We start from the raw sequence: 54926 nt of genomic DNA, 5'->3' as shown, positions 1-54926 counted from the left end.
AGAAGTGAAACGCGGTAGCGCCGATGGTAGTGTGGCATTCGCCATGCGAGAGTAGGACACTGCCAGGCACCCAATTTAAGAACCCCGCTCGATGAGCGGGGTTTTTTGTTGCCTGCAATTCAGAAAATCGTCAGATAACTGACCTTTTATTCCCTCTTCCCTGCCGTTTTCTCCATTTTTCCTCCTCGATTTTCTCCGGTTTTGCCATCGCGGCTGGCGGTGGTTGCCGTTATAATGGCCGCCCTCAAGCAAGGTGGTGGTATGAAAGCAGAATATCTACAGCGATTCGGGGGCATTGCCCGTCTTTATGGTCAGAACGCCCTGCGTTCCTTTAGCCAGGCCAAGGTCTGTGTGGTGGGGATCGGCGGCGTTGGCTCCTGGGCGGCGGAGGCGCTGGCCCGTGCCGGTATCAACCAGATCACCCTGATCGACATGGATGATATCTGCATCACCAACACCAATCGCCAGATCCACGCCATGCAGGGTACGGTTGGTCGCCTCAAGACCGAGGTGATGGCCGAGCGTATTCGCGCCATCAATCCGGATTGCGAAGTGATCGAGGTGGATGATTTCGTCACCGCCTATAATCTGGCCGAGCATATCAAGCGGGAGTTTGACTATGTGGTGGATGCCATCGACTCGGTCAAGGCCAAGGTGGCGCTGATTGCCTTCTGCAAGCGCAACAAGATCCCGGTGATTGTGGCGGGTGGTGCTGGCGGGCAGATGGATCCGACCCAGATCACTGTGGCCGATCTGGCCAAGACTATTCAAGACCCGTTGGCAGCCAAGGTGCGCTCCGATTTGCGCCGATTGCACAACTTCAGCAAGAATCCGGCGCGCAAATTCGGAGTGGAGTGTGTCTTCTCAACCGAGCAGTTGAGTTATCCGGATGGCAATGGCGGTACCTGTCAGGCCAAGGCGGCCAGCGATGGCACCATGAAGATGGATTGCGCCTCCGGTTTTGGCGCCGTGACGCCAGTGACGGCAACCTTTGGGCTGGTTGCCGCGTCCCGGGTATTGAAGAAGATTGCCGAGCGGGGGGCCCGCGCCGAGAAAGAGGTCGGGAATGAAGAAGTAGGGGCGATTGGCGAAGCCTAATCGACCACTGAACAAGGCGGGTTAGACCGCTTGTTCCCGGATCGCCAGCACGATCGCTCTGAGCCCGTTACCTCGTGACGGGCTCAAGTGTTTCTCAAGCCCAAGTTCGCTGAAATAGCCTTCCATATCAAAATCCTGGATCGCCGCAGACGATTGGTGGTTGAGCGCGGCCAGCACGATGACGATCAAGCCACGCACGATGCGGGCATCGGAATCACAGGCAAAATGCCAGCAGCCATCCTCGCTTTTCTCTCCCTTCAGCCACGCCTGGCTTTCACAACCCTTGAGGCGGAATGCCTCCTGCTGCCATTCGCCGGGTAGCACCGGTAACTGCTTGCCGAGCTGGATGATGAGCCGGTACTGGTTCTCCCAGCCGTGAGCGGCGGCAAACTGCTGGCGGATGATGTCGGCGTTGGGCTCAAGGCCAATCTGGGTATAGCTTGCGAGGTTACTCATTCGGTTGTCTGCCTTAGAAGAAGTCACTGAGTTTGTGCAGGGCGGCCAGCAGGGCATCGACATCATCCCGATTGTTGTAGCAGCCCAGCGAGGCGCGCATGGTGCCGCCGATCCCGAGCGATTCCATCAGCGGCATAGCGCAGTGATGGCCGACTCGCAAGGCGATCCCCTGCATGTCGAGCAGGGTAGCGGCATCTTGCGGGTGGATATCCTCCAGCAGGAACGAGACCACACCGGCGCGCTGGTCGGGTTCGCCGATCAGGCGCAGCCCCGGCACCTGTTGCAGGCCTGCGACCAGATAGTCGGTTAGCGCCTGCTCATGGCTGGCGAGCCAATGCCGATCTTGCCCCATCACAAAGTCGATGGCTGCGGCGAGGCCGATAGCGCCAGCAATATGGGGGGTGCCCGCCTCGAACTTGAAGGGCAGGGTATTGAAGGTTGTGCCGCTGAAACTGACCCGATCGATCATCTCGCCACCGGCTTGCCAGGGCGGCATCCGCTCCAGTAGTTCGGTGCGGCCCCACAACACACCGATGCCGGTCGGGCCATAGAGCTTGTGACCGGAGAAGGCGTAGAAGTCGCAACCTATGGCCTGCACATCCACCTCGAGATGAGCCACCGCCTGAGCGCCATCGAGCAGGGTCAGAGCGCTGACTGCCTTGGCCGCTGCCACCATCTCTTTGACTGGATTGACGGTGCCAAGGGCATTGGATACGTGGGCCACGCTTACCAGACGGGTCCGTGGCCCCAGCATGGCGTGATAGGCGGCCAGATCGAGATCGCCCCGCTCATCGAGCGGGATGACCCGGATCACCGCGCCGGTGCGTTGGGCGACCAGTTGCCACGGGACGATATTGGCGTGGTGCTCCAGCGTGCTGAGGATGATTTCCTCCCCCGCCTTGAGCTCGTTCATCCCCCAGCTCTGGGCCACCAGATTGATCGCTTCTGTGGTACCACGGGTCCAGATAACTTCGTGGCTGCGGGGTGCATTGATAAAGCGGGCGACCGTCTCGCGGGCAGCCTCAAAGGCTCGGGTAGCGCGGCCACTCAGGGCGTGGGCGGCACGGTGCACGTTGGCGTTGTCGGCCCGATAGTAGTGAGCGATGGCATCCAGTACCGCGTGTGGCTTCTGGGTGGTGGCGGCATTGTCCAGATAGACCAGAGGGTGGCCGTTTACCGCCTGCGCCAAGGCTGGAAACTGGCTGCGCAGTTGGTCATGCTGTTGCTGATTCATGCTCCCCTCATCATCTGGAAAAAGTCATCATCTCGAAAGGTCGGCCATGATCCTGAAAATAGCGCTCGAACACAAGGCGCGATAAGCCCGATTGGCGGTTGCCTGCCGTGCAGCAGGTACGGCTCGTCGGGTGATTTCTGGTACAATGCCGCCCCTCATCATAAGCCAAGAGATCCGGCCCATGAAGCTCAACCCCAATCAGAACGAAGCGGTCAAGTATGTTTCCGGCCCTTGCCTGGTGCTGGCGGGTGCCGGATCGGGCAAGACCCGCGTCATCACCAACAAGATTGCCTATCTGGTGCAGCAGTGCGGCTACAACGCGCGCAACATAGCTGCGGTCACCTTTACCAACAAGGCTGCGCGGGAGATGAAGGAGCGGGTTGGCCAGACTTTGGGGCGCAAGGAGGCGCGGGGGCTGATGGTCTCCACCTTCCATACCCTGGGGCTCGATATCATTCGTCGTGAGCACAAGAGCCTGAATCTCAAGGCGAACTTCTCCCTGTTCGATGACACCGACCAGCTGGCGCTGCTGAAAGAATTGACTGAAGACGAGCTCGACAACGACAAGGACAAGCTCTCGGCCCTTATCAGCCAAATCTCCAACTGGAAGAACGATCTCATCCTGCCAGCCCGCGCCATGCGCATTGCCCGCGGGCCGGAAGAGGTGTTGATGGCCCAGCTCTACGAGCGTTATCACCGCCAGATGGTGGCCTATAACGCGCTGGATTTTGACGACCTCATCGTGATGCCGACCCTGCTGCTCAAGAACAATCAGGAGGTACGTGAGCGCTGGCAGAACAAGATCCGCTATCTGCTGGTCGATGAGTACCAAGACACCAACACCAGCCAGTACGAGCTGGTGAAGCAGATCGTCGGCGAGCGTGCCCGTTTTACCGTGGTAGGGGATGATGACCAGTCCATCTACTCCTGGCGCGGTGCCAAGCCGCAGAATCTGGTGCTGCTGAGCGAGGATTTCCCCAGCCTCAAGCTGATCAAGCTGGAGCAGAACTACCGCTCCAAGCGGCGTATCCTCAAGTGCGCCAACATCCTGATCGCCAACAACCCCCACGTCTATGACAAGGCGCTCTTCTCCGAATTGGATGAGGGGGTGAAGCTCAAGGTGCTGTTTGCCAAGAATGAGGAGCACGAGGCGGAGCGCATCGCCGCCGAGATGATGGGCCACAAGTTTATGAACCGCACCCGGTTCAAGGATTACGCCATCCTCTATCGGGGCAACCATCAGTCGCGCATCTTCGAGAAGGCGCTGATGACCAACCGGATCCCTTACCGTATCTCCGGCGGCACCTCGTTTTTCTCCCGTACCGAGATCAAGGACATCATGGCCTACCTCAAGCTGCTGGTGAATCCGGATGAGGACACAGCCTTCCTGCGGGTGGTCAACCTGCCGCGTCGCGAGATCGGCCCCACTACCCTCGAAAAACTGGGTCAGTATGCCAATCAGCGCGGCAAGAGCCTGTTTGCCGCCAGCTTCGAGCTGGGGTTGGAGCAGCACCTTTCCGGGCGCGGACTCGTGGCCCTGCAGGCATTTACCAACTGGCTGGTACGCCTTGGCGATCAGGCGCTGCGCGGTAATCCGGTGGAGGCGGTGCGGGACATGATCAAGGAGATCCACTACGAAGAGTGGCTCTACGAGACCTCCCCCAGCCCGAAAGCGGCCGAGATGCGGATGCAGAACGTCTCCACCCTCTATCGCTGGATCACCGAGATGCTTGAAGGGGATGAGCTGGAGGAGTCGATGACGCTGGCACAGGTGGTCACTCGCCTCACCCTGCGCGACATGATGGAGCGTAACGAGGGGGAGGATGACGCCGATCAGGTGCAGTTGATGACGCTGCATGCCTCCAAGGGGTTGGAGTTCCCCTATGTCTACATGGTGGGGATGGAGGAGGGCTTGCTGCCCCACCAGACCAGCATTGACGAGGACAATGTGGAGGAGGAGCGGCGTCTCGCCTACGTGGGGATCACCCGGGCTCAGACCGAACTGACTTTCACCCTCTGCAAGGAGCGGCGCCAGTTTGGCGAGTCGGTACGTCCGGAGCCAAGCCGCTTCCTGCTGGAGCTGCCACAGGATGATCTTGAATGGGAAAACCAGAAGAAGGTGACTGCCGAGGAGCGCCAGCAGAAGGGGCAGGTCGGTGTTGCCAACCTGCGGGCGTTGTTCAAGAAGGATTAACCCTAAGGATTGGCCGGGGTCAGTAGCGGTACTATGTCTGCTCCCGGCATGGGCGGTGAGATATAGCGCCCTTGCCCCATCCGGCAGCCGATATCAATCAGCTTCTGCAATTGCTGCTGGTTCTCGATCCCCTCGACTACCAGGGTGTAATCGAGATCCTGACAGATATCCCGCATGGCGCGGATCAGCGCCAAATCTTTGGGCGATTGCAGCATCCGCTGGGTAAAGCTGTCATCCACCTTGATGTAATCCACCGGGAAGTGGAACAGAGCGTTGAGGGAGGAGAAGCCGGTGCCGAAATCATCGAGGCTGATCTGGATACCCTTGGCGCGCAGCTCGTGCAGCGACGCCAGTGCATCGGAATCTTGTCGCGACAGTTCCCGCTCGTTGAATTCAAAAATCAGATAGCCGGGGGCGACCCCTTCCTCTTCGATAATTCCCATCAGCCGCATGATGTGGTCATGGTTGACCAGATGCTTGCCCGACAGATTGATGGCGACCTTGAACTTGCTCTGCCCGGAGATTGGCAGCCAGTTCTTCAGTTGCTGACAGGTGTGGCGCAGGATCTGGTAATCCAGCTCCAGAATCAGGCCGCACTGCTCTGCCAGCGGAATAAAGTCGAACGCATCCTTCAGAATCCCCTCCTCGGTCAGCCAGCGCGCCATCACCTCCAGTCCGGTCAGGCGGCTATCCTGCAGCCGGATCACAGGCTGGAAGTAGGGGACGATACGCCCCTCCCGCAGGGCTCTGGCCAGCATCTCTTCCGGCGAATTCCAGTTCTGGTTGATGCAATCATCCGAGTAGCTGACGATGCGACTGCGACCATTGCGCTTGGCCTGATACATGGCCAAATCGGCCTGATGGAGCAGCTGGCTGATATCTGAGGTTTGCTCGGAGACGCTCGATACCCCAAGGCTGACGGTAATGCTCAACTCGTTGCCGAGTAGCCGGAACGGGTAGGAGAGACGGCTGATAATGCGGTTGAGCACCGGGCTGATGTCATCGTCGCTCTTGCTGCTGTCCAGATAGATGACAAACTCGTCGCCCCCCAGTCTTGCCACCAAATCGTTTTGCCGGATGCAGGTCTGCAGGCGGCGGCTCACCTCCTTGAGCAGCTGATCGCCAGCACTGTGGCCCAGGGTGTCATTGATCTGCTTGAAGTGATCCACATCGATAAAAATTACCGCGAATCCCGGCGATTTGTAGCGGTTGTAGTGGGTCATGGCGTGGTTGAGGTGGTTCATCAACAGCGCGCGGTTGGGCAGTTGGGTCAGCGGGTCGTGAAGCGCATCGAATTGCAATCGCCGTTCCAGCTCCTGATGCTGCTTGAGCTGCTTTTGCAGCCTGAGGTTGGTCTGACGCAGCTGTTGTAGCCGCTGGTTGATGGAGTCTTCGGTATTGATGTCGTTGAGCTGCTGGCGGATCCGTCTCAGCTCCAGCAGCAGGGTGAGCTGGCCACGCAGAAAGTCGAGAAACAGCTTGTCGTCGGTCTCCAGCGGTTGAGCCGTGCTGATGATGAAGTGGGCGAAGTACTGTTGTTGCAGCCGCAGCGGCATGCTGTGCCAGTAGCGTGACTCCCTGCTCACCTCGATATTGCTGGTGCTGTGGCACAAGCCGCTGATGAACTCGTCTCCCTGATGGGGATGAGCAGGGTAGATCTTTTCCAGCTTCTGACTGGTTAGCCTGACCAGCAGCATGTCCTCAATGGTGAGCATCTGGCGCAGTACCGCTTCCAGTTGGGAGAAGAGCGCCTGGGCCGGCAGGGTATTGGCGAGCCGCATGATGCGGCTGATGCTCTCGATTTTCTTTTTCCAGTTCGGGTCTTTGCGGATCAGCGGTGAAGGGAGCTCGGTGAGATGGGATCCCGCCTGGGTTTCGGTCAGCCGTTTGGCCAGACACTCAAGCAGCAGACGCAGGGTCGGCAGGTCGGCTGGTGTGCCACGCGCCAGCAACCACTGTATCTGGCCATGCTCGATGGGGAAGACGCACCACCCTTCGGCCTCATCCAGCTGGGTGAGCTGATCGGTTATGCGGGACTGCTCACGGCCCAGCTGTTGCTTGAAGATGTCGCTGACCTTGTAGGCGTAAAGCCAGTTCAGGCCGGTATCGGAGAGGCCCAGCATGCCGAAATGTTGCAGCGGGCAGAGTTGGTCAATCTGCTGGATCAGGGAATCGTAATCGTCAGACGTGGCGGTTTGTGGCGCCGGGAAGTCCATAATGGCAGAGACCAACGCCAACAGAGGAGTTGAGTAGTGGGGTTCGATGGATTGGGACGACATGTGCAACTCCCGATATGTCTACCTTACAAGAGTAGTCGGAAGCCGATAGATTGAAAGGGCCGCAATTGCGGCCCTTTCAAATACTTACAGCTTGTCGATCATGTAGTGGATGGCGTTTTCAATCTCTTCATCACTACAGTTCGCACAGGTACCGCGCGGAGGCATCATGCCGGACTTGCCGGTGAAGCCTTCAATGGCATGTTTCTTGAGAGTATCAATGCCCTGGGCGATGCGAGGTTCCCAAGCGGCCTTGTCACCCCGTTTGGGGGCACCGGCGGCGCCGGTGTCGTGACAGGCAAAGCAGGCGCCTTTGTATACCGTTTCGCCATCGCGGGGACCGGAAGAGGCGGCCGCCGCCGGTGCAGCACTCGCGCCGGCAATACCTTCCAGGTCCTTGGCGGTATAGACTTGACCGATTGGTTTGATCCGCTCGGCAATGGCTTCCGGTGACATCTCATCGGCAGCAAGCACTGCCCCAGACAAGCTGGCGGCCGTCATCCCGACAGCCAGCAAATAGCTCAGTTTTTTCAACACGCTCATATACTCCCAGCAGTCTTTTATTATCCATGTAAACGACGGGATTATAACCGAATAGTTACAGCCATTTAAACGCTTGTGTGTGAAGTGTTAAACACTCTGCGTACAAAGTTTTGGCCGATATCACGGCAATTTGGGTGGTGGAGATAAAAAGAAACCCGGCATTCGCCAGGTTTCGAGTAACCAAGGGGTGAAATGGGTTATTTATCCCAGCTCAGGATCACCTTGCCGGAGTGGCCGGAGCGCATCGCATCGAACCCCTGCTGGAATTCGTCGATGTGGAATCTGTGGGTGATGATGGGGGAGAGATCCAGCCCAGACTGGATCAGGCTGGCCATCTTGTACCAGGTCTCGAACATCTCGCGGCCATAGATCCCTTTGATAAACAGCCCCTTGAAGATCACCTTGTTCCAGTCGATGGCCATGGTGGAGGGGGGAATGCCGAGCATGGCGATCTTGCCGCCATGGTTCATCTTGTCGAGCATCTCCTGGAAGGCGCTCGGGACGCCGGACATCTCCAGCCCCACGTCGAAGCCTTCGGTCATGCCCAGCTCGCTCATCACGTCGGCCAGCTTCTCCTTGGCCACGTTGACCGCGCGGGTGGCGCCCATCTTGCGGGCCAGCTCCAGCCGGTATTCGTTGACATCGGTGATCACCACGTGGCGCGCACCCACATGGCGGCAGACGGCGGCAGCCATGATGCCGATGGGGCCTGCCCCGGTGATGAGCACATCTTCACCCACCAGATCGAAGGAGAGGGCGGTGTGCACCGCATTGCCGAACGGGTCGAAGATGGCGGCCAGCTCGTCCGGGATGTTGTCCGGCAGCTTGAAGGCGTTGAATGCGGGGATCACCAGATACTCGGCAAAGGCACCCGGGCGGTTGACGCCAACGCCAATGGTGTTGCGACAGAGGTGAGTGCGCCCGGCGCGGCAGTTGCGGCAGTGACCGCAGGTGATATGCCCTTCGCCGGAGACCCGATCGCCGATGGCGAAGCCGCGCACCTCCTGACCGATGGCGACCACTTCCCCAACATATTCGTGGCCGACCACCATGGGTACCGGAATGGTCTTCTGGGACCACTCGTCCCAGTTGTAAATGTGGATATCGGTGCCGCAGATGGCGGTTTTGCGGATCTTGATCAGCAGGTCGTTGTGGCCGAGCTCGGGAGCCGGCACATCTGTCATCCAGATGCCGACCTCTTTGTGCAGTTTGGAGAGTGCTTTCATGGCTGTTCCTTCAATATGAATGCAGAAAAAAGGGGCTGCAGCCCCTTGATTCAAATCAGATAACGCCGAGTTCACGGCCGATGCGGATAAAGGCGTCGATCGCCTTGTCCAGCTGCTCGCGGGTGTGAGCGGCAGACATCTGGGTACGAATGCGGGCCTGACCCTTGGGCACGACCGGGAAGGAGAAGCCCACCACATAGATGCCAGCTGCCAGCATGCGGCTTGCCATTTCGGAGGCCAGTTTGGCATCCCCCAGCATCACCGGAATGATGGCGTGGTCGGCGCCAGCCAGAGTGAAGCCAGCGGCGCTCATCCGCTCGCGGAAATAACGGCTGTTCTCTTTCAGGCGGGCGCGCAGGTCGTGACCCTCGGCCAGCATGTCGATCACCTTGATGGTGGCGGCAACGATGGAGGGGGCCAGCGAGTTGGAGAAGAGGTACGGGCGGGAGCGCTGACGCAGCCAGTCGATCACCTCTTTCTTGCCGGAGGTATAGCCACCGGACGCGCCGCCGAGCGCCTTGCCCAGGGTGCCGGTGATGATGTCGACCCGATCCATCACGCCGCAATATTCGTGGGTGCCGCGACCGTTTTCGCCGATAAAGCCGACCGCGTGGGAGTCATCCACCATCACCAGTGCATCGTATTTGTCTGCCAGATCGCAGATGGATTTGAGGTCAGCGATGACCCCATCCATGGAGAAGACACCGTCGGTGGCGATCAGCTTGAAGCGGGCGCCGTCGGCATCAGCCTGCTTGAGCTGGGCTTCCAGCTCGGCCATGTCGTTGTTGGCGTAGCGATAGCGCTTGGCCTTGCACAGCCGCACGCCGTCGATGATGGAGGCGTGGTTGAGGGCATCGGAGATGATGGCATCTTCGGCGCCGAACAGGGTCTCGAACAGGCCGCCGTTGGCATCGAAACAGGAGGAGTAGAGGATGGTATCTTCGGTGCCGAGGAAGGCAGACATCTTCTGCTCCAGCGCTTTGTGCTGATCCTGGGTGCCGCAGATGAAGCGTACCGAGGCCATGCCGAAGCCGTGGCTGTCGAGCCCCTGATGGGCGGCGGCGATCAGATCCGGGTGGTTGGCCAGCCCCAGATAGTTGTTGGCACAGAAGTTCAGTACCTGCTCACCGCCGACGGCGATGCTGGCCTGCTGGGCGGAGGTGATGATGCGCTCCTGCTTGTACAACCCTTCAGCTTGCACCTGGTTCAGTTGCTCGGTCAGGTGACGATAGAATCCGTTAGACATCCTCGATCCTTAGTGGCTATTTCAGCTGCGTATCAACAGAGGGCGACATTTTACTGCAATCTGTTGCGGTAAATTCAAATGATTGTGCTGATATTCAACAAATGTGAAACAGATCTCACCCAGCTGGTTGGGCCAGCTGACGGTAGTGCTGTTCCAGTTGCTGGATCTGTCCGGCCACCTGGGGTTGCACATAGGGGCGCAGCAGGAACAGCACCTTCAACACGCCCTGATAGAGCAGAGGTTTGGTGATGCGGGTGTTGGGGGCCTGGGCAATCTGGAAGGGGATCCAGCAGGTCACCACCATCTTGATGGTCTGTCCCAGATCCGGCAGGTCTTCATCGCTGACATCGATAATGCCGCCTTCGCGCAGGCTTCTGAGCAGCGCGACCACGGAAGAGCGCATCTGTTCCTGGGCCTTGAGGTACTTCTGTTGCAGCGGTTCGTCACGGCTCAGGATGTCCGGCAGGTTGGCGTAGAAGAAGCGGAACTGCCACATCAGATAGAAGATGGCATCGAGATAGCCCATCAGATCCTGCAGGGTGATCTCACGGTTGCGGGTCGGGACGAAGCTCTCGCTCAGGTGGCGGGCATACTGGTCGAAGATGGAGTGGATGATGTCTTCTTTATTGCGGAAGTGGTAGTAGAGGTTGCCCGGGCTGATGCCCATGTGCGCCGCAATATGGTTGGTGGTGATGTTGCGTTCACCCTGATCGTTGAACAGCTCGGTCGCGCTGTGAATGATCCTGTCTCTGGTTTTCATCACTCATTCCTCCAACAGGTTCCGCTCGGGGCAGTTTTGAACAAGGTCGAATCCCCGGACGGCCCGTGATAAACTTTTCGGCAATTTCAAATTGGCTCACTATACACAGCTTTAACAAGCAGTCACATGTAGCCATCAACGTACGAGAGGCAAACTCCATGATCGTAGTAACTGGCGGTGCTGGCTTTATCGGCAGCAATCTGGTCAAGCAGCTGAACGCTCAAGGACGGACCGATATCGTGGTCATTGATGACCTGACCGACGGCACCAAGTTCGTCAACCTGGTCGATCTGACCATCGCTGACTACATGGACAAAGACGAGTTTCAGGCTCGGATCGTCTCCGGTGACGAGTTTGAAGAGTGGGACAACGGCATCGAGGTGATCTTCCACGAAGGTGCCTGCTCTGCGACGACCGAGTGGAACGGCAAGTTCATCATGGAGGTCAACTACGAGTACTCCAAGGATCTGTTCCACTACTGCATCGAGCGTGAAATCCCGTTCATTTACGCCTCTTCTGCCGCGACCTACGGTGGCCGCAACGACAACTTCATCGAAGATCCCAAGTTCGAACAGCCGCTCAACGTCTACGGCTACTCCAAGCAGCTGTTTGACCAGTACGTGCGCCGCTGGATGCCGGAGATCAACTCTCAGGTCGTTGGCCTCAAGTACTTCAACGTCTACGGCCCACGCGAGCAGCACAAAGGCTCCATGGCTTCCGTTGCCTTCCACCTCAATACCCAGGTGAAGAAGGGCGAGAATCCCAAGCTGTTTGAAGGCTGTGACGGCTTCCCGAACGGTGGCCAGATGCGTGACTTCATCTATATTGACGATGTCTGCAAGGTAAACCTCTGGTTCTGGCAGAACCCGCAGCACTCCGGCATCTTCAACTGCGGTACCGGCCGTGCCGAGCCGTTCCAGAACGTGGCCGAAGCGGTGATCAAGCATCATCAGAAGGGTTCTATCGAATACATCCCCTTCCCGGATCACCTCAAGGGTCGCTACCAGAGCTTTACCCAGGCCGACATGACCAAGCTGCGCAGCGTGGGTTATGACGCCGAGTTCAAAACCGTTGCCGAAGGGGTAGCGGATTACATGGCCTGGCTCAACCGCTAACGGGTGAGCACAACGCGGCAGTTTGAGCGCAAAACCGGAAGTGGGCACTCGCCTGCTTCCGGTTTCTGGTCTCTGTGGCTGCTTGCCGTTCCTCTCTTCTCTACCGGGTAACCACGCGATGAATATATTGATGGCTCTCTCCCAACTCGAGGTAACGGGAGCTGAGGTCTATGCCACCACGGTCGGTAACGAACTGACCCGGCGTGGTCACAACGTCTTTTATGTGTCAGATACCCTGACCAAGCCGACGCTTGGCCCCGTCTTCAAACTGAGATTCAACAAGCGCAGTATTCTGCGCCGCTTCTGGCACGTCTTCTACCTTATCTATCTCATCAAGAAGCACCATATCCAGTTGGTGCATGCTCACTCCCGCGCCTCCGGCTGGAGCAGCTATGTGGCTTGCAAGCTGACTGGCACCCCGATGATCACCACGGTGCATGGTCGCCAGCCAGTGCACGCTTCGCGCAAGGCCTTCCATGCACTCGGCTATCGGGCGGTTGCTGTTTGTGAGGATATTGCCCATCAGATTGTCGACAATCTGGGGGTAGATCCCGCGATCGTGCAGGTGCTGCGCAACGGTATCGAAACCGACAAATTCCAGCCTGTGCCTGTGCCGGACAACCCAAAGCCGGTAATTGCCATCATCGGGCGCCTGAGTGGCCCCAAGGGGGAGCTCTGTTACCGTCTGCTCGATGAAGTGCTCGACCTGGATGCCTGCAAGGTGCGGATTGTCAGCGGCACCAAGGTGCCGGAGCGTTTTGCCCGTTTCGAAGATCGTGCCGAGTTTGTTGGCTATGTTGACGATGTCCCCGTTCTGCTGGCGAGTTGCGATCTGGTGATCGGCGCCGGTCGGGTAGCGATGGAAGCACTGCTCTGTGGTCGGCCCGCCTTTGCCATTGGTGAAGCCAAGGCCATTGGTCTGGTGACCGAACAGAATCTGGACGAGGCGCTGGCCAGCAATTTTGGCGATATCGGCCCCAAGGATCTGGCTATCGATTTTGCTGCCCTTAAGGGAGAAATCGAGACCGCTTTGACCAGCAAGACGGTGCCGGAAGCCATTCGGCAACGCATTCAAGATGAGTATGGCTTGCAGGGGGTAGTATCCGGCCTCGAAACCATCTATCAGGATGCCGTAGTCGAAACACTGCGCCGCGAGATGCCGGTCATCATGTACCACCGTTTTATCGAGCAGGATAGCGAGAAAGGGGTGCATGGCACCTGGATACCGATCACCATGTTCGAGAAGCATCTGCGACTGATGAAGTGGCTAGGCTACGAAACCCTGACTTTCCGCGATTTGGCGGACAAAGGCTTTATCTACCGTCTGCAATACGGCAAGAAGTACCTGATGATCACCGCCGATGACGGCTATCAGGACAACCTGACCCGCATGCTGCCACTGCTGGAAAAATATGGTTACAAAGCTGTGGTGTACGTGGTCACCGGCGAAGGTTATAACCGTTGGGATGTGGAGCATCCGACCAATCCGGATACCAAGGTTTCATTGATGAGTGGTGAGCAGGTCAAGGCGTTGGCCGCCAGTGGTCATGTAGAAATTGGTGGTCATACCCTGACCCATCCCCGCTTGAGCAAGCTCACACCCGAACAACAAGCCCATGAAATTCAGGAGAATAAACGCCAACTGGAGGCCCTGCTTGGCCATCCGCTGCTCTCGTTTGCCTACCCTTACGGAGATATGAACGAGAGTGCCAAGGAGCAGGCTATCGCCGCCGGGTATCGTTTTGCCGTCGCTACCAATAGCGGCCCCAAAGCAATGCACCAGGACCCTTTCCAGATCCGCCGGATTGCCATCTTCCCCCGTACCGATGTATTCGGGCTGTGGCGAAAAATTCGTGGGAATTATGTGTTCAGGAAATAACTTGTGAATTTAGATAAAAATTGCCTACGACTAAATATTATTGTGCAATTTGCAGCTTTTTTATTTGGCGCAATAGTTTTAACGGTCCCCAGTGGCTATGGATATGGGCCCAGCATTTTAGTTTTGGCAAGTGTTTTTGTCTTTTGGCGTAAAAAATATTATTTGGCAATGAGTTCAGAGGTGAAAATATTATCATATATATTCATCTCTTTTTTTGTCATCCAAGCAGTGTCAATCTGGATTGATGGTGGCGCACTCAAAGAGTTAGATCGACCAAGTCGTTTGTTAATGGCTGCAATGACCTTACCTTTATTAAGTGTGTTCCCCATTAACATAAACGTTCTTATTGCTGGCCTCTCTATAGGAGCAGTGAGTTCAGGTCTAATCGCAATATATGAAAAGTTTTATCTTGGAATGCCTCGAGCTTTTGATGAAAGCATGCCAATTCAGTCAGGAAACATCAGCATGACATTGGCATTGTTATGTCTGTGTGCTTTTTTCTGGTTCCGCCATTTAGGGAAGAAAAACATTGCTGCCTTTATGCTTCTTTCATTTTTAATGGGGGGTATAGGCAGTTTTCTCTCCGGGACCAGAGGTGGCTGGGTTTTACTTCCAATCGTCTTGTTTACAATAGTTTTTTATTTTAGAAAACAGCTATCCCTGAAAGATGGTCTCTATGCAAGCACTGTATGTGCCTTGTTGCTTTTCTTGGCTATGCTTCCGCAAAGTGGCGTAATGGATAGGATATATAATGCAAAAGCGGATGTTGTTCATTATTTTGATGGTGTGAATCCGGATACATCTCTAGGCATTCGATTGCAGTTGTGGGAAAGTGCATATAACTCTTTTTTGGAAAAACCAATTTTTGGTTGGGGAAATAACGGAATTCGCTTATCACAATTAAACCAATATAATAATGGTTCTATATCCGAGTTCATTTATAATTTTAACTCACATGCACATAATCAATTTTTAGATGAATTGGCTAAACGCGGCATTATAGGCTTCTTGATGTTAGCTCTGCTGTACTTTTATCCACTTTGGGTTGCGAGTAAAAATAGAGATAACTTATTGGTCAGTAGTATGTTGGCGGTTTCATCATTAACTCTTGTTGATTATAGCTTGAGTCAAGCATTTATAAGTCATAACTCCGGGATGATATTCTTCATGTTTTTATTTTCGGCTTTAATTACCACAATAAAGGTATCGCCTTTGGAGGGAAGAAAATGATTAAGAAATTGCAATCATGGCGCGATATCATTCGTCGTAAAATAGGGATTGTGCTTTTTGACCGATCTTTGAAATCAGCTTCAAGTAAAGATGGTGCTATAGTCTTTGTTCGTTGGGATGCCAAATTGGGGGATGCCATAGTATCATCTTGGGTCGCTCGTGAAATAAAAAAGAAGTTTCCAGGCAAAAAAGTAGTTGCAATTACAACCCCTGAGATGAGGTCTTTATTTAAAAACCAGTTTCTTTTTGATGAAGTTTATTCTATTCCGAAAAGACCAAGTTATGCAGCACTCGCCTCATTGGCTAGAGATATAGGAGATATTGAATATCTTGTTCATCTTACTAATGAAATGAAGATGAAAGATATTTTCTTTATCTCAAAATTATCTGTAAAAAATGTTATTGGTATAGATGACAAAATAAAATGTGTGAATATTAAAATTGGTCATTTAACCAAGAATATTCACTTCTCACAGAAGTTTGCCTTGGCCGTTAATAAAATGGGGGTTGATAACCCCGATACAGATTATATTGTTCCAGAATATCTTGAAGATGAGTCAAGCGTTAAATCTAGCTGGCCTGATAATCCCACAATCTGTTTTAATCCTTACGGTAGTGGCAGCTCACGAACATTTAATGATGAAAAAATTATCGAGATCCTGAAGGTTATGTTGAGCAAGCCTGGATATAATGTATGTTTGCTCTATCCACCGATAAAGAAAATTGACACAGAACACAATATCAGGAGAATGCCTGATATCTTAAGGGAAAGAGTTATCACACATGACTCATCCCATTCTTTAGGTGTTCTATTCGCTCAAATAAGAAATAGTATCGGTATCGTGTCTGTAGATACGGCGACAGTACACATTGCCGCAGGGCTGAAAAAACCTATATTTGGAATATATAATGATAATTTTGGTAAAGGTGAAAACCGGGAGTGGTTACCAAATTTTGAGAAAGCCATGGTAATGTATGTTGATGCCAAAAAAGAACAAAATGTAAACTACATTAATATGGAGGAGTTTGAGAATCAATTTAATGATTGGTATGTTCAGTACATAGCACAATAATTTAGATTTCTGCACCATAGCCTGGTGCAGAATAAAAATTAAAGCATCGCCTTTATGTATTTATTTACCCATATATCTAGTCTGTATTGATTTTTTATCTCGTCAGATATGTGATGATAAGGGATCGTTAAAAAGTCAGGTGAGACTTTTAGATCTGTATCTGTTATGCAAAATATATTGTTGGGATGAAAGAACGGAAATGTCTCTGCGGTATTGTTATTTGATATTATTTTTTGTTCATAGGCAAGAGACTCAAAGAATCTAAAAGACAAGCCTTTTTGTGACTGGTATCCTATATCAAGAATACAGTGATAAGCCGATGAGATTGCCAATAGTTCATCACCAGTAATTGGCTTGGTAATTATTTCGATTCTCTTGTCTCTTATTTTTTTGATCTTTCGGTGGTGATCAACATAAATCATGATTTTAATTTTTAAGTCTGGGTTGGCATCCAGAAATGCAGTCATAAAGGCGTAGCGTTCACGATCAAAGCTAAAAATACCAAACACATCACCATCATAGTTTCTGTTTGGTTGGAGTGGGGTTAAATTCTTTTTATAGTAGTTAGTTACTGGTGTAAAGCCATATTTTTTAACATCTTGCGGATCAAAGCTCAAAACTTTATCAAAAAGTGAAATGTTTTTGATATTATTTGGCATTCTGAGAGTACTGTCCCACAGGTGGCAAATCATCCTGTTGGTGCATTTTTTGAGCTGTGTCAGATGTTCTGCCGTGTAAATATCAGGATTAGTGAGGATAGTGATATCAAAGTGGCGGTTTTTTGTAAAACCATTCAAAAACTGGGTGGTCGACAGCCAGCTTCTTTCTTGTTTTAAATTTCTTTTAAACAGAGCCTTTGAAATTAAGTTTGATATTCTCTCTACTGGGTGCAGGTAATCATATCTAGATATTTCTCCATTCTCAATAAATGTAACCACGTGTCCTTGTTGTCGCATCTCTTCAACTATCGGGGTAATGAGCCCTGCGTTATCGATACCTATTAATAGGATATTCATTGGATTAGCTCTCAAAATGACATTTCAATGTTATTTCATTAAATTTAATAAACTAAAGTGACATAAATGATTTTATGGTCTCTGTACTAGAGAATGGGCTGTAAAAATGATCTGGTATATGCATTTTATCAATATCCATACGAGATATTTTTTGCGCTATTTTGGGAATGTCAAAAAGGGAGCAAAGGTTATCTTGCAGTGGCCCAGTAAGAATTTCTGCCGGCCCAGACGGGCAATCCACGCTGATCACCGGGGTATGGCAGATGAGTGCTTCAATAAGCACTGTTGGCAGCCCTTCAGCATCGGATGTCAGGATGAGCGCCTGAGCGGCTTTGATATAGGGGTAGGGGTTCTTCTGAAAGTCGATGATCTTCACCTTGTTGGCAAGGTTCATCTCCTCGATCATGGCTTCAATGTGAGGGCGTCGCTCCCCTTTGCCCATCAGAACGAGTGGCGTAGCAACGCCGCTTAGCTGATATGCCTGCAAGAGACGATCGTGGCGTTTTCGTTCTTCGAAAGTGCCGACATGGATGAAATACTTTTCAAATGGCTTGTTGAAAGGCTCATCGGCCAACGCCTGAATTTTCTCGATATCAAACGGATTGTAGATAACCTGACACGATTTTGGTGTGGCTCTTACATTGTGCAAAATGTCGTCCGCGATGCCTCGAGATACGCAGATCAGTTTCTTGCCATTATAGAAACGCTTGAATTTTTCATATCCTTTGGCATTGTCTTTGGCAAAGCCGGTGACATTTCCGTGGATCCAGTAATAAATATTCAGTGTATCAGGCAGGTGTCTGGTAATTTTGTCACATGAGCATGAGATAATTACGTCAGGCGAGATCTCTTGGACTTTTTTCAAGATCAGAGATGCTTGTATTTTTTCAACCGCAACATTGGATATGGCTTTAGTCAGCTTTGTGACAATGCCAAGATTAATCGGGTGAATGTTGTCAGGTAGCGTATGGTCTATTTTTTCCCGCAAGGTAAACAAGGTAACATCGACACCTGCATCTTTTAGCAAGGATGCGGTATTGAGCAGAACCTTTTCCGCACCACCACCATACAAGTCTTCAACAATGAATAAAAACTTTTTAACTGGTGGGGTCATAACTGCTCCGCGGGTCTCATAACTGACTGGTAAATCTACTAAAAATGTGAATCGTAAACGAGCAAAATCAGGTGGCAACTGTTAAAGTCGTTAGCAATTTTTTCAATAGGTGTGGATCAATGATTGGTCTTAGTGGGCGCTACCATAACGCATTATTCGCGGCCTGTATATTTGCCGGGCTGCTGCTCTCCTGGTTGTTTTCTGTTAATCAGCTCCTCACCGGCGACCAGACCCAGATGCTCTACAAGGGTTACCTTGGAGCCTATGAGGGGGTCTGGCTCAGCTATGGCAATGCGGCGAGTGCGGTGGGCAATGTGCCGGGGAGCTTGTCGGCCTGGCTGATTGGTGGGCCGCTGCTACTGTGGGATTCTCCCTATGCCCCCATGGTGTTGCTGCTGGTGATGCGGTTGGTCGGTTTTCTGCTATTTGATGCGGTTATCCGCCAGGTGTTTGTTGACCCCGTATCGAAGGGCAATGCGCGGTTGCTGTTTCTGGTGCTCTGCTGGCTCAACCCCTGGTTCCAGTATGAGAGTTTGCTCTACAACCCCTCCTATCTCTTCCTCTTCTCGGCCATGCACTGCTGGTCGGCCTGGCATATGCGCGATCGGGCCTCATTCTGGCACATGATTGTTCACCTGCTGGCTATCGGTATGGCAATGCAGTTGCACTACTCCTGGCCGCTGCTGGCTGTGATCTCCACCTACCTCTTCTGGCGCCGCATCCTCAAGGTGAGCTGGAGCGGGGTGGTGGTCGCTGCCCTGCTGATCGGTGCATCTCTGATCCCCTACGCCATGGAAGTGATGAGCAACAGCCATATCACCCAGAACGTCGATCCCGAAGCGCGTCAGCGCTATATCGGATGGGGGCTGGTGCATGTCTATCCGGTGCTGAAATCGGTGATCTACTGGCTGCGTTACGGCTCCTGGCTGTTTGCCAGCAAGCTGGTCAACGACACTCAGTTCATCTGGCTGGCGGGTCATGAATATTTGCAGATGACAGCAGTCTGGCTGTGGCGGGTGGTGATCTACGGGGTGGGCTCTGCCACCGTGTTGCTGGCGGCCAAGGCCAACTGGCAACTGTGGCGGGATCTCAAGCCGCGTCTGCTGCGCAGCGACCGTGCATCAGTGGACGGCACGAGCTGGCTCGGCCTCTATGCGCTGGCGGCCGTATTGGCTGTGCTGGTGAGTGCGGCGCTCTCGCCCATCATCTTTAACTATTGGCACCTGATGCTGATATTCCCCTATGCCCTGTTCCCGATCCTGCTGTTGCTGGTTAGCTGGAGCCGCAACCATCCTCAGTGGGTTGGCAAGGGGCTGCTGGCAGCCACCCTGTTCTGCACCGCTGTGAACCTGATTGCGGCGAGCGACAGCACCAAGTTCTCCTATCAGGCGGACTACAAGCAGCAGGTGCAGGAGTATTTGCAGGAGATGAAGCTGCAACCCAAGTAACTGGGTTGTGTGATCAGTCGAAGGGAGGCGTAATGCCTCCCTTTGCTTTTTCCGTAGCTCAATAAGCGGGTTGTGGTTGCCGGTTATCGCTGGTGGCGTAGCCGACCTGCTTTGGTGGCCATTGCACCAGCTGCAAAGGCATAGCCGGAATGCAATAATCTACAAGCTTTCAGCTTGTTTGCGGTGTATCTATAACCCATGAATACCACCGATTCCCTCATCCGCTACTGGCAATCCCCGCACCTGCCGGGGGTCGAGCTGTCACACTCCCACCACAGGGCGTTCAGCTACGGTCGCCATGTCCATCTCGACTACCATATCGGGCTGGTGCAGCGGGGTGGCCAGAAGTTTATCCATAAGGGGAACAGCCACCATCTGGTGCGCGGGGTGCTCTCTACCGTCAACCCGGATGAGGTGCACGACGGCCTCAGCCTGCTGCCGGAAGGGTATGAGGTACGGGTCTTCGCCATCGATCCGCAGCAGCTGGCGCTCTGGCTGCCGGAGCAGCCGGAACCCTTCTTCGACAAGGGATTGCAGAGCCGCCCCGACCTCTATCAGGGCTTTGCCCAGCTGCACGGCTATCTCGACAACCCCAAGGCCGATGGCCTGCTGATCGAGAGCCAGCTGCTCGCCCTGCTGGGGGAGCTGCTGCATCTGGCCCCCGAGGTACACCAGCTGGCGGATCCCCAGTTGCGATTTCTGCGCGACTACCTGATGGCGGCCCTCGACGAGCCCCACTCGCTGGAAGAGCTGGCGGGGCTGGTTGGGCTCGACCGCTTCGCCTTCCTGCGCCAGTTCAAGAAGCGCAGCGGCATGACCCCCTACGCCTGGCTGAAACGGCTGCGGCTGGAGCAGGGCAAGCGGCTGCTGGCGAGCGGGATGGCGGTGAGCGAGGTGGCGCTGGCGGTCGGCTTCTTCGATCAGAGTCACTTCCACCACGGCTTTCGCCAGGCATTCGGTCTGACACCCGCCGAATTTCGTGCCCAGATGCAATCTTTTACAAGCCGCGCCCCCCGCTGATCCGCCATGCTGGCTCTCCGTCGTTAAAGCGAGAGTTGTTATGCTGACCAGTCTGTTCGTTACCCTCGGCCTGATGCACCTGATTGCACTGGCCAGCCCCGGCCCCGATTTCGCCCTGATCCTGCGCACCAGCCTGCACCGGCCGACCGCCCTTGGCGCGGCGCTGGGCATCTCGCTGGCGATCATGGTGCACGCCACCCTGAGCCTGACCGGGATCAGTATGCTGATCGCCAGTCACCCGCTGCTGTTTATGGTGATCAAGTGCTGCGGCGCCCTCTATCTGGGCTGGTTGGGGTGGGGCGCCCTGATGGCGGCTCGGCAGCAGAGCAGTACCGTGATGGCCAGCGCCGCCAACGAGCTGCGCGGCTGGGGCAGGGGCGTGCGCACTGGCCTTGCCACCAACCTGCTTAACCCCAAGGCGCTGGTGTTCTTTATCGGTCTGTTGGCCGCCATGGTGACGCCAGAGGTGGACGGAATGACCCGCAGCCTGCTGGTGGGCGAGCTCTTCATCATCTCCCTCTGCTGGTTCGGGCTGCTGGCGTGGAGCCTCTCCACCGATCGTGCCCAGCGCCTGCTGCTGCGGGTGCAGCGACCGCTCAATCTGGTGACCGGCGTGCTGTTTGCGGTGGTCAGCCTCTCCATTCTGGCGAGCATGGGCGCCGAGCTGGTGGCCTGACGAGTCGGCGCATGGGCCTATACTCCAACAAGGTTTGCCTGTCAGGAGTGCCCGGCCATGCGTCTACTGCCTCTTTGCTGGTTGCTGGGGATGACCCCGGCGCTGGCGGCCCCGGTTCAGCTCAAATTGCTGGAGTGGGGCTATCTGCCAGCGGGTTATGAACAACAGTTTGCCGACTACGCCAAAGCCCATGGGGTGGAAGCGACGGTCAGCCGGATCGAGCCGCTGCTGACCGATTTCGACAGCGTCTACCGCGCCCTGCGCACCCGCAGCGCCGATGTGGTGCTGCCGACCAGCTACTTCTACAAGGCCCATCACCAGCCGCTGTTCAAGCTGCTGCTCCCCATCGATTTCAATCGCCTGCAGCACTACCCCGAGGTGAAGCCCGCCCTCAAGAACACCGAGTATGACAAGCAGGGGGAGCGCAACTACTCGGTGCCCTTCTCCTACGCCATGTTCAGCCTCGCCTATGACAGCAAGCAGGTGCCGCAAGCGCCCACCAGTTGGCAGGTGCTCGCCAACAGCTCGCCGCCGGGCCAGTTTGCCGAGTTCTGCGACCAGTTCGAGCCACTGCTCTTTTCGGTGCTGCTCTCGCTGGGCAAGTCGCCCGCCCTGTTTGCCAGCGGCGAGATGCTGGCCGACAAGACCTTGCAGCAAGAGGTGGAGCAGCAGCTCTCGCAGCGGCTGCAAGCCAGTCGTGGCTTCTGGTTCAATCAGGCCAACCGCTGCGAGGATCTGCGCCAGCAGACCTTTGCCACCACCTGGGGGCTGGAGCTGGTGGAGTGCAACAAGCAGAACGATCAGCAGTGGCGGATCGCCATGGTGCAGGAGGGGGCCATCTATGCCCTCGATGCCCTCTCCATCGCTCGCCATGTCGGGGATGATCCTGCACGGCTCAAGGCCGCCTACCTGCTGGTGGATTTTCTGCTGAGCGCGCCGCTGCAACGCCAGATGCTGGTGGGCACGCCCACCATTTCGGCCAGCAATATTGCCTCCCGGCCACCCCTCAGCCCGCAGGAGCAGGCGGTGCTGCCGGATCGCCCGCTGCCGGAGTTTGACGAGCGACTGCTGGTGCCCGCGCTGCCCGCCCATATCAAGAATCGCTACAAACGGATGGTGCAGCAGGCGATCGTCGCCAGCGGCAAAGAGGGGCTGGTCAAGCAGTGCCCCTGGGATCTCGATAACTGATGAATGAGCCTGCCGCTTCTCCGGCGGCAGGCAAGTTTGCGCAAGATGGCTGATGATCGGTCATCGCGCGTTTCAGGGCATTCCCCCGTTCAATTCACGCCGCTCGCTGGCCTGCATCGTTTGAAAAAACTGCGCGCTTACCGCAGCCCCATTGAGCCGGATTAAACAACCTAACCCTCGCCAGATTGCCGTTCATACCCTGGCTGACCCTGTACAAAAGTGCCTCAATTGTGACAACTTGGATGTGAGCTGAACAATCCTGATCTGTCCCTTGTGGGAAGGTGATGAATAGGTTATTTCTCTGTGACATTGGCGGCATCCGGCACGGGTTCTCCAGCCATGTGGTGCGAAATCCACAGCAAAAACAAACAGTAAAATGCAGGAGCAAATATGAAAAAGGTCGTGATGGTTGCCGTGGCTGCAGCCCTTCTGGGTGGCTGCGCCGTCAAGAATCAGGTATCCCACAGCTTGCAGGCGATCCCGCTGACAGCCTTCCAGCAGAGCGAGAGCAACCCCAATCAGCGCGTTTACAAGGAGCCGGGCGTTGACCTGCGCCAATACAATGAAGTGCTGCTCGATCCGCTGCAGTTTATCCGGCAGGAGAATGGTCAGTGGTATCTGCTGACCGCCAACGAACAGAACCAGATTGGCCGCTACTACCACGACAAGTTCCAGAGCGAGCTGATCAAGCAGGGCGTCAAGATCGCCACCGCCCCCGGCCCGAAAGTGATGCGGATCCAGGCCGCCGTCACCAACTTCGACCTGACCCGCCCCGACCCCAAGCTGCGTGACCTGCTGCCAGCCAAGATCGCCATCAACGTCACCCGCGAAGTGATCGGCAAGGAGCCTTACCTGCTCAAGGTGGGCAGCATGGCCCAGCTGCTCGACTCCCGGAGCGGCAAGCTGCTGGTGCGGGTGATGGATGCCCGCGAGAGTACGGACAGCACCCACAAGGATGAGCCCATCACCGCCGGGGAGATGGAGAAGATGATCGACCAGTGGGCGGCCAGCCGCGCCAAACAGCTGGCGGACAATCTGGGGCGCTGATCGATTGGTGCGTCCAGGCGGGGCGCAGCGGGAGCCTTTTGGGCTGCAATAACGGCAAGATGTTGATAAGGTGGTCATTTTGCAGGCAGGAGAAAATGATATGAAACGCGTGTTGTTACCCATCCTTGTTGCTGGCCTGTTGAGTGCCTGCAGCACCTCGTCACCCACGCCTGAGTGTGCGCCGATGGCGGGTGGCTGGCAGAGTCAGGCGTTGCCCAATGCGGAAGGGGAGGCTGCGCTGGCCAGCGTGCTGGCTCGCATGAACACGGCCGCCAAACTGCAGAGCATCCGCGAGGTGCGCAGCCAGGTGGTCTCCGGGGTCAACTACGACATCGAGTTCCAGCTCGACAACGGAGAGGTGTGGAACACCCGTGTCTATCGGGATCTTGCCGGCAACTACCAGATGACCCGCACGGCTGCACAGGGCGAGCTTCCTCCCTTGCCTTGCGTCAAGGCCAAGTAATTCCTGCTTGTTGAGCCCCTCGTCAGAGGGGCTCATCTGACCAGAAAATTTCTGCTTTTCTCCCCGCATTCTGACAGTCAGGATGACCCTTCCCGTGACTGCATCCTCATGGAAAAGGAACCGCTATGAATCGCCACCCCTGCATCAAACACTGGCGCGAGCTGCAAGAGCAGACGCCGCGCTACTACTCCGGCAGTCAGGAGCCCCTTTCCCGCGGCTGTGCCCTCGGCAAACACTTCGGCTTTAGCCGCATCGGCATTCACCACGAGATTGTCGAACCCGGCCATCGCACCAGCTGGCCCCATGCCGAGAAGACCGAAGACGAGTTTGTTCACGTGCTGGAAGGGACGCCGGATGTCTGGCTCGATGGCGTCCTCTATCGGCTGCAACCGGGCGATTCGGTGGGCTTCAAGGCCGGTGACGGACTGGCCCACGCCTTTATCAACAACACCGAAGAGACTGTCCGGCTGCTCTGCATCGGCGATACCGATCGGGAGGACAACCGCATCCACTACGCCGTGCATCCCGAGCGCAATATCACCCTCGGCAAGCTGCACTGGGATGACGTACCCGAGCGTGAGTTGGGTGATCACGACGGCCTGCCCGACAAGCTGCGCGAGAGCAACGGCCCCTTCTAGGGCGCAGCCCTTCTGCGCACCAGATCTGCACCACCCGATATAAAAAAGCCTGCCGCGTGGCAGGCTTTTGCTATCTGTTTTCCGCCTGTGGCGTGCAGCGTTTATTGCAGGTTGAGCCCGCCCAGATAGTCGCGCTTGCCGAGATCGACCCCGGCGCGGCGCAGCAGGGCGTAGGCCATGGTGAGGTGGAAGTAGAAGTTGGGAATGCCGTACTCATGGACGCAGGTATGGCCATCCATCCCCTTGCCGCCCGCCCAGTGGGGCACGTAACGGCCGCTGGCGTACTGGCTGTAGTCCGCGTCCAGCTTGCCTTGCAGATAGGTGATGGTCTTGCCGATATGGGCGCGCAGATCGGCGATGGTTTTGGGCTCATCGCCCATGGCCGGCAGCTCGCTGTGGCTGGCGGTGGCGACCACGGTGCGGGCCGAATCGCAGCAGATCAGCACCTGCTTGCTGAAGGGCAGCATATCGACGATCAGCCGATCGCCGAAGAAGTTCTCCACGTTGAACTGCTTCGCCGCGGCGTGGGCCTCGGCCTTGGCCAGACAGTGATCCAGATTGGTCAGCATCTTGATGAACTGGGCGGTGATATCGCGATTCATGAGCACTCTCCATCTTGTTGAAACAGCGGCCCGCGTGCGCGGCCACGGTGAATGAGACTGGCTAATCGGCCACCAATATACCCCAACCGCTGCCGGGTTCGAGCCCGCCACGACGAAAAGGGCAGGGCTGCGCTACTTCGCGCGACAACCGCTGGCCAAGGAGCCATGCTCGCTTTTTGAACCTGTGAGTCCCTTATCGCCCCTTTTTTGATCTGTGACATAAATCACTTTTTTTCAGGGGCGTAGGCTGAATGCGGTTGTCCTGGACAGACGCCTGCGCATCCGCCAGGACACAAGAAAAGGAGAATGAAATGAAGATCTATGACCGTAACCGCAATGTGCTGAACCTGGGTCAGCGCGTCATGATTGCCGCCACTGGCGCAGTCGATTTTCTGAAAGAGGCCCACACCGACAATATGACCCCCTATCAGGCGGAGCATGAGAAGTGCGTGCTGCTGGCAAACTCCGGGGAGCGCTACGCCCCCATCGAGTTGATTAGACTAGGCTGATCCCTTTCCCTGTCACCCTACTCTTTACAATTCACCCGGCCGCCGCGCCCCATCTGGCGGTCGGGTTTCTGAGTTCCCCTCTTCATCCCACCAAATGCCGAAAAATTGAACCGGGTCACATCCCGCTCGATTTGAGCGATTGTCAGCCAGCGCAGGCTCATGCGAACCTTTAAACCCCGTTAACTCACTAAAAAATAACGACTATGTTCAGGCAAATAATGATGGGCGCCGCCCTGCTGTCGGCGGCGCTGCTTTCCGGTTGTGCTTCCGTGCCCATGGCCGATGCCACCGCAGACGCGCAGGCCAAGCAGTTTGTGGCGCCCAAAGATGCGGCCAACCTCTATATCTATCGCAACGAGACCTTCGGTGCGGCGGTGAAAATGCCGCTGCTGGTGGATGGTATGGCGGTCGGCGATACCGTGGCCCACACCTACATCCTCAAGCAGGTGACGCCGGGCAGCCACACCATCACCTCCAAGTCGGAGAACGATGCCACCCTGACCCTCAGCACCGAGGCGGGTAAAAACTACTACGTCTGGCAGGAGGTCAAGATGGGCCTGCTGATGGCCCGCTCCAAGCTGAGTCAGGTCAGTGAAGAGGAGGGCAAGCAAGGGGTGATGGAGAGCAAATTGGTTAAGTGAATAATGCAAGGCATAGCTATATCATCAGCTATGCCTTGATTTCGCTTTTGGCCACTCAATTTAGGTGAGCAAACTTGTATCACGCTATTGTTCGACAGGCGCCTCTGATTTTATTTCCACAGCATCCTCAACACGAGTCATTAAATATGACACTAAGCTAAGAATATTCAAACAATCTAACTCACTAAAAATCGTTGGGTATATAGAATCCATAGGCGCATGATTTACTGGATTCCGGAATCCTTGCATTAGCCCTCGCGTTAAAGAAAATTGCCCCTCTTGGATATTTTTACCAGAAATTTTTTTGTCATCGGCAACTTTGATATATGGTGCTTTGCTATTGGAGAATACATTCGCAAGTTCAACACCATCCTTATCTATGCTTAATCTGTTACGGATTTCTTCAGCATATATTTTTGTTCCTTGATCTGCTGCATGTATGTAGTCACCAGATTCATAATACTTTTTGACTCTGTCACGCAATCCTTCTGGCAGATGACGCCAGTGTAGCATTGGGTATTCAGGGATTATTTTATGCAATGCTTCAACAACAGGGCTATAACTAGCCAAAATGCCTTCATCATCACTTAGTGTTTTTATGATATTCTCAGCGGACTCTCGAATATCACTAGGGAGTGTCGAAAACCATTTATCTTTATCGATACCTGTTTTCACATGAAAGTCATCATCTTTTTTCTTTTTCCTTAGAAGACGCCAATCCTGATTTACTTTGGATATGACTTCAGAAAGAAACTTTCTAAATTCAAGCATATCCTCATTATCCCAGTTAATTGACTGTCTATTTGTTGAGATCACATCTTCATTTAATAAATCAATAAAATTAGCTTCTATATGACCAGTTAAATATTGAAAGAAGTGACTCGATGTACTATTCGAAAAGAATTCCGGCGCATTAACTAACTTGCCACGAGAGAATAATGATATGCCACGCAAGCCCGAGCTTGGTGATAAAGGCGTTTCTGCTGTAATCAGGCTAACTTTTAAGCCCTCGAGATATTTGTTTTCTGGAAACCAATCGTGTATTTTCTGGGCATTCCAGCGAAATTGGATATTTATGTTTGAGTATCGACGGTCATTAGTTACTTTAACGACTTTACCTTTGGCTGAATCATAGAGCTCTATATCAAAGGTATCATCAACAATAAACATTCTAGATAATGAATCAGCTAGTGCCTCAATATCAAAAGGAGTCTTTCTTTTCAGGTTAGATAGTTTTATTGATGTTCCAGATCCCTTCCCTGTCTCGACATCGATTAAATCTGCATTTGGGTTGTATGTTCCTTTAGATGTAAGCAGCTTATCCCAGTCGAGAGAGAATAAATTTTCCTTACCATTTTGAATCGTTCTTACAGTAATTAATTTTGAAAGTCCAAAAAGAGCTAACTTGCCTAATCCTTTTTTTCCTGTTGCTAACCTATTGTATCTTGGGGATGGTTTATCTCCTTCATCATCTCTTCTATTTCTACCTATAACAAGAAACTTATTTTGTATGGCGTTGGCGTCCATACCATGACCATTATCTTCAACAACTATTGATATAGGTGTTCCATTTTGCTCGTGAAAAGTTATTTTAACTTTACTGGCATCGGCATCATAAGCATTAGATATTAACTCTGCTAGTGCAGGAGGTAATGTCGAATACATTTTAACACCTAAATGCTCAATCGTTTTTGGATCAAACTTTAATTCAAAATCATTCATGTATGCCCCCTGCATTTTCCAAATGTTTAATAAACTCTAATGCGTGCTTCATGATGAATTTTGGCGGTAATGCATTTCCAATCATCAGTGCAGCAGATTCCTTACCTCTTCTCATGCTGAAGTAGTAATCAGAAGGAAATGATTGAATTAAAGCCGCCTCTCGCAATGTAATAGTTCTATCTTCACTGGGGTGGATGAATCGGCCTTTCGAAGGGTTTACACATCCACCAGTTATTGTTGGCGCTACATTATCCCATGACATTCTTCCATAAACGTCACGGTAGCTATTTGGATTGTTTTTATGACAATCAAGCCACAATGAATATGGGATCTGGCTTCTAGAACCACCATCCTTTGGAACAGACTTAATTATCATCATTACTTTTTCAGAATGTTTAGATAATGAGTTATGTAATGGGTCGATGCTATCAAAATTATTCTCCATTCCACCAATAGCATCGCGAACAGTGATTTTTTTCTCTGATTTTTTAGGATGTTCAATAATACCAAGTCTTGATGCAATCAATATCATTCTCTTACGACGTTGAGGCACGTCATAATCAGAACAGTCTTTTATAGATACTGTGTCATCATTTACAATATAACCAAGCTTAGTTAATCGCTCGATGATAATATTTATCCGATGATCTTTGGCCAATGCAGGAACATTTTCCATCATGACCGTTTTGGGTAAAAATGTTTCAACGAATCGTAAAAATTCAAATGCTAGTTCATTACGAGAGTCATCAACCGAGCTGGCTTTGTTCCTTGTTCTATGAGATGAAAAACCTTGGCATGGAGGACAGCCAGCAAGAAGATCCAATTCCCCCTTTTTTAAGCCAAGTTCAGTCATGACGGATTCGGGGGACAAAGTAGTAATATCTGCTTCGTATAGTTTATGGTCTGGATAGTTAGTGCGATATGTCTCTGCTGCAACCGCATTCAGTTCGACTCCAGCTAAAACATCAAAGCCAGCCATTTTTAGACCGCAAGTTAGACCTCCGGCACCACAAAACAAATCAAGAGCAGTAAACATTAATGAATTTTCCGATAAGCGCATTAGACCAGCAGATGCATGATATACAAGTCATGTACAGTGGGTAAAGGATTGAGAGCCCTAGTTTAATAAGAGGAGTTATGTTTAGGGCCATCGAGAGTTCTAGCGTTGTACACAACCAACCCGGCCTAAGCCGGGTTGGTTGTATCAAAAGGCGGGAAAAATCAGAGTGCTTCCAATCTGGCATAGGCCGTCACCAACCACTTGGCGCCGACGTCGTCGAACTGGATCTGCACCCGGCTCTGCTGGCCGACCCCTTCGAAGTTGAGTACCACCCCTTCGCCGAATTTCGGATGAAGCACCCGCTGGCCGAGCTTGATGCCGCTGGCGTCGAAGCTCTGCTGCACCTCGTTCTGGCTAAAGCGGCCGTACTGGGTGGGGCGGCTGACCTGAGTGCGCAGCCGGATCTCTTCCAGACACTCGGCGGGCATCTCGCGGATAAAGCGGCTCGGCTTGTGGAACATCTCGCGGCCGTAGATGCGGCGACTCTCGGCATAACAGATGTAGAGCTTCTCCATGGCGCGGGTCATGCCGACGTAACAGAGGCGGCGCTCCTCTTCCAGCCGGCCCGACTCTTCGGTGGATTGCTGGCTGGGGAACATGCCTTCTTCGACGCCGACCAGCAGCACCAGCGGGAACTCCAAGCCCTTGGCGCTGTGCAGGGTCATCAGCTGCACCGCGTCGGCATATTCGTCCGCCTGATTCTCGCCGGATTCCAGCGCCGCGTGTGCGAGGAAGGCGGAGAGATCGCTCATATCCTCCAGCTCGTCCGGGCGCTGGTACTGGCGGCAGGCGGTGACCAGTTCGTCGAGGTTCTCTACCCGCGCCTGGGATTTCTCGCCCTTTTCTGCCAGATACATTGCCTTGAGGCCGGAGTTCTGGATGGCGATATCCGCTTGCTGGTGCAGCGGCAGCATGGACACCTGCTCCTCCAGCGCGTCGATCAGCTCGACAAAGCCGCGCACCGCGTTACCGGCGCGACCGGTCAGCACCCTGTCGTTGAGCAGGGCCTTGGCCGATTGCCAGAGGTTGAGCCCCTGATCGCGGGCGTTGCCGCGCAGGATCTCGAGGGTGCGATCGCCGATGCCGCGGGTCGGGGTGTTGACCACCCGCTCGAAGCTGGCGTCGTCGCCACGGTTGTTGATAAGCCGCAGGTAGGCCATGGCGTCCTTGATCTCTTGCCGCTCGAAGAAGCGCAGGCCGCCGTAGATGCGGTAGGGCATGGCGTCCTGCATCAGTGCCTCTTCCAGCACCCGCGACTGGGCGTTGGAGCGATAGAGGATGGCGCAGTCGGCCAGGAGGCCGCCTTTTTCCTTCCAATCCTTGAGGCGGCCGACCACGAAGCGGGCTTCGTCCACCTCGTTGAAGGCGGCGTAGAGCGAAATCGGCTCGCCCTCGGCCCCTTCGGTCCACAGCTCCTTGCCAAGGCGCTCGGCGTTGTTGGCGATGACGCTGTTGGCCGCTTTGAGGATATTGGCGGTGGAGCGGTAGTTCTGTTCGAGGCGGATGGTCTCGGCGCCCTGATAGTCGGTCAGGAAGCGCTGGATGTTCTCGATTTTGGCGCCGCGCCAGCCGTAGATGGACTGGTCATCATCGCCAACGATCATCACCTTGCCGCTGTTGCCCGCCAGCATTCGCAGCCAGGCGTACTGGATGCCGTTGGTATCCTGAAACTCGTCCACCAGGATGTTCTGGAAGCGGTCGCGGTAGTGCTCGAGGATGTGCGGCTTGTTGAGCCACAGCTCGTGGGCGCGCAGCAACAGCTCGGCAAAGTCCACCAGACCGGAGCGATCGCAGGTCTCCTGATAGGTCTTGTAGATCTGCTGATAGGTGCGGGTGACGGGGTCGCCATAGAGGTCGATGTCGCCGGGGCGCAGGCCCTCGTCCTTCTTGCCGTTGATGTAGCCCATCACGGCGCGCGGGGCCCAGTGCTTCTCGTCGAGGTTGAGCGCCTTGAGCACCCGGCGAATGAGACGGTACTGGTCGTCGGAGTCGAGGATCTGGAAATCCTGCGGCAAGCCCGCATCCAGATGGTGGGCCCGCAGCAAACGGTGGGCGATGCCGTGGAAGGTGCCAATCCACATACCGCGCACGCCGTCGCCGATCACTTTTTCGACCCGACCGCGCATCTCGGCCGCCGCCTTGTTGGTAAAGGTGACCGCGATGATGGAGAAGGGTGAACAGCGTTCCACCTGCATCAGCCAGGCGATACGGTGCACCAGTACCCGGGTCTTGCCCGAACCGGCACCGGCCAGCACCAGCAGGTTGCTGCGGGGCGCCGCAACGGCATCTCTTTGCTTGTCGTTGAGCCCGTCGAGCAGGGTTGAAACGTCCATCACCACTCCTGTTTATTTATACAGGCGGGGATTATACGGCCATCCCCCCTGCCAGACCAAATCCAAACTCGGGGGGAGGGGCGAGATGGGGTCTTGCAGGGGCGCCGGTGCGGCCATTTTTGGCTGGCGCAGAGAGAACGGGACGGGGAGGTTTCCAGCTGTAGCCAACTCTTGCTCACGCGGTTTGTGGGGATTTTGCGAGCCGGATCACGGGCTTGCCGGGGGGCTGGATGAATAAGAGGGGAAAACGGTTTACAGTAACTTGCTGAACAATAAGAGAAATGTCGTTTGGGTCTTTTGGTTGTTAGCATAAAAAACTGAAAAGTAGCTAAAAAACAACTGCTTATAAGGTTATTTGCTTAGAATTCAAACCGTTAACGCAAACGTTTTTCCCTTATCATTTGCTTGACCCGCATCGGGGCTGACTTAGAGTAAGCCTGCGTGCTAGATAGCCTGCTCTGACAGGCAAGCAAGTTCCCTCACTTAATAACAATCAAGGATACGATCGTGACTAAAGTGCTCAAGCTGGCCACTGTGGCCTCCCTCACTCTCGCTGCTCTCTCTGCTCAGGCTGCTTCCGAGCCAGCCGTCATTTATGACACCGCGGGCAAGTATGACAAATCATTCAACGAAGCCGTGTTCCGTAACGGCGTCGAGCTCTACAACAAGGACAAGGGCGTCAAGGTCAAAGAGTTTGAACCCCAGAACGAAGCCCAGCGCGAGCAGGGTCTGCGTCGTCTGGCCAGCCGTGGCAACGGCCCGATCGTGGCGGTCGGTTTCAACATGGGCTCTGCGGTAGAGAAGGTTGCGACCGAATTCCCGAAAACCCAGTTCACCATCATCGACATGGTGGTCGACAAGCCGAACGTCCAGTCCGTCATCTTCAAAGAGCATGAAGGTTCCTTCCTGGTGGGCGCACTGGCTGCCATCGCTTCCAAGAGCGGCAAGGTCGGCTTCGTGGGTGGCATGGATATCCCGCTGATCCGCAAATTCCAGTGCGGTTACGAGCAGGGTGCCAAGTTCGTCAACCCGAAGATCGAAGTGTTCCAGAACATGGCGGGCTCTACCCCGGCCGCGTTTGCTGACCCGGCCAAAGGTGCCGAGCTGGCCAAGTCCCAGTTTGCCAAGGGCGCTGACGTGGTTTACGCCGCAGCTGGCGGTACCGGTATCGGTGTCTATCAGGCAGCCAAGGACAGCGGCAAGTTCGCCATTGGTGTGGACTCCAACCAGAACCACCTGCAACCGGGCACCATGCTGACCTCCATGGTCAAGTCTGTGGGGCTGGCCGCTTACCAGACCTGGGATGACGCTGCCAAAGGCGAGTGGAAGCCGGGTATCAAGAACCTGGGTCTGGCCGAAGGCGGTGTGGATTGGGCGCTCGACAAGGACAACGAGAAGCTGATCACCCCGGAAATGAAAGCCAAGGTGGATGCCATCAAGGCTGAAATCATCGCTGGCAAGGTCAAGGTTCATGACTACATGAGCGATAACACCTGCAAATACTAATTAGATAGTTGCTACGACTCTCAACGCACCACCGGCCCGCACGGGCCGGTTTTTAGTCTTATTTCATGAAACGCAGGGCTGCATCATGGACCAGACAGATCGCTATGCCATCGAATTAAGAGGTATCGATAAGCGGTTCGGCGAAGTGTACGCCAACAAGCTGATCGACCTTAAGGTTCGCAAAGGCAGTATCCACGGCATTGTCGGCGAAAATGGCGCCGGTAAGTCCACCCTGATGAGCATCATTTATGGTTTCTACCATGCCGACAAAGGCGAGATGCTGATCGACGGGAATCCTTTCAAACCCCATGGCTCACAAGATGCGATTGCCGCAGGCGTGGGCATGGTTCACCAGCACTTCATGCTGGTCAATAACTTCACCGTATTGGAAAACGTCATCCTCGGCGCTGAGAACGGCTGGCACCTTCAGCAGAGCGTGGCGTCAGCCGAAAAGCTGCTTGGCGAACTGGCGCGGGATTATGGCCTCGACGTGCCGCTGCACGAGAAGGTTGAAGATCTGCCGGTTGGCTTGCAACAGCGGGTCGAAATTCTCAAGGCGCTCTATCGCGGCGCCCGCATCCTGATCCTCGACGAGCCGACCGGGGTACTGACCCCGCAAGAGGCGGATCACCTGTTCGAGGTGCTGAAAAAGCTGCGGGATCAGGGAGCGACCATCATCCTCATCACCCACAAGCTGCGGGAGATCCTGGCCATTACCGATCAGGTCTCCATCATGCGCCGTGGCGAGATGGTGGCGCACGTCGCCACCAAGGATACCGACAAGGAGCAACTGGCCGAGCTGATGGTGGGCCGCAAGGTGCGCCTCAAGGTCGACAAGGGGCCAACCCAGCCCGGTGAAGCCAAGCTGAAGATCGAAGGGCTCAGCTACGTCGACGCCAGCAAGGTGGAGCGGGTCAAATCGGTCAGTTTCGAAGTGCGGGCCGGTGAAGTGGTCGGCATCGCCGGGGTCTCCGGCAACGGTCAGTCCGAACTGCTCAGCCTGCTTGGCGGTATTCTCAAGCCGAGCAAGGGCGGCTTCACCATTAGCAGCCGCAGCGGCGTGCACAAGGTGAGCGCGGAGCACCCGGCCGATCCCGAACTGGTGCGCAATTACGGTCTCGGCCATGTGCCGGAAGATCGCCACAAGATGGGGCTGATCAACCGCTTCGAGGCGAAAGAGGCCTTTATTCTCGGTTATCACCGTCGCCCGCAATACAACAAGGGGTGGCTGCAGAACAAGGAGGCGATCCAGCAGGATTGTCAGGCCAAGATGGAGAAGTGGGACGTGCGCCCGCCCCATCCCGATCACAAGACCGCCAACTTCTCCGGTGGCAACCAGCAGAAGCTGGTGATCGCCCGTGAAGTTGAGCAGGACCCGGATGTGCTGTTGATCGGCCAGCCGACCCGCGGGGTCGACATCGGCGCCATCGAGTATATCCACCAGCAGATCATCGCCATGCGCGACAAGGGCAAGGCTGTCTTGCTGGTCTCGGTGGAGCTGGACGAGATCATGAGCCTCGCTGACCGGATTCTGGTCATTGCCGACGGTCGCATCGTCGGCGAGCTGGATGGTGCCAAGGCGGATGAGCGCACCATTGGTCTGATGATGGCGAATATCGTTCCCGATGACGTTGCCAAGGAGGCCCACTGATGAGCCAAGTACGTATTCCTGCCTGGGTCTCCGTAGGCGTCTTGTCTGCGGTCAACATCCTGCTGGCCTTCCTGGTGTCGGCCATTCTGTTCTACTACCTCGACATCAACCCGGTCGATGCCGCCAAGATCATGTGGTACGGCGCGTTCGGCACTGGTGAAGGGGTCGGCTTCACCCTCTACTACGCAACCGGCTTTATCTTTACCGGTTTGTCGGTGGCGGTCGCCTTCCACGCCGGTTTGTTCAACATCGGTGGTGAAGGTCAGGCCTATATCGGCGGTCTCGGTGTCGGTCTGGTCTGTCTGATGCTCGGTGATGTGCTGCCGTTTGCCCTGCTGTTGCCGCTCTCCATCATTGCCGGTGGTCTGTTCGGTGCGGCCTGGGCCTTTATTCCGGCCTGGCTGCAAGCCAAGCGCGGCAGCCATATCGTGATCACCACCATCATGTTCAACTTCATCGCCGCCTCGCTGATGGCCTATCTGCTGGTGGAGGTGTTCAAGCCGCCCGGTTCGATGGCGACCGAGAGCAAGGTGTTTGCCGAGGCAAGCTGGCTGCCCAAGATGAGCGGGCTGGCGAACCTGTTCGGGATGGAGATCCCCAACAGCCCGCTCAATATCAGCTTCTTCTGGGCGCTGATCTGTGCGGCGCTGGTGTGGGTCTTTATCTGGCACACCCGCTGGGGTTACGAGATCCGCTCGGTCGGCGCCAGCCAAAGCGCCTCCGCTTACGCCGGTATCTCCTATCCCAAGGTGGTGATCCTGGCGATGGTCATCTCCGGCATGCTGTCGGGCTTCTTTGCCCTCAACGTGCTGCAGGGTGAGCTGCACCAGATCAAGCTCAACTTCGTGGAAGGGTTCGGTTTCACCGGTATCGCGGTGGCGCTGATGGGGCGCAACCATCCGGTGGGCGTCATCATCGCTAGTCTGCTGTTTGGTTTCCTCTATCAGGGGGGCGCCGAGCTCAGCTTCGAGTTCGGTGTCGACCGCAACATCGTGGTGGTGTTGCAGGGTCTGGTGATCCTGTTCTGTGGCGCCCTTGAGCACATGATGCGTCCGCGCATCGAGCAGCTCTATCTGGCGTTTGCCAACCGCTCAGCCGCACAAGCTAAAGGAGTCTGATCATGTTTGAAATTCTGATCCTGATGCTGGATGCGACCATTCGTACTGCGCCGCCCCTCATTCTCGCCGCCATGGCGGGCATGTTTTGCGAGCGCTCCGGGGTGGTCAACATCGCGCTGGAAGGCAAACTGCTGGCGGCGGCGTTCGCCAGTGGTGCGGCGGCTGCGGTCTCCGGTTCTGCCTGGGTAGGTCTGGGGGCCGGGGTGGGTGTCTCCATCCTGTTTGCCCTGATGCACGGCTTTGCCACCATCACCCACCGCGGTGATCAGGTGGTGAGCGGCATGGCCATCAACATTCTGGCGGCCGGTCTGACCGTGACCCTGGGCCGTTACTGGTTCGATCAGGGTGGCCAGACCCCGGCGCTCTCCGGTGATGCCCGTTTCGCCCCCATCGATCTGCCCTATGCCAAGGAGCTGTGGGATGTGCCGGTGATCGGCCAGCTCTACAGCGAGCTGCTGAGCGGCCACTCCCTGCTGGAGTACGTGGCGTTCGCCTGCGTGCCGCTGGCATGGTGGGTGATGTTCCGTACCCGCTTCGGTCTGCGTCTGCGGGCGGTGGGTGAGGCGCCGGCAGCGGTCGATACCGCCGGTATCTCTGTGGTGCGGATGCGCTACACCGCGCTCCTTATCGGCGGCCTGCTGGCCGGTATCGGTGGCACCTATCTGGCGGTCGCCCAGACGGCCCAGTTCATCCCCAACATGAGTGCGGGCAAGGGCTTTATGGCGCTGGCGGCGCTGGTGTTCGGCAAGTGGCGTCCCTGGAATGCCATGGCAGCCTGCCTGCTGTTCGGCTTCCTCGATGCGGTCGCCATCCGGCTGCAAGGGGTCAGCATCGGCGGCTTCGCCATTCCGGTGCAGGCCATCGAGGCACTGCCCTACATCCTGACCGTGTTCCTGTTGGCCGGCTTTATCGGCCGTGCGGTGGCGCCGAAGGCGCTCGGCACCCCCTATGTGAAGGAACGGGAGTAGCGCCCTCTATCGCGATAGTCCCGACTACACAGATAACAGCAGGCCCACTTCGGTGGGCCTGTTTTTTATGGGCGGTATGGGGCAGGCCAGCCGGGATCTGGATGGTGTGATAGAGGGAGGCGATGGCGTGAAGGGATAAAGGGGCTGCGTGAGTTGTTGCGGGTAGCGGGTAGCGGCTGGCTTACAGGTGCATATCCCGCTGCCAGTACCATTAAAAACCCCCTCGTATCAGGAGGGGGTTGCAGAGGTTATTGCCGGATTAACCCTGAGGCTCAGGGAGCCAGCACCAGCTTGTAGACACCAAAGCCGGGGTGTTTGGCATCGGTGGGCGGCAGGGTCTCCACATAGTTCAGCTTGCCACCGGTCAGGGCTTGCGCCTCGCTGCGTGGCGAGCTGTAGATGCGCAGATCCAGATTGGCGGGCAGGGGGGCCAGCTGCCAGTTGTTGTCTGCTGGAGGCTCGAAACCGGCCGGATTCTTCTCTGCCAGATCCTTGAGGTATTCGGAGAGCACTTCGCGGGTTTCGAACTGATCTTCATGGACGATCACCTTGGCGTTGATGCCCGGGAAGTTGCCACCACCGCTGGCGCGGTAGTTGTTGGTCACCACGTAGAACATCTGGGCCGGGTCGATTGCCTTGCCCTGATAGGTGAGGTTGGTGATGCGATAGCTGTCGCTCACCTTGTTGCCATCCACATCGTAACGGGCGGGTTTGGTCACATCGACCTGATAGTTCACCCCGTCGATCACGTCGAAGTTGTAGGTGCGGTACTTCTCGTTCACCAGCCACTGGGTGGCGGTGCTGGTGGCATCGATCTTGTTGAACTGGACGGCGCTCTTCTCCAGCCACTCCTGTACGGTCGCGCCATTGATGGCGACCACCTGCAGGGTGTTGGGGTAGACATAGAGGTCGGCCACGTTGCGCAGGGAGATATCGCCAGCCGGTACATAGGTGAAGTCGGTCGGGCCGTTGCGACCGCCACGGAATGGCGCGGCGGCGGAGAGGATGGGCCATTTCTCCTTGAGCTGACCATCCTGTTGCAGCTTCTTGGCGTGCCACAACTGGGCGTCGCTGACGATCTGGATGGAGGGGTCATCCTGCACCAGCGCGAAGAAGCTGTGGATTGGCTTGGTGATCTTGCTGAGGGGCTCGTCCAGCCACTGGTTGGCCTGCTCGTGCTCGGCAATGACCTGATCGACTACCGTCTGGTCTTCGGTGCTGGTGACGCTGCTGTCGATCTTGCGCAGCTGGGACTGGCTGGAGGCCACTTCCCAGCGACCCTCTTTCCAGGTCATGTGCAGGTCGATGATGCCGAGGTGGTTACCCCAGACGCCCGGCATCACGGTCGGTACGCCCGCCAGAGTGCCTTTCTCGTTGTCCACGTCGGTCATGTTGGGGTAGTCGCCCGGGAAGGTGCGATGGGCATGGCCCAGCAGCAGGGCATCGACCCCTTTCACTTTGGCCAGCGGCAGGGCTGCGTTCTCCATCATGGGTTCGCGCGGGTCACCTATGATGCCGGTATGGGCCACGACCACGACGATGTCAGCGCCCTTGGCGCGGATTTCGGGTACATAGTGCTCGGCGGTCTCGACCATATCGGCCACCACCACCTTGCCTTCCAGATTGCGCTTGTCCCACTGGGTGATCTGGGGCGGAGTCAGCCCCAGCACACCGACCTTGATGGTCTGGGTATTGCCGTTGGCATCCTTCACCTGACGATCCAGCACCACATAGGGTTTGAACTTCTGCTTGCTCCAGTCGATGGTGCCCTTGCCATCACGGCTGAAGGCATCGGCCTGGAAGACGTTGGCGTTGATGTAGGGGTAGTTGGCCCCTTTCAGGGTCTCTGAGAGGAAGTCGAGACCGAAGTTGAATTCGTGGTTGCCCAGGTTGCCGACATCATAGCTCATGGTGTTGAGCGCCTTGATGGCGGGGTGAGTCTGCTTGCTCAGCCACTGCTGTTTGACCTGCTGGTCGTGGATATAGTCGGCCAGCGGGGTACCCTGGATCAGGTCGCCGTTGTCGATCAGCAAGTTGTTGGCGTTCTCGTCGCGGGCCTTGCGGATCAGCACTGCGGTGCGGGCGAAGCCCAGCGAGGCATCCGGCTTGTTCTGGTAGTAGTCGTAACTCAGCAGGTTGGAGTGGATATCAGAGGTTTCGATCAGCCGCAGGGTGAGATCACCGGGGGCCTGAGAGTTGTTGTCGTCACAGCCGGACAGCAAAAAGATAACTGCCACCGCGCTCAGTTTGAGGGTGGTTTTCATTGTTGGATTCTCTTGTTATGGGTATGCCAGCGTGGTGCATTCTATCGACAGCAAAAGAATCCGATTGTGAGCAGGCTGGCAATTCGGGCTAATTACCCTCCTGTTAATAGAGTTATGACTCTGATTTTCATCTGTTTTTTCGGGTCGCGCCCCTCGCTGCTTTTCCGCCGTTAGTCACCCTGTAGTCACCGCTGTGCGGTCGGGGCAAGCTGCGCGGCCTGCCGTTCCTGCGAGGCTGTAATGGTTGGTTACAGATCTCCATTCGACTGATAGATGACCTTTCCCTTAAATTCAGCGGCGATTGATTGCATCTAAAAATTACAAAGCGACAGCAAGGAATAAAACCTCATGAAAATGCACAACAAAGCGCTGCTGGCCATCGCCTGCGCCGCTACCCTGTCTGCCTGTGACAGCGAAAAAGCTGCCAACAGCATCGCCAAGCGGGTGCCGCTGGCTCTGCCGGAGGCGGGTCTTTACCAAGCGAATCTGATGAGCCACGACGGCGACAAGGCGACGCCGCGCATGATCAAGGATCTGGATGGTCTGGCGCTGGTCTACCCGAAGGGTGAAACCGTGCAGCACTGGGGTGTCTGGGTGGATCATCAGGTGGGCAAGGTCGAGACCAACAGCCAGTGGCTGGGTCAGGCTGACCAGAAAGCCGACAAAGACGGGATCTACCCGGTGCAGTTGATCCGCAACAGCGAACGGCTCGGCACCAGCACGGCGCTCAGCTCGGTGACCAACGACCACAACCTCATCACCTTCCAGGATCAGCCGGTCATCGATCTGCAGGGCAAGGAGATCAAGCGCTGGGTTTTTGATTTCACTCGGACCGGCACCAAGTTCTCCGACAATTCCCCCATCTATTCCGGTTTCAGCGGTCATGTGGCGGTGACGGCCCTGACCACCAAAGCGGTGACCACGGCCAGCTGGAGTGCCACGGACAGCGATGGCTTCAGCAGCGACATGGTGGGCAAGGTGGATACCACCAACAACGGCGGCAAGCTGACGGTAGCGATCGAGTTTCCGGCGGCAGGTTGTACGCTGGTGGGCGAGGGGAGTGCCACTGCCGGGTTGAGCAAGCTGACCATGACCGGATTTGGCAAGTGCAACTTCAAGCAATCCGCTGCCGCCACGCCGATCGAAAACCTCTGGAATGCCGCTCTGGCCCGGGCGATGGATAACCGCGTCGCCTATGTCGCCACCTATACCACGGATGCCAAAAAAGAGGCGCTGGTCATCGGCTTCCCCGGCACCAATGGCTTGCTGATCACCGCTGACAAGCGATAAGCAGCCCAACGGCAGGGGCGGGCAAACGCGCCTGAAACAACAAGGGAGCCAGTGGCTCCCTTGTTGTTTTCAACGCACGGTTTACAGCAGGAACAGGGTCGCCAGCCCGAGGAAGATAAAGAAGCCGCCGGTGTCGGTGATGGCGGTGATCATCACGCTGGCTCCCACCGCTGGGTCGCGGCCGAGGCGGGTCATGGTCATGGGGATAATCACCCCCATCAACGCCGCCACCAGCAGGTTGAGCATCATGGCCAGGGTCATCACGGCGCCGAGCGCCGCATCCTGATAGAGCAGATAGGTGGCAATGCCCATGGTGCCGCCCCACACCAGCCCGTTGATAAAGGCGACGCCGAGCTCCCGTAGCAGCAGGAAGGAGAGGTTGCCCGCCTGAATGTGCTGCAGCGCCAGCGCCCGCACTATCATGGTGATGGTCTGGTTGCCGGTGTTGCCGCCGATCCCGGCGACGATGGGCATCAGGGCCGCCAGCGCCACCAGCTGGGAGATGGTGTGCTCGAACATGCCGATCACCCGCGAGGCGACAAAGGCGGTGCAGAGGTTGATGGCAAGCCAGGCCCAGCGGGTCTTGACCGCCTTGCTGACAGGGGCAAACACATCTTCATCCTCGCTGATACCCCCCATCCGGCGCAGGTCGGTGTCACTCTCCTCATAGACCAGATCCACCACCTCTTCGACGGTGAGGCGGCCCATCAGCTTGCCCTTGCCATCCACCACGGCGGCGGAGAGCAGGTCATCCCGCTCGAAGGTGCGGGCGGCCGCTTCGTCGTTATCCTCCGGATCGAAGGTGACCGGATCCCGCTCCATCACGTCGCTCACCAGAGTGGCGGGCTTGTGCAGCAGCACAGTGGTGAGGGCCAGCTCCCCCAGCAAATGGTTGCGCCGATCGATGACGAACAGCTTGTCGGTGTTGGCGGGGATCTTGCCGCGCAGGCGCAGATAGCGCTGCACCGTAGCCAGACTCACCTCGGGGCGGATGGTGATGATCTCGAAGTCCATCATGGCGCCGACGGTGTGCTTGCCGTAGCGGATCACCTCCCGCACCCGATCCCGCTCGGCGGGGGCCATATAGGTGAGCAGCCGCCCCATCAGGTTGCGCGGCAGGTACTGGCCCAGATAGATCTGATCGTCGATATCCAGGGTACGCAGGGCGTGCAGCAGCTCCTTGTCGCTCATCCCGCTGATGAGGCTGTCCCACACCGTCTCCGAGGCCTCGACCAGAATCTGGCCGCGCTTCTCCTCCTCCACCAGTGCCCATAGGGCATGACGTTCATCGGGCGGCAGCGACTCCAGCGCATCGGCGACGTCGGCGGCAGGCAGCCCGTTGACCAGTGTGGTGAGTTCGCTGGTCTGATCGCGTTGCTCGGCATCCTGCACCACCTGCGGATCGAGCAGGCTGTCGGTGAGGGCATCATCGCGCAGCAGCAGGGTGAGAATGCGGGATCTGTCATCCGCGCGCTGCCGGGCGCTGTTCTTGATGGGAAGAGACATGGGATGAATTCCTGAGATGGTAGCCAAGGGCTCAATGCCCATAGGATACCAGACTTAAAACAACAGGTTATGACCGTGATGGGAGAAGAGGGGGGTAAAAGTGAGGCCACCTGCTGGTGGCCTCATGGTGAGTTGCCGATGATCCCTCAGGCGAGGGCTCGCTGGCGCTGCGGGGCCTCGCCAAACCAGGCGAGCCGGTCGGCCAAGGTCACCACCGAGCCCACCATGATCAGCGCCGGACTCTCAACCCCCACCGCCAGCGCGGGCAGCTCATCGAGAGTGCCACGAATGACCCGCTGGTAGGGCTGGGTGCCGCGCTCGATCAGCGCCACCGGGGTGTTGCCCGCCTTGCCGTGGGCCAGCAGCTGCTCGCGGATGGTGGCGCAGGATGATAGCCCCATGTAGAACACTAGCGTTTGCTTGTCCTTGGCCAGCAGCGGCCAGTCGAGATCCCGGGCGCCCCCCTTGCCGTGGGCGGTGACGAAGCGCACGCTCTGGGCGTGGTCGCGATGGGTCAGCGGAATGCCGGCGTAGGCGGCGCAGCCGCTGGCCGCGGTGATCCCCGGTACCACCTGAAAACCGATGCCGCTACCGACCAGCGTCTCCAGCTCCTCGCCGCCACGGCCGAAGATAAAGGGGTCGCCCCCCTTCAGCCGCACCACCCGTTGCCCCTTCTGCGCCTCCTCCAGCAAGAGCTGGTTGATCCCCTCCTGCGGCACGCAGTGGTTGCCCGCCTGCTTGCCGACGAAGATGCGCTTGGCGTCGCGGCGCACCAGCGCCATCACCTCGTCGGAGACCAATCGGTCATAGACCACCACGTCGGCTTGCTGCATCTGGCGCAGGGCGTGCAGGGTGAGCAGACCCGGATCGCCGGGGCCGGCCCCCACCAGCACCACTTCGCCAGCACTCTGGCTTTCGTCGGCAAACAGGTTGTCGGCCAGCTGGTTGGCAGAGGCGTGATCGCCCCGCGCCAGCGCCTGACCGAGTCGGTCTGCCCCGAGTAGCCGCTCCCAGAAGCGGCGCCGCTCGCCCATGCTGGCGAAGCGGGCCTTGACCCGCTCCCGCAGGCTGCCGGCAAAGGTCGCCACGGCACCCAGATGTTGCGGCAGCAGGGCTTCCAGTTTTTCCCGCAGCAGCCGGGCCAGCACAGGCGCCTTGCCGCCGGAGGAGATGGCCACCATCAGCGGCGAGCGGTCGATGATCGACGGCATGATGAAGCTGGAGCGCTTCGGGTCATCCACCACGTTGGCAAAGATCCGCGCCCGGTTGGCGCTTTGGTAAACCAGCGCATTCACCTCGCGCCGATCGGTAGCGGCCACCACCAGCCACTTGCCCGCCAGTTGTTCCGGCACAAATTCACCGGCCAGCCACTCGATGCTCCCGTTGGCAGCCAGTTCCGCCAGCTCGGGGTCGAGCTCGGGCGCGACCACGGTGAGCTGGGCACCGGCATCCAGCAGCAGGCGCGCCTTGCGCTCCGCTACCTCGCCGCCGCCGACCAGCAGCACGGGTTTGTTGTCGAGTCGGCAAAAGATGGGCAAGTAGTCCATGGGGCCTCCGGATCAGGCGGTTCGGGTCTGGTTGGCGGTGCTGGTGGTCTCGTGTACCGCGACCGGGCGCTCTGCTTTCGGGGTGGCATACCAGTAGCCGAGGCCCATAAAGAGAACGCCGGAGACGGTGTTGCCCAGGGTTACCCACAGCAGGTTGTGGCCGATGCCGCCCAGGGTGTAGGCCTCGGAGTGGGCGCCAAACCAGGAGAGGGCGAACAGGGTCATGTTGGCGATGGAGTGCTCGTAGCCGGAGGCGATAAAGGCCAGCAGGCACCACCAGATGGCGATGAAGCGGGCGGCCCCTTCGGTGCGCAGCGCCATCCAGATGGCGAGGCAGACCAGCCAGTTGCAGAGGATCCCCTTCATAAACAGGGTCAGGGCCGGGGCCTGAGTCTTGGCCAGCGCCACCTTGTGGGCCAGACTGCCCGCGTCCGGCAGCAGACTGCCGCCGTAGGAGTAGATGAGCGCCACCACGACGGAGCCAATCAGGTTGCCCGCCCAGGTCTGCGGCAGGATACGCAGCAGGTCGGCCATGGTGATTTTGCCCGTCTTCACCCCGAAGGTGAGGAACATGGTGTGGCCGGTAAACAGCTCGGAGCCGGCGATGATCACCAGCGTCAGGGCGATACCGAAGGTGGCCCCCATCACCAGCGGCCGGATGGCGGGATCCACCAGATTGCCGAGGGTGAAGATAAGGATGATGCCGAGGCCCACATAGGCCCCCGCCATGGCGGAGCTGAGCCAGAAGCCGAGCTTGTCGCTGCGCTCGAAGCGGTTGATGCGGGCCGCGTTGGCGGCGCACTTGTTGATGGTTTCCGTGTACATCTAGTGAGTCCTTGAAAGGGCTGCCCTCTGGCAGCCCGAAAGAGAGTGAATTTGGCTTTAGACGGCGACCCAGACCTGCTGGTCGCGTACTTCAACGGGGTAGCTTTGAACCGACATCGCAGGGTTGTCGAAACAGTGGCCATCGCTCAGGCGAAAGCGCTGCTTCTTGAGCGGGCTGGCGACCCAGAGCTCGCCGTCGTGTTCGCAGATCAGGCCCCGCGACAGCACGTTGGCGGCGAAGAAGGGATCCCGGTTGTCGATGGCGAACACCTCGGCGGCCGCGCTCGGGCGGAACAGGGCGATCTGGCGACCTTCAATGAGTGCGCAGACACCGGTTCCCGGCAGGATGTCGTTGAGTTGGCAGGCAAGTTTCATCATTTGGTCTCCACCTCGATCTGGTAGACGGGGATGCGCTCGGCCGGGGTCGCCGGTCGGTGCTGGTCGCGCTCGGCGACGAACTGAACGTCCGGATCGCGCTTGTCGCTGTTGATGAAGTGGCTGAAGCGCTTGAGCGCCTCCTCTTCATTGAGGGTGCGCGACCATTCGCACTCGTAGCTGTTGATGAGAGTCTGGATATCGCGCTCCAGCGTCTCGGCCAGCCCCAGCTTGTCATCGACGATCACTTCGCGCAGGTAGTCGACACCCCCTTCCAGATTGCCGAGCCAGACCGAGGTGCGCTGCAGTTTGTCGGCGCTGGTGACGTAGAACATCATAAAGCGGTCGATCAGCTTGATGAGGGTCTCGCGGTCGAGGTCAGACGCCAGCAGATCGGCGTGGCGCGGCTTCATGCCGCCGTTGCCCCCCACATAGAGGTTCCAGCCCGCGTCGGTGGCGATGATGCCGACATCCTTACCTTGGGCTTCCGCACATTCGCGGGTACAGCCGGAGACGCCGAACTTCATCTTGTGCGGGGTGCGAATGCCCTTGTAGCGGTTCTCGAGGAAGACCCCGAGGCCAACGCTGTCCTGAACGCCGAAGCGGCACCAGGTGCTGCCGACGCAGGTTTTGGCCATGCGCAGTGCCTTGGCGTAGGCCTGACCGGTCTCGAATCCGGCTGCCAGCAGTTTGCGCCAGATGGCGGGCAGGTCATCCTTCTGGGCCCCGAACAGGCCGATGCGCTGGGCGCCGGTGATCTTGGTGTAGAGCTTGTAGTCGCGGGCCACTTCGGCCACCGCCAGCAGCCCTTCCGGAGTCACTTCGCCACCGGCCATGCGCGGGATGACGGAGTAGCTGCCGTCTTTTTGCATGTTGCCGAGGAAGATGTCGTTGGTGTCCTGCAACGGGATGTTGCGCGGGCTCAGCACATGCTCGTTCCAGCAGGAGGCGAGGATGGAGCCGACGGTCGGTTTGCACACCTCACAGCCATAGCCCTGACCGTGCTTGGCCAGCAGCTCGTCGAAGCTCTTGATCCCCTCCACCTTGACCAGATGGAACAGCTCCTGACGGGAGTGGGGGAAGTGGGCGCAGAGGTGGTTGTTGACCTCGATGCCCTGCTTCACCAGCTCGGCGTTGAGTACCTGACTGATGAGCGGCACACAGCCGCCGCAGCCGGTTCCGGCCTTGGTGTGCTGCTTGATGGCGGCCAGGGTGGTGTGACCCTCGGCCACCGCCTGAGCGATGTCGCCTTTGGAGACGTCAAAGCAGGAGCAGATCTGGGCGCTTTCCGGCAGGGCATCCACCCCCAGCGTCGGTTTGGCTCCGGCGTAGGCGGGCAGGATCAGGGTGTCCGGGTGGCTCGGCAGCGGCAGGGCGTTGAGCATCATCTGCAGCAGGTTGCCGTAATCTTCCACGTCACCCACCAGCACGGCGCCGAGCAATCGGCTGTTGTCTTCGCTCACCACGATCTTCTTGTAGACGCCAGCCTGATCGTCCTGAAACACATAGCTGTGGCTGCCCGGGGTGCGGCCGTGAGCATCGCCGATGGAGCCGACGGAGACGCCGAGCAGTTTCAGCTTGGCGCTCATGTCTGCCCCTTCGAAGCGGCTGTCACCGCCGAGCAGATGGTCGACGGTGATCTGGGCCATCTTGTAGCCCGGCGCTACCAGCCCGAAGAAGCGGCCCTGCCAGGCGGCGCACTCGCCGATGGCATAGATGTCGGGGTCTGAGGTGAGGCAGTGATCGTCGATGACGATGCCGCCGCGCTCGGCGATGGCGAGATCACCGTAACGGCCGAGGGTATCTTGCGGGCGAATGCCGGTGGAGAAGACCACCACATCCACTTCCAGCTGGCTGCCATCGGCGAAGGAGAGGCGGTGTTTCGCCTGCTCACCGCCATGCATCAGGATCTCGCTGGTGCTCTTGCTGGTGTGCACCTGCACGCCCATGGATTCAATCTTGCGGCGCAGCAGCTGGCCGCCCTGACCGTCGAGCTGCTCGGCCATCAGTACCGGAGCAAACTCCACAACGTGGGTCTCGAGACCCAGCGCCTTGAGGGCACCGGCCGCTTCGAGGCCAAGCAGGCCGCCCCCGATCACCACCCCGCTCTTGCCACTCCTGGCGGCGCTGCGAATGGCTTTCAGATCCTCGATGGTGCGGTAGACGAAGCACTCGTGGTGCTGACTGCCCGCAATGGGCGGCACCCAGGGGTAGGAGCCGGTGGCCAGCACCAGCTTGTCGTACCCGACCACAGTGCCCTTGTTGGAGTGCACTTCGCGGTTGGCCCTGTCGATTTTTTTCACCGCTTCGCCGAGCAGCAGGCGGATGCCGTGCTTGTCGTAGAAGCCGGGTTTGACGAGGGAGAGATCTTCGCTGGTGTGATGGGAGAAGTAGGAGGAGAGATGGACGCGATCGTAGGCGGGACGGGGTTCTGCACCGAAGACGGTGATCTCGTAGCGGCCCGGCTCGGCCCGCTCGATCAACTCTTCGATGAAGCGGTGCCCCACCATGCCGTTGCCCACAACGACCAGTCTGACTTTGCTCATGATTGCCTCTAGTTTGGAGTAATAAAACATCATTCTGGGGCTAGGCTACCCAGTCAGTCGGGGCGGGCAATTGATGCAAATCAAGTGTCTATTTATATATCTCGTCAGGGGTAATTCGATAAAATTCAAAGATATACAAAAATAGGTATACCAGTTGATGATTTCTGCGCTGGCTTGGAGTGAGGGGTGGTGGAGGGAAAGCCCGGTTTACCCACGGCCGGGGAGTGAAAACTTCTGGCGGAAAATGGCCGGCCTCGCACTGGGCGAGACCGGCATCAGCTGAACAAGGTGGCGCGTCAGGCGATATGGCGGCGGAACATGGCGAGCGCTAGCGACAGGGTGACGCCGGCGATGGCGAGCAGCGGCCAGAGCAGGGGCCAGGCGGCCGACCAGTCAAACCCCTTGAGGAAGACCCCCTTGAGCAGCACGATGAAGTGGGTGAGGGGGTCGATGGCCGCCAGCCACTGGAACACCTGCGGCATATTCTCCACCGGCGAGATGTAGCCCGAGAGGATCACCGCCGGGACGGTGAAGGAGAAGACCCCGAGAAAGGCCTGCTGCTGGGTCGAGCAGAACGACGAGATGAAGAGCCCGATCCCGGCCAGTGCCAGCCCGTAGCAGACCATGCCCGCCATCAGCAGGCTGAGGCTGCCGGCAAAGGGGAGGTGAAAGACAAAACGGGCGGCCAGCGCGACTATGCACCCTTGCCCCACCGCCACCATGATGCCGGGCACCGCCTTGCCCGCCATGATCCAGCCCGCGGTGAGGGGGGAGACCAGCAGCTGATCGAAGGTGCCCTCTTCCCGCTCCCGCGCGACCGAGAGGGCGGTGACAATCAGGCAGCCAGTGGTGGTGATGATGGCCACCAGCGCTGGCAGGATATGCCAGTGGAACTCGACGTTGGGGTTGTAGAGGTTGCGTACCGCCAGCTCGGGTTGCCCCTTGCCCTCACTTTGCCAGCGGGCGATCACCTGACTGATGTAGCCAGCCGCCACCTGACCACCGTTGGAGCGGCGTCCGTCGATGATCAGCTGTACCTTGGCCTGTTCGCCCCGTGCCAGCCGGCGCGAAAAATCGCCCGGAATAATCAGCCCGAGCAGTGCCTGTTGCCCGGTGATGGCCTCGGTCATGCCCGCCTCGCCTTGTACCGGGATGATGGTGGTAAAGGCGGGCATATGGGTGAGGCGCTCCAGCAGCTCGCGGCTCTGGGCACCGCCATCCTGGTTGTAGATGGCCAGCGTGTTGCCGGTCACCTCCAGAGTGGCGGCGAACGGGAAGAGGGCGGTCTGCAGCAGCACCGGCATGATGAGCAGAAAGCGCCCCTGAGTATTGCCCATCAGGGCCTGCAGCTCTTTTCGGATCAGCCACCAGAGTCGGATCAGCATGGGTTACTCCAGAGTGCGCCGCGTCTTGCGGGCGGTCAGGGCCAGCCAGAAACCGGCCAGCAGCAGCAGACAGAAACCGTTGACCAGCAGGATCGAAAAAACGCTGCCCGCCTGATAGAGGGTCTGCAAGGAGCTCGCGAAGTAGCGGGCCGGAATGAGGTGGGTGATGGCCCGAAGCCAAGGCGGCATGCTGGCGATCTCGAAGACGAAGCCCGACAGCATCACGGCGGGCAGAAAGGCGGCGATCAGCGCTGCCTGTGCGGCGTTGAACTGGCTGCGCATCACGGTGGAGAGAAACAGCCCGAGCCCGAGGGCGCTGCCGAGAAAGACGCTGGTGACCAGAAAGAGCAGCAGCAGGGAGCCGCGCCACGGCACGCCCATCACCGCCACCGAGAAGAGCAGGCAGAGCAGCATGGCGATGATGCCAAGGCCGTAGTAGGGCAACAGCTTGGAGAGCAGCAGCTCCCCCTTGGTGACCGGGGTGGCGAGCAGCGCCTCCATGGTGCCGCGCTCCCACTCCCGCGCCACCACCAGCGAGGTGAGCAGGGCCCCTATGATGGTCATCACCACCGCAATGGAGCCCGGCACCAGAAAGTTGCGGCTCACCAGCGCCGGATTGAACCAGGCGCGGCTCTCTATCGACACCGGCATGGCGACCCCCTCGCCAGCGAGCCACCCCTGCCAGATCCCCTGCACATAGTTGGTGACGAAGTTGGCGGTGTTGGGCTCGGAGCCGTCGGTCAGCAGCAGTGCCTGCGGCGTGCCATTGCCCTGACCGGCCATGGCGCGGGAGAAGCCGTCATCGATCACCAGCAGGCCGCGGATCTCGCCACGGGCCAGACTGGCGAGCAGGGACTCTTTGCTCGGCCCGCTGTGGATCTCCAGCGCGGTAGAGCCGCGCAGGGCCTGCTCCAGCCGCACCGCCGGAGCGCCGCTATCGGTACGCCAGATGCCGAGGCGCAGATGGTCCACATCGAGATTGATGGCGTAACCCATTACCACCAGCAGCACCACCGGCATGATGAAGGCGATGAGGATGCTGCTCGGGTCACGGACGATTTGCAGCGTCTCCTTGCGGCAGAGGGCCAGCAGTCGCCGACGGTTGATGCTCATGCGTCCTCCTCGCTGGCCCGCTCGACCAGGGTGATAAAAGCCTCTTCCATTGTTGGCAAAGAACAGGTCGGCAAGGAGCCGGTTGGCAAAGAGGTCGCCGCCTCTTTGGCGGCCAGCCCCTTGAGATCGTCCGGGGTGCCGAGGGCCAGCAGCTTGCCGCGATAGATGAGGGCGATGCGGTCGCAATACTCCGCCTCATCCATAAAGTGGGTGGTGACCAGCACGGTGACGCCGTGGTCGGCCAGCGCGTTGATGTGCGACCAGAACTCGCGCCGGGTTACCGGATCGACCCCGGAGGTGGGCTCGTCGAGGAACAGCAGCGGCGGCTCGTGCAGCAGGGCGCAGGCCAGCGATAAGCGCTGACGCAGGCCGAGGGGCAGGGATTCCGCCTTCTGATCGAGCCAGGGGGCGAGGGCAAAGGCAGTCACCATGGCGTCGATCCGCGTCTGCTGGTGGCGGCCGAACAGGCCGTAGATACCGGCGAAGAAGGAGAGGTTCTGCGCCACGGTGAGCTGCTTGTAGAGGGAGAACTTCTGCGCCATGTAACCGAGGCGCTGACGTGCCGCCGAGGGGCTGTGGGCCAGATCGATGCCGGTCACCAGCGCCTGTCCCTCGCTCGGGCGCAGCAGGCCGCACTCCATCTTGAAGGTGGTGGACTTGCCCGCCCCGTTGGGGCCGAGCAGGCCGAAGATTTCGCCGCGGCGCACCGCAAAGCTGACATCATCGGTGGCGGCAAAATCGCCGAACCGCTTGGTGAGGTGGCGCGCTTCGATCACCGCCTCGGGGGAGACCCCCTGCGGCAGTTCTGCTTCGCGCATCCCGGCCGCCAGACTCGACTCTCCGCCGGGACCGCCGCCGAGCAGGTCGATAAAGGCATCCTCCAGCCGGGGCTGGGCCGGTTGAAAAGCGCCGTTGGCGAGATGCAGCTCCGCCAGCGGTGGGGGTGTCATGCCCGGGTGCAGCAGCAGGCGAACCCGCTCCCCTGCCACCGCGCCATCCATCACCGCCGGGTGGGCCAGTGCCCGGCGCAGCAGGGCGCGCCGCTCGCGGCCATCCAGTTGCCCCGCCTCCAGCAGCCAGCAGCGGCTGGCCATGGCCCCCATCAGATCGGCTGGCGTGCCGCTGGTACGCACCTCGCCATCTGCCATCAGCAGCACGTGGTCGCACAGCTCCGCCTCATCGAGATAGGCGGTACTCCAGAGTACCGTCATCCCTCCCTTGGCCAGCTCGCGCACCATCTGCCAGAGGGCGCGGCGGGAGATGGGATCGACCCCGACCCCCGGTTCGTCGAGCAGCAGCACATCCGGGGTGCCGAGCAGGGCGCAGGCTAGCCCGAGTTTTTGTTTCATCCCGCCAGAGAGCTTGCCCGCAGGCCGCGCGGTGAAGCGGGCAAGATCGGTGAAGGCGAGCAGCCGCGCGAAGGTGGGTGTGCGTTCGGGCTCCAGTACGCCGCGCAAGTCAGCGTAGAGGGTGAGGTTCTCCAGCACGCTGAGATCCTCGTAGAGGCCGAACTGCTGGGGCATATAGCCGAGGCGCTGACGCAGCAGGTCTCCCTCGCTCACCGGATCCAGCCCCAGCACCCGGATGGTGCCCGCTTCGGGGATCAGCAGACCGGCCAGCAGGCGCAGCAAAGTGCTCTTGCCCGCGCCGTCGGGGCCCACCAGCCCGGTGATGCCGCCAGCCGGAATGGTGCCCGAGATGGCGTTGAGGGCGACCCGCTCGCCAAAGCGTTTGGTGAGCCCCTCAAGGGAGATGGCGCTGTTCATGGCGCCAGCCTGACGGTGACCGGCATCCCTTGGCGCAGGGCTTGGTCGGGATCCTGCACTACGATGCGCAGCCGGTAGACGAGGTGAGTGCGCAGATCCGGCGTCTCCACCGATTTCGGGGTGAACTCGGCGGTCGGCGAGACAAAGCCCACCACCCCGTGATAGGGCTGATCAGGCCGCGAGTCGGTGGTGAGGGTCACTTTGGCGCCGCTCGGGAAGTGGCCGAGCCAGGGTTCCTCCACATAGGCGCGCACCCAGACTGGCGCGGTCAGGGAGAGGTTGAAGGCGGTCGCTCCGCTCTGCACCATGCTGCCGTTCTCGATGGCGCGACTGATGATGATGCCATCGCTGGGGGCGGTCAGGTTGGCATCAGCCAGCGCCAGTTCGGCACTGGCGAGCGCCGCTTTGGCCCCTTCCAGCTGGGCATCGGACTGGGCGATTTCCTCCGGGCGGTAGCCGGTTTCGAGCTGGGCGAGCTGTTCGCGTGCCGAGCGTACCTGCGCCTGAGTCTGATCCCGCTGGGAGCGGGCGGTATCGAGCTGACCGCGGGAGATGGCGCCGGTGGCGGCCAATGCGCTCTGGCGGCGCCACTGCTGGTCGGCTTCCAGTGCAGCGGCTTCGGCGGCGGCCAGTGCGGCCCGGGCGCGGTCGGTCTCTTCGCTGCGATAGCCTTTGTGGATCAAGGTGTTGGCGGCAGTGAGCGCGGCCAGACTGGCGCGGGCGCTGTCGCGGCTGTGGGTGAGGGGAACCGGATCGAGGCGGGCCAGCAGTTGACCGGCTTTTACCCTATCCCCCTCATCGACCAGTATCTGATCGACGCGGCCGCCGACCCGAAAGGCCAGATTGACGTCGCGAATATCGACGTTGCCGTAGAGGATGGAGCCGTCAGCCGGGCGCCCCTGCCACCAGAGGTAGCCACCGATAACGGTTAGCAGCAGGGCTGCGATGGCAATGCGTTGCTTCATAACGCTTCTCCTTGAGGATGGCGCTGTAACCAGAGGTAACCACTGGGAACCGCCAGCAGCAGAGCTACCATCGCGATGCGTTGTTTCATGCCGCTTCTCCTTCCTTCATGTCGGTGGGGCGCAGGCCGCGTAGGGCCCATACCAGCCGCTGTCTGGCGGCCTCGGGGCTGTCTATCTGGCTGAGAAAGGGGCCGGCCTGTTCGGGCAGCCAGCCGAGCTGACGACCGCTGCCGGCGATCACCAGCGGCAGGCCGACCGACCCCATGATGAAGATCATCAGCTGGAGCGGGTGACCCGCGACCAGCGAACCTTCCGCCTGTGCCATCCGTACCTGTTCGATCAGCAGCAGGGGATGGCGGCGCGGCAGGCTGAGCAGAAAACGCTGGGCTGCCCCTTCGCCCGCCAGCGCATCACCAAACAGGTGGTTGATAAAGCCGCGCTGGCGCGCCACCAGCCCGATCAGCGCCTCCATGGTGGCCTCGAACATGGCGATGGCGGAGGGGTAGGAGCCCTTGGCTGCCACCGCCTTGAGTTCGTCATAGAGGGGGGCGTACCAGAGTTCGACCAGCTCGTCGATAAAGGCGTCGCGGTTGCCGAAGTGGTAGACAAAGGAGCCGAGGTTCACTTCGGCCGCCGCCGCCAGCTCGCGCACCGTCAGGCCGCGCAGCCCCTTCTCGGTGGCGATGGCGAGGCCGGTATCGAGCAGTTTCTGCCGGGTTGGATTCATCTTTCTGGTTCCTGCTGCACAGATTTATACATATGTATAAATCAATCACACAGAAGTTGATAGATCTTTTTTTGAGCAGATTTCAGCAGGGATGAAAAACGGCGGGCATTCGAAAGAGATGGTTTGAAAACGTCTTTTGATTTAATGGGTTGCCGCAGATAAGGGCCAGAATCCGTGTAGATGACGGAGGCGGTGGAGAAATAAAAACGCCTCCAAAAGGGAGGCGTTTTCAGATCCATCGATCGCGCTTACAGAATAAAGCGGCTCAGATCCTCATCCTCGACAAGCGCACCGAGATGGGCGTTGACGTAGTCGGTGTCGATGACAAAGGTCTCGCCGGACTTCTCGGAGGCGTCGTAGGAGATATCTTCCATCAGGCGCTCCATCACGGTGTGCAGACGACGGGCACCGATGTTCTCGGTACGCTCGTTGACCTGCCAGGCCGCTTCGGCCAGACGGCGGATGCCATCCTTGGTGAACTCGATATTGACCCCTTCGGTGGCCATCAGCGCCTTGTACTGATCGGTCAGGGAGGCGTTCGGTTCGGTCAGGATGCGCTCGAAGTCATCTGTGGTCAGGGCTGTCAGCTCGACCCGGATCGGCAGACGGCCCTGCAGCTCGGGGATGAGGTCGGACGGCTTGGCGATCTGGAAGGCGCCGGAGGCGACAAACAGGATGTGGTCGGTCTTGACCATGCCGTGCTTGGTGTTGACGGTGCAGCCCTCGACCAGCGGCAGCAGGTCGCGCTGTACCCCTTCACGGGAGACATCGGGGCCCGAGCTCTCGCCGCGCTTGCAGATCTTGTCGATCTCGTCGAGGAAGACGATGCCGTTGTTCTCGACAGCGGCGATGGCTTTCTGCTTCAGCTCTTCAGGATTGACCAGACGGGCCGCTTCCTCTTCGATCAGCGCCTTCATGGCCTCTTTGACCTTGATCTTGCGCTTCTTCTTCTGGTTCTGGCCCAGGTTCTGGAACAGCCCCTGCAGCTGGTTGGCCATCTCTTCCATGCCCGGCGGGGTCATGATTTCGACGCCCATCGGGGAGGCGGAGAGCTCCAGCTCGATCTCCTTGTCATCCAGCTGACCTTCCCGCAGTTTCTTGCGGAAGATCTGGCGGGTGTTGGAGTTGTCGGCTTTCTCTTCCTCACCCCAGGTGTTGCGCGGGTTGGGCAGCAGGGCGTCGAGGATGCGCTCTTCGGCGGCTTCTTCGGCGCGGTATTTCATCTTCTCCATCTCGGTTTCGCGCACCAGCTTGATGGCGGCATCGGTCAGATCGCGGATGATGCTGTCCACTTCCTTGCCGACATAGCCCACTTCGGTGAACTTGGTCGCTTCCACCTTGATGAAGGGGGCGTTGGCCAGCTTGGCCAGACGACGGGCGATCTCGGTCTTGCCGACACCGGTCGGGCCGATCATCAGGATGTTTTTCGGGGTCACTTCATGGCGCATCTCTTCGTTGAGCTGCATCCGGCGCCAGCGGTTGCGCAGGGCAACGGCAACGGCGCGCTTGGCATCGGCCTGACCAATGATGTGACGATCCAGCTCGTGGACGATTTCTCTCGGGGTCA

45 protein-coding genes (1 of these 45 only partly in view) are annotated in these 54926 nt (G+C 57.7%); 20 read left to right on the top strand and 25 right to left on the bottom strand.

What is annotated here, in order from left to right; translation table 11 throughout:
• Positions 1-261: 261 nt before the first annotated feature.
• Positions 262-1098, top strand: a complete 837-nt coding sequence (gene tcdA, locus G5306_RS12855; protein WP_421312955.1) for a tRNA cyclic N6-threonylcarbamoyladenosine(37) synthase TcdA — start codon at positions 262-264, stop codon at positions 1096-1098.
• 21 nt (positions 1099-1119) lie between these two features.
• Here the strand turns inward: tcdA and G5306_RS12850 are convergent, their stop codons facing one another.
• Both G5306_RS12850 and G5306_RS12845 read right to left on the bottom strand, forming a co-directional pair.
• A complete protein-coding gene (locus tag G5306_RS12850) occupies positions 1120-1554 on the bottom strand; it encodes a SufE family protein (protein ID WP_421206282.1) in 435 nt (144 codons plus the stop codon).
• Positions 1555-1567: 13 nt separating this feature from the next.
• Positions 1568-2788, bottom strand: coding sequence for an aminotransferase class V-fold PLP-dependent enzyme (locus tag G5306_RS12845; protein WP_421312954.1), 1221 nt, complete (start codon positions 2786-2788; stop codon positions 1568-1570).
• Between the two features lie 181 nt (positions 2789-2969).
• Between G5306_RS12845 and rep the strand changes: the two genes are divergently transcribed.
• Positions 2970-4982 (top strand): DNA helicase Rep, encoded by a 2013-nt coding sequence (rep, locus tag G5306_RS12840; RefSeq protein ID WP_421312953.1) that lies wholly within the window; start codon positions 2970-2972, stop codon positions 4980-4982.
• Between the two features lie 2 nt (positions 4983-4984).
• On the opposite strand, the gene G5306_RS12835 is transcribed toward rep, so the two are convergent.
• The 5 genes from G5306_RS12835 to G5306_RS12815 all read right to left on the bottom strand — a co-directional run bounded on the left by G5306_RS12835 (position 4985) and on the right by G5306_RS12815 (position 11033).
• Positions 4985-7261 (bottom strand): putative bifunctional diguanylate cyclase/phosphodiesterase, encoded by a 2277-nt coding sequence (locus G5306_RS12835; protein ID WP_181223098.1) that lies wholly within the window; start codon positions 7259-7261, stop codon positions 4985-4987.
• Between the two features lie 84 nt (positions 7262-7345).
• Positions 7346-7801 carry a c-type cytochrome gene (locus G5306_RS12830; RefSeq protein WP_421312952.1) on the bottom strand — a complete coding sequence of 152 codons (456 nt, stop codon included), beginning with the start codon at positions 7799-7801 and terminating at the stop codon, positions 7346-7348.
• A gap of 197 nt (positions 7802-7998) precedes the next feature.
• Positions 7999-9027, bottom strand: coding sequence for an L-threonine 3-dehydrogenase (tdh, locus tag G5306_RS12825; protein ID WP_005340852.1), 1029 nt, complete (start codon positions 9025-9027; stop codon positions 7999-8001).
• A gap of 55 nt (positions 9028-9082) precedes the next feature.
• Positions 9083-10273, bottom strand: a complete 1191-nt coding sequence (locus G5306_RS12820; protein WP_005342487.1) for a glycine C-acetyltransferase — start codon at positions 10271-10273, stop codon at positions 9083-9085.
• Between the two features lie 115 nt (positions 10274-10388).
• A complete protein-coding gene (locus tag G5306_RS12815) occupies positions 10389-11033 on the bottom strand; it encodes a TetR/AcrR family transcriptional regulator (protein ID WP_005340848.1) in 645 nt (214 codons plus the stop codon).
• Positions 11034-11191: 158 nt separating this feature from the next.
• Here G5306_RS12815 and rfaD point away from each other — a divergent pair, with 158 nt between their 5' ends.
• The 4 genes from rfaD to G5306_RS12795 all read left to right on the top strand — a co-directional run bounded on the left by rfaD (position 11192) and on the right by G5306_RS12795 (position 16330).
• Positions 11192-12148: an ADP-glyceromanno-heptose 6-epimerase gene (rfaD, locus tag G5306_RS12810; protein ID WP_040069912.1), complete on the top strand. Its 957-nt coding sequence runs from the start codon at positions 11192-11194 to the stop codon at positions 12146-12148.
• Between the two features lie 118 nt (positions 12149-12266).
• Positions 12267-14027 (top strand): polysaccharide deacetylase family protein, encoded by a 1761-nt coding sequence (locus tag G5306_RS12805; protein ID WP_421312951.1) that lies wholly within the window; start codon positions 12267-12269, stop codon positions 14025-14027.
• A gap of 3 nt (positions 14028-14030) precedes the next feature.
• Entirely contained in the window at positions 14031-15257 is a 1227-nt protein-coding gene (locus G5306_RS12800) for an O-antigen ligase family protein (protein ID WP_216952608.1), read from the top strand.
• Positions 15254-16330 (top strand): glycosyltransferase family 9 protein, encoded by a 1077-nt coding sequence (locus G5306_RS12795; RefSeq protein WP_421312950.1) that lies wholly within the window; start codon positions 15254-15256, stop codon positions 16328-16330. Before G5306_RS12800 ends, G5306_RS12795 begins: the two co-directional genes overlap by 4 nt.
• A 38-nt stretch (positions 16331-16368) precedes the next feature.
• Here G5306_RS12795 and G5306_RS12790 read toward each other — a convergent pair whose 3' ends face one another.
• Together G5306_RS12790 and G5306_RS12785 are read right to left on the bottom strand one after the other, a co-directional pair.
• On the bottom strand, positions 16369-17346 hold the full coding sequence (locus G5306_RS12790) for a hypothetical protein (protein ID WP_216952610.1): 978 nt from the start codon (positions 17344-17346) through the stop codon (positions 16369-16371).
• 52 nt (positions 17347-17398) lie between these two features.
• Positions 17399-18460 (bottom strand): glycosyltransferase, encoded by a 1062-nt coding sequence (locus G5306_RS12785; RefSeq protein ID WP_421255335.1) that lies wholly within the window; start codon positions 18458-18460, stop codon positions 17399-17401.
• A 236-nt stretch (positions 18461-18696) separates the two neighbouring features.
• Here G5306_RS12785 and G5306_RS12780 point away from each other — a divergent pair, with 236 nt between their 5' ends.
• From G5306_RS12780 to G5306_RS12750, 7 genes are all read left to right on the top strand, one after another.
• The gene (locus tag G5306_RS12780) at positions 18697-19908 is read left to right on the top strand and encodes a 3-deoxy-D-manno-octulosonic acid transferase (protein ID WP_216980247.1); all 1212 of its coding nucleotides are present in this window, start codon (positions 18697-18699) and stop codon (positions 19906-19908) included.
• A gap of 198 nt (positions 19909-20106) precedes the next feature.
• Positions 20107-20928, top strand: a complete 822-nt coding sequence (locus G5306_RS12775) for an AraC family transcriptional regulator (RefSeq protein WP_216979748.1) — start codon at positions 20107-20109, stop codon at positions 20926-20928.
• 40 nt (positions 20929-20968) lie between these two features.
• Positions 20969-21604 (top strand): LysE family translocator, encoded by a 636-nt coding sequence (locus G5306_RS12770; protein ID WP_058059345.1) that lies wholly within the window; start codon positions 20969-20971, stop codon positions 21602-21604.
• 57 nt (positions 21605-21661) lie between these two features.
• The gene (locus tag G5306_RS12765) at positions 21662-22792 is read left to right on the top strand and encodes an ABC transporter substrate-binding protein (RefSeq protein WP_219296747.1); all 1131 of its coding nucleotides are present in this window, start codon (positions 21662-21664) and stop codon (positions 22790-22792) included.
• Positions 22793-23182: 390 nt separating this feature from the next.
• A complete protein-coding gene (locus G5306_RS12760) occupies positions 23183-23839 on the top strand; it encodes a DUF3313 domain-containing protein (protein ID WP_421209190.1) in 657 nt (218 codons plus the stop codon).
• A gap of 100 nt (positions 23840-23939) precedes the next feature.
• Positions 23940-24302 (top strand): cystatin domain-containing protein, encoded by a 363-nt coding sequence (locus G5306_RS12755; protein WP_279490017.1) that lies wholly within the window; start codon positions 23940-23942, stop codon positions 24300-24302.
• A gap of 125 nt (positions 24303-24427) precedes the next feature.
• Positions 24428-24940: a cupin domain-containing protein gene (locus tag G5306_RS12750; protein ID WP_139433489.1), complete on the top strand. Its 513-nt coding sequence runs from the start codon at positions 24428-24430 to the stop codon at positions 24938-24940.
• A gap of 101 nt (positions 24941-25041) precedes the next feature.
• Here G5306_RS12750 and G5306_RS12745 read toward each other — a convergent pair whose 3' ends face one another.
• Complete coding sequence (locus G5306_RS12745; protein WP_075116177.1) at positions 25042-25542, bottom strand: DUF1993 domain-containing protein; 501 nt, start codon at positions 25540-25542, stop codon at positions 25042-25044.
• Between the two features lie 311 nt (positions 25543-25853).
• On the opposite strand from G5306_RS12745, the gene ydfZ reads away from it, so the two are divergent.
• Both ydfZ and G5306_RS12735 read left to right on the top strand, forming a co-directional pair.
• A complete protein-coding gene (ydfZ, locus tag G5306_RS12740; protein WP_005342516.1) occupies positions 25854-26051 on the top strand; it encodes a putative selenium delivery protein YdfZ in 198 nt (65 codons plus the stop codon).
• Positions 26052-26254: 203 nt separating this feature from the next.
• Positions 26255-26692 carry a DUF2846 domain-containing protein gene (locus G5306_RS12735; protein WP_047438473.1) on the top strand — a complete coding sequence of 146 codons (438 nt, stop codon included), beginning with the start codon at positions 26255-26257 and terminating at the stop codon, positions 26690-26692.
• Between the two features lie 84 nt (positions 26693-26776).
• On the opposite strand, the gene G5306_RS12730 is transcribed toward G5306_RS12735, so the two are convergent.
• The 3 genes from G5306_RS12730 to uvrD form a co-directional block, all read right to left on the bottom strand.
• Positions 26777-28414: a TIGR02391 family protein gene (locus G5306_RS12730; RefSeq protein WP_421312949.1), complete on the bottom strand. Its 1638-nt coding sequence runs from the start codon at positions 28412-28414 to the stop codon at positions 26777-26779.
• Positions 28407-29450 carry a DNA cytosine methyltransferase gene (locus tag G5306_RS12725; protein WP_201990864.1) on the bottom strand — a complete coding sequence of 348 codons (1044 nt, stop codon included), beginning with the start codon at positions 29448-29450 and terminating at the stop codon, positions 28407-28409. The genes G5306_RS12730 and G5306_RS12725 overlap by 8 nt, the downstream gene beginning before the upstream one ends.
• A gap of 185 nt (positions 29451-29635) precedes the next feature.
• Positions 29636-31807 (bottom strand): DNA helicase II, encoded by a 2172-nt coding sequence (gene uvrD, locus G5306_RS12720; RefSeq protein ID WP_421312948.1) that lies wholly within the window; start codon positions 31805-31807, stop codon positions 29636-29638.
• Positions 31808-32314: 507 nt separating this feature from the next.
• Between uvrD and G5306_RS12715 the strand changes: the two genes are divergently transcribed.
• The 4 genes from G5306_RS12715 (at position 32315) to G5306_RS12700 (ending at position 37050) form a co-directional block, all read left to right on the top strand.
• Positions 32315-33313 carry a BMP family lipoprotein gene (locus G5306_RS12715; protein ID WP_005340803.1) on the top strand — a complete coding sequence of 333 codons (999 nt, stop codon included), beginning with the start codon at positions 32315-32317 and terminating at the stop codon, positions 33311-33313.
• An 85-nt stretch (positions 33314-33398) separates the two neighbouring features.
• Positions 33399-34964, top strand: a complete 1566-nt coding sequence (locus tag G5306_RS12710) for an ABC transporter ATP-binding protein (RefSeq protein ID WP_374880196.1) — start codon at positions 33399-33401, stop codon at positions 34962-34964.
• Positions 34964-36082, top strand: coding sequence for an ABC transporter permease (locus tag G5306_RS12705; RefSeq protein WP_005357011.1), 1119 nt, complete (start codon positions 34964-34966; stop codon positions 36080-36082). Before G5306_RS12710 ends, G5306_RS12705 begins: the two co-directional genes overlap by 1 nt.
• 2 nt (positions 36083-36084) lie before the next feature.
• Complete coding sequence (locus G5306_RS12700; RefSeq protein WP_005340795.1) at positions 36085-37050, top strand: ABC transporter permease; 966 nt, start codon at positions 36085-36087, stop codon at positions 37048-37050.
• Positions 37051-37322: 272 nt separating this feature from the next.
• On the opposite strand, the gene G5306_RS12695 is transcribed toward G5306_RS12700, so the two are convergent.
• Positions 37323-39314, bottom strand: a complete 1992-nt coding sequence (locus G5306_RS12695; protein WP_421312947.1) for a bifunctional 2',3'-cyclic-nucleotide 2'-phosphodiesterase/3'-nucleotidase — start codon at positions 39312-39314, stop codon at positions 37323-37325.
• 348 nt (positions 39315-39662) lie between these two features.
• On the opposite strand from G5306_RS12695, the gene G5306_RS12690 reads away from it, so the two are divergent.
• A complete protein-coding gene (locus G5306_RS12690; RefSeq protein ID WP_421312946.1) occupies positions 39663-40604 on the top strand; it encodes a hypothetical protein in 942 nt (313 codons plus the stop codon).
• Between the two features lie 81 nt (positions 40605-40685).
• On the opposite strand, the gene mgtE is transcribed toward G5306_RS12690, so the two are convergent.
• The 11 genes from mgtE to hslU all read right to left on the bottom strand — a co-directional run.
• A complete protein-coding gene (gene mgtE, locus G5306_RS12685) occupies positions 40686-42110 on the bottom strand; it encodes a magnesium transporter (RefSeq protein WP_421312945.1) in 1425 nt (474 codons plus the stop codon).
• Between the two features lie 146 nt (positions 42111-42256).
• Entirely contained in the window at positions 42257-43657 is a 1401-nt protein-coding gene (gene cysG / locus G5306_RS12680) for a siroheme synthase CysG (protein WP_421312944.1), read from the bottom strand.
• Between the two features lie 12 nt (positions 43658-43669).
• A complete protein-coding gene (gene nirC, locus G5306_RS12675; RefSeq protein ID WP_158114104.1) occupies positions 43670-44482 on the bottom strand; it encodes a nitrite transporter NirC in 813 nt (270 codons plus the stop codon).
• A gap of 57 nt (positions 44483-44539) precedes the next feature.
• Positions 44540-44857 (bottom strand): nitrite reductase small subunit NirD, encoded by a 318-nt coding sequence (gene nirD / locus G5306_RS12670; RefSeq protein WP_041202829.1) that lies wholly within the window; start codon positions 44855-44857, stop codon positions 44540-44542.
• Entirely contained in the window at positions 44857-47403 is a 2547-nt protein-coding gene (gene nirB / locus G5306_RS12665) for a nitrite reductase large subunit NirB (protein WP_421312943.1), read from the bottom strand. The genes nirD and nirB overlap by 1 nt, the downstream gene beginning before the upstream one ends.
• Positions 47404-47699: 296 nt before the next feature.
• The gene (locus G5306_RS12660) at positions 47700-48788 is read right to left on the bottom strand and encodes an ABC transporter permease (protein WP_216949949.1); all 1089 of its coding nucleotides are present in this window, start codon (positions 48786-48788) and stop codon (positions 47700-47702) included.
• A gap of 3 nt (positions 48789-48791) precedes the next feature.
• Positions 48792-49901 (bottom strand): ABC transporter permease, encoded by a 1110-nt coding sequence (locus tag G5306_RS12655; RefSeq protein WP_323945981.1) that lies wholly within the window; start codon positions 49899-49901, stop codon positions 48792-48794.
• Positions 49898-51667 carry an ATP-binding cassette domain-containing protein gene (locus tag G5306_RS12650; protein WP_421312942.1) on the bottom strand — a complete coding sequence of 590 codons (1770 nt, stop codon included), beginning with the start codon at positions 51665-51667 and terminating at the stop codon, positions 49898-49900. Before G5306_RS12650 ends, G5306_RS12655 begins: the two co-directional genes overlap by 4 nt.
• Entirely contained in the window at positions 51664-52632 is a 969-nt protein-coding gene (gene hlyD / locus G5306_RS12645) for a secretion protein HlyD (RefSeq protein ID WP_421312941.1), read from the bottom strand. Before hlyD ends, G5306_RS12650 begins: the two co-directional genes overlap by 4 nt.
• 85 nt (positions 52633-52717) lie before the next feature.
• Positions 52718-53359 carry a TetR/AcrR family transcriptional regulator gene (locus tag G5306_RS12640; RefSeq protein ID WP_421204075.1) on the bottom strand — a complete coding sequence of 214 codons (642 nt, stop codon included), beginning with the start codon at positions 53357-53359 and terminating at the stop codon, positions 52718-52720.
• A gap of 248 nt (positions 53360-53607) precedes the next feature.
• Positions 53608-54926, bottom strand: the 3' portion of a protein-coding gene (gene hslU, locus G5306_RS12635; RefSeq protein ID WP_005340773.1) for an HslU--HslV peptidase ATPase subunit. 10 nt of this gene lie beyond the right edge of the window; only the last 1319 of its 1329 coding nucleotides appear in the window; its start codon lies off the right edge, out of view — the gene reads right to left on this strand; the stop codon is at positions 53608-53610.

Source organism: Aeromonas sp. 603404 (assembly GCF_049171775.1).
GTDB lineage: Bacteria > Pseudomonadota > Gammaproteobacteria > Enterobacterales > Aeromonadaceae > Aeromonas > Aeromonas veronii_A.
The sequence above is the reverse complement of the archived record's forward strand: the minus strand, read 5'-3'. Positions and strand labels throughout refer to the sequence as shown.

Coding starts and splice junctions, on each gene's coding strand:
- tcdA (WP_421312955.1), top strand. CDS start 262: ATGAAAGCAGAATATCTACAGCGATTCGGGGGCATTGCCCGTCTTTAT.
- G5306_RS12850 (WP_421206282.1), bottom strand. CDS start 1,554: ATGAGTAACCTCGCAAGCTATACCCAGATTGGCCTTGAGCCCAACGCC.
- G5306_RS12845 (WP_421312954.1), bottom strand. CDS start 2,788: ATGAATCAGCAACAGCATGACCAACTGCGCAGCCAGTTTCCAGCCTTG.
- rep (WP_421312953.1), top strand. CDS start 2,970: ATGAAGCTCAACCCCAATCAGAACGAAGCGGTCAAGTATGTTTCCGGC.
- G5306_RS12835 (WP_181223098.1), bottom strand. CDS start 7,261: ATGTCGTCCCAATCCATCGAACCCCACTACTCAACTCCTCTGTTGGCG.
- G5306_RS12830 (WP_421312952.1), bottom strand. CDS start 7,801: ATGAGCGTGTTGAAAAAACTGAGCTATTTGCTGGCTGTCGGGATGACG.
- tdh (WP_005340852.1), bottom strand. CDS start 9,027: ATGAAAGCACTCTCCAAACTGCACAAAGAGGTCGGCATCTGGATGACA.
- G5306_RS12820 (WP_005342487.1), bottom strand. CDS start 10,273: ATGTCTAACGGATTCTATCGTCACCTGACCGAGCAACTGAACCAGGTG.
- G5306_RS12815 (WP_005340848.1), bottom strand. CDS start 11,033: ATGAAAACCAGAGACAGGATCATTCACAGCGCGACCGAGCTGTTCAAC.
- rfaD (WP_040069912.1), top strand. CDS start 11,192: ATGATCGTAGTAACTGGCGGTGCTGGCTTTATCGGCAGCAATCTGGTC.
- G5306_RS12805 (WP_421312951.1), top strand. CDS start 12,267: ATGAATATATTGATGGCTCTCTCCCAACTCGAGGTAACGGGAGCTGAG.
- G5306_RS12795 (WP_421312950.1), top strand. CDS start 15,254: ATGATTAAGAAATTGCAATCATGGCGCGATATCATTCGTCGTAAAATA.
- G5306_RS12790 (WP_216952610.1), bottom strand. CDS start 17,346: ATGAATATCCTATTAATAGGTATCGATAACGCAGGGCTCATTACCCCG.
- G5306_RS12785 (WP_421255335.1), bottom strand. CDS start 18,460: ATGACCCCACCAGTTAAAAAGTTTTTATTCATTGTTGAAGACTTGTAT.
- G5306_RS12780 (WP_216980247.1), top strand. CDS start 18,697: ATGCTCTACAAGGGTTACCTTGGAGCCTATGAGGGGGTCTGGCTCAGC.
- G5306_RS12775 (WP_216979748.1), top strand. CDS start 20,107: ATGAATACCACCGATTCCCTCATCCGCTACTGGCAATCCCCGCACCTG.
- G5306_RS12770 (WP_058059345.1), top strand. CDS start 20,969: ATGCTGACCAGTCTGTTCGTTACCCTCGGCCTGATGCACCTGATTGCA.
- G5306_RS12765 (WP_219296747.1), top strand. CDS start 21,662: ATGCGTCTACTGCCTCTTTGCTGGTTGCTGGGGATGACCCCGGCGCTG.
- G5306_RS12760 (WP_421209190.1), top strand. CDS start 23,183: ATGAAAAAGGTCGTGATGGTTGCCGTGGCTGCAGCCCTTCTGGGTGGC.
- G5306_RS12755 (WP_279490017.1), top strand. CDS start 23,940: ATGAAACGCGTGTTGTTACCCATCCTTGTTGCTGGCCTGTTGAGTGCC.
- G5306_RS12750 (WP_139433489.1), top strand. CDS start 24,428: ATGAATCGCCACCCCTGCATCAAACACTGGCGCGAGCTGCAAGAGCAG.
- G5306_RS12745 (WP_075116177.1), bottom strand. CDS start 25,542: ATGAATCGCGATATCACCGCCCAGTTCATCAAGATGCTGACCAATCTG.
- ydfZ (WP_005342516.1), top strand. CDS start 25,854: ATGAAGATCTATGACCGTAACCGCAATGTGCTGAACCTGGGTCAGCGC.
- G5306_RS12735 (WP_047438473.1), top strand. CDS start 26,255: ATGTTCAGGCAAATAATGATGGGCGCCGCCCTGCTGTCGGCGGCGCTG.
- G5306_RS12730 (WP_421312949.1), bottom strand. CDS start 28,414: ATGAATGATTTTGAATTAAAGTTTGATCCAAAAACGATTGAGCATTTA.
- G5306_RS12725 (WP_201990864.1), bottom strand. CDS start 29,450: ATGTTTACTGCTCTTGATTTGTTTTGTGGTGCCGGAGGTCTAACTTGC.
- uvrD (WP_421312948.1), bottom strand. CDS start 31,807: ATGGACGTTTCAACCCTGCTCGACGGGCTCAACGACAAGCAAAGAGAT.
- G5306_RS12710 (WP_374880196.1), top strand. CDS start 33,399: ATGGACCAGACAGATCGCTATGCCATCGAATTAAGAGGTATCGATAAG.
- G5306_RS12705 (WP_005357011.1), top strand. CDS start 34,964: ATGAGCCAAGTACGTATTCCTGCCTGGGTCTCCGTAGGCGTCTTGTCT.
- G5306_RS12700 (WP_005340795.1), top strand. CDS start 36,085: ATGTTTGAAATTCTGATCCTGATGCTGGATGCGACCATTCGTACTGCG.
- G5306_RS12695 (WP_421312947.1), bottom strand. CDS start 39,314: ATGAAAACCACCCTCAAACTGAGCGCGGTGGCAGTTATCTTTTTGCTG.
- G5306_RS12690 (WP_421312946.1), top strand. CDS start 39,663: ATGAAAATGCACAACAAAGCGCTGCTGGCCATCGCCTGCGCCGCTACC.
- mgtE (WP_421312945.1), bottom strand. CDS start 42,110: ATGTCTCTTCCCATCAAGAACAGCGCCCGGCAGCGCGCGGATGACAGA.
- cysG (WP_421312944.1), bottom strand. CDS start 43,657: ATGGACTACTTGCCCATCTTTTGCCGACTCGACAACAAACCCGTGCTG.
- nirC (WP_158114104.1), bottom strand. CDS start 44,482: ATGTACACGGAAACCATCAACAAGTGCGCCGCCAACGCGGCCCGCATC.
- nirD (WP_041202829.1), bottom strand. CDS start 44,857: ATGAAACTTGCCTGCCAACTCAACGACATCCTGCCGGGAACCGGTGTC.
- nirB (WP_421312943.1), bottom strand. CDS start 47,403: ATGAGCAAAGTCAGACTGGTCGTTGTGGGCAACGGCATGGTGGGGCAC.
- G5306_RS12660 (WP_216949949.1), bottom strand. CDS start 48,788: ATGCTGATCCGACTCTGGTGGCTGATCCGAAAAGAGCTGCAGGCCCTG.
- G5306_RS12655 (WP_323945981.1), bottom strand. CDS start 49,901: ATGAGCATCAACCGTCGGCGACTGCTGGCCCTCTGCCGCAAGGAGACG.
- G5306_RS12650 (WP_421312942.1), bottom strand. CDS start 51,667: ATGAACAGCGCCATCTCCCTTGAGGGGCTCACCAAACGCTTTGGCGAG.
- hlyD (WP_421312941.1), bottom strand. CDS start 52,632: ATGAAGCAACGCATTGCCATCGCAGCCCTGCTGCTAACCGTTATCGGT.
- G5306_RS12640 (WP_421204075.1), bottom strand. CDS start 53,359: ATGAATCCAACCCGGCAGAAACTGCTCGATACCGGCCTCGCCATCGCC.